At 71.7% G+C, this 55,023-nt stretch carries 55 protein-coding genes and 1 pseudogene (2 of these 56 running past the window's edge); 20 read left to right on the forward strand and 36 right to left on the reverse strand.

Features of this window, described 5'->3' with window-relative positions:
• The 4 genes from AVW11_RS00455 to AVW11_RS00475 form a co-directional block, all read right to left on the reverse strand.
• Positions 1–275, reverse strand: partial view of a hypothetical protein gene (locus AVW11_RS00455; protein ID WP_076042877.1) — the beginning only. 988 nt of this gene lie to the left of the window's left edge; 275 of the gene's 1,263 nt are visible here — the first part of the coding sequence; its start codon is at positions 273–275; its stop codon lies off the left edge, out of view.
• Entirely contained in the window at positions 265–837 is a 573-nt protein-coding gene (locus tag AVW11_RS00460; protein ID WP_060176804.1) for a DUF6114 domain-containing protein, read from the reverse strand. Before AVW11_RS00460 ends, AVW11_RS00455 begins: the two co-directional genes overlap by 11 nt.
• Before the next feature lie 108 nt (positions 838–945).
• Positions 946–1,587, reverse strand: coding sequence for a DUF6230 family protein (locus tag AVW11_RS00465; protein WP_030853713.1), 642 nt, complete (start codon positions 1,585–1,587; stop codon positions 946–948).
• 627 nt (positions 1,588–2,214) lie between these two features.
• Positions 2,215–3,213, reverse strand: coding sequence for a tetratricopeptide repeat protein (locus tag AVW11_RS00475; RefSeq protein ID WP_076042878.1), 999 nt, complete (start codon positions 3,211–3,213; stop codon positions 2,215–2,217).
• 250 nt (positions 3,214–3,463) lie between these two features.
• Between AVW11_RS00475 and AVW11_RS00480 the strand changes: the two genes are divergently transcribed.
• Positions 3,464–4,084, forward strand: coding sequence for a TetR/AcrR family transcriptional regulator (locus AVW11_RS00480; RefSeq protein ID WP_030853707.1), 621 nt, complete (start codon positions 3,464–3,466; stop codon positions 4,082–4,084).
• 220 nt (positions 4,085–4,304) lie between these two features.
• Here the strand turns inward: AVW11_RS00480 and AVW11_RS00485 are convergent, their stop codons facing one another.
• From AVW11_RS00485 to AVW11_RS00500, 4 genes are all read right to left on the reverse strand, one after another.
• The gene (locus tag AVW11_RS00485; RefSeq protein WP_030853705.1) at positions 4,305–6,005 is read right to left on the reverse strand and encodes a coenzyme B12-dependent isobutyryl-CoA mutase large subunit; all 1,701 of its coding nucleotides are present in this window, start codon (positions 6,003–6,005) and stop codon (positions 4,305–4,307) included.
• Positions 6,006–6,092: 87 nt separating this feature from the next.
• Positions 6,093–6,422 carry a DUF3817 domain-containing protein gene (locus AVW11_RS00490; protein WP_030853702.1) on the reverse strand — a complete coding sequence of 110 codons (330 nt, stop codon included), beginning with the start codon at positions 6,420–6,422 and terminating at the stop codon, positions 6,093–6,095.
• A gap of 76 nt (positions 6,423–6,498) precedes the next feature.
• The gene (locus AVW11_RS00495) at positions 6,499–7,008 is read right to left on the reverse strand and encodes a MarR family winged helix-turn-helix transcriptional regulator (protein WP_076042879.1); all 510 of its coding nucleotides are present in this window, start codon (positions 7,006–7,008) and stop codon (positions 6,499–6,501) included.
• Between the two features lie 21 nt (positions 7,009–7,029).
• The gene (locus AVW11_RS00500; protein ID WP_107423215.1) at positions 7,030–8,283 is read right to left on the reverse strand and encodes an MFS transporter; all 1,254 of its coding nucleotides are present in this window, start codon (positions 8,281–8,283) and stop codon (positions 7,030–7,032) included.
• Between the two features lie 93 nt (positions 8,284–8,376).
• On the opposite strand from AVW11_RS00500, the gene AVW11_RS00505 reads away from it, so the two are divergent.
• A complete protein-coding gene (locus AVW11_RS00505) occupies positions 8,377–9,372 on the forward strand; it encodes an ArsR/SmtB family transcription factor (protein ID WP_030853698.1) in 996 nt (331 codons plus the stop codon).
• Between the two features lie 116 nt (positions 9,373–9,488).
• The gene (locus AVW11_RS00510; protein ID WP_076042880.1) at positions 9,489–10,532 is read left to right on the forward strand and encodes a glycoside hydrolase family 6 protein; all 1,044 of its coding nucleotides are present in this window, start codon (positions 9,489–9,491) and stop codon (positions 10,530–10,532) included.
• Positions 10,533–10,591: 59 nt separating this feature from the next.
• Here the strand turns inward: AVW11_RS00510 and AVW11_RS00515 are convergent, their stop codons facing one another.
• From AVW11_RS00515 to AVW11_RS00535, 5 genes and pseudogenes are all read right to left on the reverse strand, one after another.
• Entirely contained in the window at positions 10,592–11,224 is a 633-nt protein-coding gene (locus tag AVW11_RS00515) for a TetR/AcrR family transcriptional regulator (RefSeq protein ID WP_030853692.1), read from the reverse strand.
• Positions 11,221–11,910 carry a DUF4166 domain-containing protein gene (locus AVW11_RS00520; RefSeq protein ID WP_060176801.1) on the reverse strand — a complete coding sequence of 230 codons (690 nt, stop codon included), beginning with the start codon at positions 11,908–11,910 and terminating at the stop codon, positions 11,221–11,223. The genes AVW11_RS00515 and AVW11_RS00520 overlap by 4 nt, the downstream gene beginning before the upstream one ends.
• A complete protein-coding gene (locus tag AVW11_RS00525) occupies positions 11,907–12,605 on the reverse strand; it encodes a hypothetical protein (protein WP_076042881.1) in 699 nt (232 codons plus the stop codon). The genes AVW11_RS00520 and AVW11_RS00525 overlap by 4 nt, the downstream gene beginning before the upstream one ends.
• 150 nt (positions 12,606–12,755) lie before the next feature.
• Positions 12,756–13,052 (reverse strand): annotated as a pseudogene (locus AVW11_RS00530) (MTH1187 family thiamine-binding protein).
• Positions 13,049–13,393 (reverse strand): DUF3817 domain-containing protein, encoded by a 345-nt coding sequence (locus tag AVW11_RS00535; RefSeq protein WP_030853678.1) that lies wholly within the window; start codon positions 13,391–13,393, stop codon positions 13,049–13,051. Before AVW11_RS00535 ends, AVW11_RS00530 begins: the two are co-directional and overlap by 4 nt.
• A 188-nt stretch (positions 13,394–13,581) precedes the next feature.
• On the opposite strand from AVW11_RS00535, the gene AVW11_RS00540 reads away from it, so the two are divergent.
• The 4 genes from AVW11_RS00540 (at position 13,582) to AVW11_RS00555 (ending at position 16,226) form a co-directional block, all read left to right on the forward strand.
• Complete coding sequence (locus AVW11_RS00540; RefSeq protein WP_030853675.1) at positions 13,582–14,220, forward strand: AIM24 family protein; 639 nt, start codon at positions 13,582–13,584, stop codon at positions 14,218–14,220.
• Positions 14,220–14,870 carry an AIM24 family protein gene (locus AVW11_RS00545; RefSeq protein ID WP_030853672.1) on the forward strand — a complete coding sequence of 217 codons (651 nt, stop codon included), beginning with the start codon at positions 14,220–14,222 and terminating at the stop codon, positions 14,868–14,870. Before AVW11_RS00540 ends, AVW11_RS00545 begins: the two co-directional genes overlap by 1 nt.
• A 14-nt stretch (positions 14,871–14,884) precedes the next feature.
• Entirely contained in the window at positions 14,885–15,685 is an 801-nt protein-coding gene (locus AVW11_RS00550) for an AIM24 family protein (RefSeq protein ID WP_060176797.1), read from the forward strand.
• Positions 15,686–15,749: 64 nt separating this feature from the next.
• A complete protein-coding gene (locus tag AVW11_RS00555) occupies positions 15,750–16,226 on the forward strand; it encodes a MarR family winged helix-turn-helix transcriptional regulator (protein WP_030853666.1) in 477 nt (158 codons plus the stop codon).
• Positions 16,227–16,421: 195 nt separating this feature from the next.
• Here AVW11_RS00555 and meaB read toward each other — a convergent pair whose 3' ends face one another.
• Together meaB and AVW11_RS00565 are read right to left on the reverse strand one after the other, a co-directional pair.
• Positions 16,422–17,384, reverse strand: coding sequence for a methylmalonyl Co-A mutase-associated GTPase MeaB (gene meaB, locus AVW11_RS00560; protein WP_030853664.1), 963 nt, complete (start codon positions 17,382–17,384; stop codon positions 16,422–16,424).
• A 99-nt stretch (positions 17,385–17,483) separates the two neighbouring features.
• Positions 17,484–18,683 carry an acetyl-CoA C-acetyltransferase gene (locus AVW11_RS00565; protein ID WP_030853661.1) on the reverse strand — a complete coding sequence of 400 codons (1,200 nt, stop codon included), beginning with the start codon at positions 18,681–18,683 and terminating at the stop codon, positions 17,484–17,486.
• A gap of 135 nt (positions 18,684–18,818) precedes the next feature.
• On the opposite strand from AVW11_RS00565, the gene mce reads away from it, so the two are divergent.
• The 7 genes from mce to AVW11_RS00600 all read left to right on the forward strand — a co-directional run bounded on the left by mce (position 18,819) and on the right by AVW11_RS00600 (position 29,124).
• A complete protein-coding gene (gene mce, locus AVW11_RS00570; protein WP_030853659.1) occupies positions 18,819–19,247 on the forward strand; it encodes a methylmalonyl-CoA epimerase in 429 nt (142 codons plus the stop codon).
• A 190-nt stretch (positions 19,248–19,437) separates the two neighbouring features.
• Positions 19,438–23,994 carry a polarized growth protein Scy gene (gene scy / locus AVW11_RS00575; protein ID WP_060176795.1) on the forward strand — a complete coding sequence of 1,519 codons (4,557 nt, stop codon included), beginning with the start codon at positions 19,438–19,440 and terminating at the stop codon, positions 23,992–23,994.
• Between the two features lie 196 nt (positions 23,995–24,190).
• The gene (locus AVW11_RS00580; RefSeq protein ID WP_030660359.1) at positions 24,191–25,129 is read left to right on the forward strand and encodes a coiled-coil domain-containing protein; all 939 of its coding nucleotides are present in this window, start codon (positions 24,191–24,193) and stop codon (positions 25,127–25,129) included.
• A 100-nt stretch (positions 25,130–25,229) separates the two neighbouring features.
• The gene (locus tag AVW11_RS00585; RefSeq protein ID WP_030853655.1) at positions 25,230–26,243 is read left to right on the forward strand and encodes an ABC transporter ATP-binding protein; all 1,014 of its coding nucleotides are present in this window, start codon (positions 25,230–25,232) and stop codon (positions 26,241–26,243) included.
• Positions 26,244–26,245: 2 nt separating this feature from the next.
• Positions 26,246–27,022: an ABC transporter permease gene (locus AVW11_RS00590; RefSeq protein WP_030853653.1), complete on the forward strand. Its 777-nt coding sequence runs from the start codon at positions 26,246–26,248 to the stop codon at positions 27,020–27,022.
• Between the two features lie 153 nt (positions 27,023–27,175).
• Complete coding sequence (locus AVW11_RS00595) at positions 27,176–28,291, forward strand: ABC transporter ATP-binding protein (RefSeq protein ID WP_030853650.1); 1,116 nt, start codon at positions 27,176–27,178, stop codon at positions 28,289–28,291.
• Positions 28,288–29,124, forward strand: a complete 837-nt coding sequence (locus AVW11_RS00600; protein WP_060176794.1) for an ABC transporter permease — start codon at positions 28,288–28,290, stop codon at positions 29,122–29,124. Before AVW11_RS00595 ends, AVW11_RS00600 begins: the two co-directional genes overlap by 4 nt.
• A 26-nt stretch (positions 29,125–29,150) precedes the next feature.
• Here the strand turns inward: AVW11_RS00600 and AVW11_RS00605 are convergent, their stop codons facing one another.
• Positions 29,151–29,477 (reverse strand): hypothetical protein, encoded by a 327-nt coding sequence (locus AVW11_RS00605; RefSeq protein WP_060176793.1) that lies wholly within the window; start codon positions 29,475–29,477, stop codon positions 29,151–29,153.
• A gap of 229 nt (positions 29,478–29,706) precedes the next feature.
• Here AVW11_RS00605 and AVW11_RS00610 point away from each other — a divergent pair, with 229 nt between their 5' ends.
• A complete protein-coding gene (locus AVW11_RS00610) occupies positions 29,707–30,738 on the forward strand; it encodes an LLM class flavin-dependent oxidoreductase (RefSeq protein ID WP_030853645.1) in 1,032 nt (343 codons plus the stop codon).
• A 22-nt stretch (positions 30,739–30,760) separates the two neighbouring features.
• Here the strand turns inward: AVW11_RS00610 and AVW11_RS00615 are convergent, their stop codons facing one another.
• Entirely contained in the window at positions 30,761–31,153 is a 393-nt protein-coding gene (locus AVW11_RS00615) for an SCO5389 family protein (protein WP_030660337.1), read from the reverse strand.
• Positions 31,154–31,373: 220 nt separating this feature from the next.
• Here AVW11_RS00615 and nucS point away from each other — a divergent pair, with 220 nt between their 5' ends.
• A complete protein-coding gene (nucS, locus tag AVW11_RS00620; protein WP_076042882.1) occupies positions 31,374–32,045 on the forward strand; it encodes an endonuclease NucS in 672 nt (223 codons plus the stop codon).
• Positions 32,046–32,097: 52 nt separating this feature from the next.
• Here nucS and AVW11_RS00625 read toward each other — a convergent pair whose 3' ends face one another.
• From AVW11_RS00625 to AVW11_RS00635, 3 genes are all read right to left on the reverse strand, one after another.
• Positions 32,098–34,689 carry an ATP-binding protein gene (locus AVW11_RS00625; protein ID WP_076042883.1) on the reverse strand — a complete coding sequence of 864 codons (2,592 nt, stop codon included), beginning with the start codon at positions 34,687–34,689 and terminating at the stop codon, positions 32,098–32,100.
• Positions 34,690–34,891: 202 nt separating this feature from the next.
• Complete coding sequence (locus AVW11_RS00630) at positions 34,892–35,215, reverse strand: STAS domain-containing protein (RefSeq protein WP_076042884.1); 324 nt, start codon at positions 35,213–35,215, stop codon at positions 34,892–34,894.
• 171 nt (positions 35,216–35,386) lie between these two features.
• Entirely contained in the window at positions 35,387–36,235 is an 849-nt protein-coding gene (locus AVW11_RS00635) for a 3-hydroxyacyl-CoA dehydrogenase family protein (RefSeq protein WP_060176791.1), read from the reverse strand.
• A 261-nt stretch (positions 36,236–36,496) separates the two neighbouring features.
• Here AVW11_RS00635 and AVW11_RS00640 point away from each other — a divergent pair, with 261 nt between their 5' ends.
• Positions 36,497–37,069 (forward strand): cob(I)yrinic acid a,c-diamide adenosyltransferase, encoded by a 573-nt coding sequence (locus AVW11_RS00640; protein ID WP_030853632.1) that lies wholly within the window; start codon positions 36,497–36,499, stop codon positions 37,067–37,069.
• Between the two features lie 17 nt (positions 37,070–37,086).
• Here AVW11_RS00640 and AVW11_RS00645 read toward each other — a convergent pair whose 3' ends face one another.
• Positions 37,087–37,659 carry a hypothetical protein gene (locus AVW11_RS00645; protein ID WP_030853629.1) on the reverse strand — a complete coding sequence of 191 codons (573 nt, stop codon included), beginning with the start codon at positions 37,657–37,659 and terminating at the stop codon, positions 37,087–37,089.
• A gap of 163 nt (positions 37,660–37,822) precedes the next feature.
• Between AVW11_RS00645 and AVW11_RS00650 the strand changes: the two genes are divergently transcribed.
• From AVW11_RS00650 to AVW11_RS00660, 3 genes are all read left to right on the forward strand, one after another.
• Positions 37,823–39,007, forward strand: a complete 1,185-nt coding sequence (locus AVW11_RS00650; protein WP_420713410.1) for a sensor histidine kinase — start codon at positions 37,823–37,825, stop codon at positions 39,005–39,007.
• Positions 39,004–39,657 carry a response regulator gene (locus AVW11_RS00655; RefSeq protein ID WP_060176790.1) on the forward strand — a complete coding sequence of 218 codons (654 nt, stop codon included), beginning with the start codon at positions 39,004–39,006 and terminating at the stop codon, positions 39,655–39,657. Before AVW11_RS00650 ends, AVW11_RS00655 begins: the two co-directional genes overlap by 4 nt.
• Before the next feature lie 125 nt (positions 39,658–39,782).
• Positions 39,783–41,684 carry a glycoside hydrolase family 18 chitinase gene (locus AVW11_RS00660; protein ID WP_078095094.1) on the forward strand — a complete coding sequence of 634 codons (1,902 nt, stop codon included), beginning with the start codon at positions 39,783–39,785 and terminating at the stop codon, positions 41,682–41,684.
• Between the two features lie 107 nt (positions 41,685–41,791).
• Here AVW11_RS00660 and AVW11_RS00665 read toward each other — a convergent pair whose 3' ends face one another.
• From AVW11_RS00665 to prmC, 15 genes are all read right to left on the reverse strand, one after another.
• Complete coding sequence (locus tag AVW11_RS00665; RefSeq protein WP_030853617.1) at positions 41,792–42,238, reverse strand: DUF2550 domain-containing protein; 447 nt, start codon at positions 42,236–42,238, stop codon at positions 41,792–41,794.
• A gap of 192 nt (positions 42,239–42,430) precedes the next feature.
• A complete protein-coding gene (locus tag AVW11_RS00670; protein WP_030027381.1) occupies positions 42,431–42,802 on the reverse strand; it encodes a F0F1 ATP synthase subunit epsilon in 372 nt (123 codons plus the stop codon).
• Positions 42,803–42,942: 140 nt separating this feature from the next.
• Entirely contained in the window at positions 42,943–44,385 is a 1,443-nt protein-coding gene (gene atpD, locus AVW11_RS00675; protein WP_030768913.1) for a F0F1 ATP synthase subunit beta, read from the reverse strand.
• Positions 44,385–45,302: a F0F1 ATP synthase subunit gamma gene (locus tag AVW11_RS00680; protein ID WP_030853614.1), complete on the reverse strand. Its 918-nt coding sequence runs from the start codon at positions 45,300–45,302 to the stop codon at positions 44,385–44,387. The genes atpD and AVW11_RS00680 overlap by 1 nt, the downstream gene beginning before the upstream one ends.
• A 20-nt stretch (positions 45,303–45,322) precedes the next feature.
• Entirely contained in the window at positions 45,323–46,918 is a 1,596-nt protein-coding gene (atpA, locus tag AVW11_RS00685) for a F0F1 ATP synthase subunit alpha (protein WP_030660299.1), read from the reverse strand.
• A gap of 129 nt (positions 46,919–47,047) precedes the next feature.
• The gene (locus AVW11_RS00690; RefSeq protein ID WP_030853611.1) at positions 47,048–47,863 is read right to left on the reverse strand and encodes a F0F1 ATP synthase subunit delta; all 816 of its coding nucleotides are present in this window, start codon (positions 47,861–47,863) and stop codon (positions 47,048–47,050) included.
• Positions 47,860–48,402 carry a F0F1 ATP synthase subunit B gene (locus AVW11_RS00695; RefSeq protein ID WP_030826858.1) on the reverse strand — a complete coding sequence of 181 codons (543 nt, stop codon included), beginning with the start codon at positions 48,400–48,402 and terminating at the stop codon, positions 47,860–47,862. Before AVW11_RS00695 ends, AVW11_RS00690 begins: the two co-directional genes overlap by 4 nt.
• 37 nt (positions 48,403–48,439) lie before the next feature.
• Positions 48,440–48,667, reverse strand: a complete 228-nt coding sequence (locus AVW11_RS00700) for an ATP synthase subunit c family protein (protein ID WP_046776171.1) — start codon at positions 48,665–48,667, stop codon at positions 48,440–48,442.
• Positions 48,668–48,747: 80 nt separating this feature from the next.
• Positions 48,748–49,554: a F0F1 ATP synthase subunit A gene (atpB, locus tag AVW11_RS00705; RefSeq protein ID WP_046776170.1), complete on the reverse strand. Its 807-nt coding sequence runs from the start codon at positions 49,552–49,554 to the stop codon at positions 48,748–48,750.
• Positions 49,555–49,795: 241 nt separating this feature from the next.
• Positions 49,796–50,233, reverse strand: a complete 438-nt coding sequence (locus tag AVW11_RS00710; RefSeq protein ID WP_030853604.1) for a Cg1360 family ATP-synthase-associated protein — start codon at positions 50,231–50,233, stop codon at positions 49,796–49,798.
• A 274-nt stretch (positions 50,234–50,507) separates the two neighbouring features.
• Complete coding sequence (locus AVW11_RS00715; RefSeq protein ID WP_199818597.1) at positions 50,508–51,854, reverse strand: MraY family glycosyltransferase; 1,347 nt, start codon at positions 51,852–51,854, stop codon at positions 50,508–50,510.
• Positions 51,855–51,958: 104 nt separating this feature from the next.
• Positions 51,959–53,188 (reverse strand): serine hydroxymethyltransferase, encoded by a 1,230-nt coding sequence (locus tag AVW11_RS00720; protein ID WP_060176787.1) that lies wholly within the window; start codon positions 53,186–53,188, stop codon positions 51,959–51,961.
• Between the two features lie 78 nt (positions 53,189–53,266).
• A complete protein-coding gene (locus AVW11_RS00725; protein ID WP_030853590.1) occupies positions 53,267–53,899 on the reverse strand; it encodes an arsenate reductase/protein-tyrosine-phosphatase family protein in 633 nt (210 codons plus the stop codon).
• Positions 53,896–54,543, reverse strand: coding sequence for an L-threonylcarbamoyladenylate synthase (locus AVW11_RS00730; protein ID WP_030853587.1), 648 nt, complete (start codon positions 54,541–54,543; stop codon positions 53,896–53,898). Before AVW11_RS00730 ends, AVW11_RS00725 begins: the two co-directional genes overlap by 4 nt.
• 49 nt (positions 54,544–54,592) lie before the next feature.
• Positions 54,593–55,023, reverse strand: the 3' portion of a protein-coding gene (gene prmC / locus AVW11_RS00735) for a peptide chain release factor N(5)-glutamine methyltransferase (protein ID WP_030853584.1). 415 nt of this gene lie beyond the right edge of the window; only the last 431 of its 846 coding nucleotides appear in the window; its start codon lies off the right edge, out of view; the stop codon is at positions 54,593–54,595.

Here is a 55,023-nt window from a genome sequence, read left to right on the forward strand (position 1 = left end):
GGGGACTTCGACTCGGTCTCCGCCGGCTCGTCGGACCGCGTCACACACGGCCCGGGCGCGAAGGGGATCTCCTTGTCGTCGGCCACGGCCAGTTTGGGCGCCATGCCCATCCCGACGAACACGGCCGTCGGCATCGCCGCCAGCGCCATCGTCTTGCCGACGGGTATCTGGATCTTGTTCAGCAGGGACTTCCTGGGCGCCGCGTGCCGCGGGCCCTTCCTCTCACGGGACTCTGCGCCTGGGGCCGCGCCCCGCTGCGTCTCGTCACCCCGCACTGTTCCTCCCGCCATCGGCGTGGGCAGTCGTCTCGCTCGCGTGTGCCGTCTCCGTCTCGCGGGGACCGGGAACGTCCAGGCCCGCCGTCGCGTCCGTCTTGCCCAGCGCGACCACGGCCGGCTGCCGGTCCGCGGGTTCCTCCTCGTCCACCGGCTCTCCCGGCGCCCACGACAGCGCCAGGGCGCCGCCGACGAGGGAGAGGATGAAGCCCATCCCGAAACCGCCGAGGTTGGACACCGGCAGGGACACCAGGGCCAGCAGGATCGAGGCGACTCCGGCGAAGACGCGGATGGTCTGCTGGAACCAGAGGGCCAGTCCCAGCGTGATCAGCAGTACACCGATGATCAGTGCGCCGGCGCCGCCCGTGGTGGCCATGGCGAGACTGACGTTGCCCAACCGGAGGTCCGCATACGGGAAGTACGCGATCGGGAAGCCACCGAGGAGCGTGAACAGTCCGGCCCAGAAGGGGCGGCGACCGCGCCAGGCGCGGAAGTGGTAGTACACCACAGTGAGCCAGGCGTCGTCTTCTGCGCGAACGTAAACCGGGGCCTGGGGGTTCATGGACAACAGCTCCCTGGAAACGGTGGTACGGAGAACTCTGTGGAGCCCGGACGGGCGGGCGGGGACGGCCGTCACCGCCCGCCCGTCCGGTCATTCACCGGGACGGACTCAGTCCTTGCTGTCCTGGTAGCACGGCTGGTCGCCGCCGAGCAGACGCAGCTTCAGGTCGGGCAGCTTGAACGTGCCCGCCGTGGTCGCCCACGCCTTCTGGCGCACGTTCGTCAGGATCGCCTTGTCGGCGCGCTGCGAGAACGCGTACGGGCTGGAGACCGTACCGGCCTGCGGCTTCGTCTTGTGGCTCGGGTCGCCGACCGCGACACCGATGTCCAGGTTCTTGAACTCGGCGTCGGTGTCGAGCTCCGCAACATCCAGGTAGATGTTGTCGGCGACGGCCGGCTTGCCCTTGTGGCCGGTGCGCAGCTGCAGCGTGATGTTGCCGAGCGGCGTCGGGGTCACCAGCGACTGGCACATGTTGGTGATCTCGGCGTGGCTGAACCCGGAGATGGTCACCGGGTGGTGCTGCGCCTTGCCCTTGAGGTCGTGCCCCTCGGCGATGCCGCCGTACTGGATGAGGTTGTCACCGTCGAGCTTGTCGGCCGTGACCTTGAAGTCCTGGCCGGAGACGCTGAAGGACGCCGCGAGGGCACCCTGCGCCAGACCCACACCGACCGCGGCCGTGGCCGCGATGCTCGGCACCATGACGAGCGCGAAGCGCTTCCATCTGGTCCCGCCACGAACCTGAGAACTCATTTCGTTCCTCCTTCTCGGACGTACATCTCCGGTCCGGGCCGTGCCCGTCCTGGGATGGGAGAAGTGCTACGTCCTCGGGAAGGAGCGCAGGAGGCCGGGCCGCGGCCGTGCCACGTCCGATACACCGGCGTTCACCCCCGAGCGACAACCACTGGGCCACGCGTTCGCGCAACCTGGAGGACAGGCCCCGCCCTGTGGCAGAGACCCCCCTGTCCCACGGTCGGTGCCACTGCCACCGGCCGGCTCGGTGGGGACCCTCCACCGCGGCTCCGAGTGAGCGGCTCTGCGGGAAGGACCGAGCGTCGCCGATCGTGGTCCATTCCCGGCCGGGGCACAAGGGGGTTCGTTACTGGCGGGTAACGGCCAGATAACCTGGATGCTGCCTGTAACCGTCCGTCGGCAACGCAGGGTGCCACCCGGGGCCACGACAGAACGGCGAAATGGTGAACACACCGGACAGTTCACGGGGTTCGATTTACTGCGAGTAACAGCGGCCGCGATTGCCAAGTTTTGGCAAAGCGCGACCGCTGTTTATCTACGTGTCAACAAATCGGCGGCCGCCCGACGACGCCCCGGACCCTTCCCGGGACCGGTGCGGAGCGGCGCGGGAGCCGGACCGGGGCCGCCCTAGAAGAGCACGCGCGCCAGCGCCGTCCGCGCCGCCGTCACCCTGGGGTCGTCGGCGCCGATGACCTCGAACAGCTCCAGCAGCCGCAGCCGCACCGCATCACGATCGTCACCGAACGTGACCTTCACAGTGTCTACAAGGCGGCCGAAGGCGTCCTCCACGTGGCCGCCGACCAGGTCGAGGTCGGCCGCGGCGATCTGCGCCGCGGGGTCGCGCGGGTTCTCGGCCGCGGCCGTGCGCACCTGCTGGGGGTCCATGTGCTGGACCCGTGCGAGCAGCTCGGCCTGGGCCAGGCCCAGCTTGGCCTCGGTGTTGCCCGGGTCGTCCGCCAGTACGTTCTTGTACGCCTGCACCGCGCCGCCGAGGTCACCGGCGTCCAGTGCGACGACGGCCGCCTCCAGCAGCGCGTCGTGCGGACCGGCCGGGGCCTCGGCCGGGGCGGATCCGGTGGCTCCCTCGGCGTTCGGGTCCACCTCCAGGCCGATGATCCCGAAGCGCTCCTCGGCCACCTGGACCAGCTGGGCGAGGGTGTCGCGGATCTGCTGCTCGGGGGCGACGCCCTGGAAGAGCGGCAGCACCTGCCCGGCGACCACGGCGAAGACGGCCGGGATGCCCTGGATCTGGAACTGCTGCATCAGCATCTGGTTGGCGTCGACGTCCACCTTGGCCAGCACGAAGCGGCCGTTCGCCTCGACGGTCAGGCGCTCCAGGAGCGGGCTGAGCTGCTTGCACGGCTGGCACCACTCGGCCCAGAAGTCGAGGACGACCGGGACCTCGGCGGAGAGCTGGAGCACGTCGCGTTCGAATCCGGCCTCGTCGGCGTCGAAGACGAGGGCGGAGGGCGGGACGGCGCCGGGGGCCGGACCGGCCCCGCCGCCCTGAGCGGCCTGTCGCGCCGCTTCGGCGCGAGCCTGCTCGGCCTTGGCCTTGGCCTCGCCGGCCGCCTTCACCGCGGCGAGGTCGACGACGCCGCTCATGGACATGTTTCTGGGCTGCATGCGTACATCCTCCCCCGTGTGCGCGCGCCGACGAAAAAGATCGCGTGAATTGGCCGTGCCGTCGCATCCGCCGCGATCGTGGTGCTGGGCGGCGCCGGGTCCCCACCTGGCGCCTGTAGCTCTTCGCGTGGTTGTCGCTTTTACGCTACGAGCCGTAGCGTAACTCCCCCGCGGGCCCTGCGCGCCCCCGCGGCGCCCGTGATCTGAACCACAGCGGCCCGTTCGGCTACCGGCGGGTATGGTCTCGGCCATGCGCAACCCCAGTCCCGGCCGCACCGGTCGCCCCCGCAGCGCGGCCGCGGACGCCGCCATCCTCGCCGCCACCCGGGACGCGCTGGTCGAGCTGGGCTGGTCGAAGCTGACGATGGGCGACGTCTCGGCCCGCGCGGGCGTGGCCAAGACCACCCTCTACAGGCGCTGGGCGGGCAAGAGCGAGCTGGTCGTGGACGCGGTCGCGGAGCTATTCGACTCGCTCGAACTGCCGGACCGGGGCTCTTTGGAAGCCGACATCGAGTACGTGGTCCTGCGCTTCGCGGAGCTGCTGCGGCGCCCGGAGGCCCGCACGGCCCTGATGGCCGTCGTCTCCGAGTCCACCCGGGACGAGGCCCTGCGCGACCGGATCCGGTCGGCGATCGTGGACCGGCAGAAACGTCTCGTCGTACTGGGTCGCGAACGGGCCCAGGCCCGCGGTGAACTCCCCTACGAGGAGGACGAGTTCCTCGCGAGCCGCACCACGGACCTGATCTTCGACGTGATCGCGGGCACCGTGGTGCACCGCGCCCTGGTCAGTTCCGAGCCGGTGGACGAGCTCTGGGTGGCCACCTTCACCGCCCTCCTGATGCACGGCCTGCGCGGCCCGGCCGCCGCCTGAGCCGCGGGCCCCGCCCGCGCCCCGCCCGCGCCTCACCCCGGGGCGGCTCCGCTCACGTCCCGGTCCCCGGCTTCACCCGATGTACGCGTACGGCCCGCAGCCGGTCCGCATCGCCACGCGGACGCCCACACCGGGCACGGGAACGGGAAGGCCGGTCATGGCGCCACCGTACGGGCGCCGCGACCGGCCTTCCACGTCGCTTCCGGGCCGGGGCCCGGGCTCAGAAGCCCGGGGGCTCCGTGTAGACGCCCCACTCGTCGCGCAGGGTGTTGCAGATCTCGCCCAGCGTGGCCTCGGCGCGCACCGCGTCCAGCATGGCGGGGATCATGTTCGACCCGTCGCGTGCGGCGTCCAGCATCGCCTTGAGGGACGCGGCGACCTTGGCGTCGTCGCGGCGGTCCTTGCGGTCGGCGAGCACGCGGACCTGCTCGCGCTCCACCTCGTGGCTGACCCGCAGGATCTCCAGGTCGCCGGTGACGGACCCGTGGTGGACGTTGACGCCGACGACCCGCTTGTCGCCCTTCTCCAGGGAGCGCTGGTACTGGAAGGCCGACTCGGCGATCTCGCCGGTGAACCAGCCGTCCTCGATGCCGCGCAGGATGCCCGAGGTGATCGGCCCGATGGGGTGCTGCCCGTCGGGGTGGGCGCGCAGGCCGCGCTCCTTGATCTGCTCGAAGATCCGCTCGGCGTCGGCCTCGATGCGGTCGGTGAGCTGCTCGACGTACCAGGAGCCGCCGAGGGGGTCCGCCACGTTGGCGACGCCGGTCTCCTCCATGAGCACCTGCTGGGTGCGCAGGGCGATCTCGGCCGCCTGCTCGCTCGGCAGCGCGAGGGTCTCGTCGAGGGCGTTGGTGTGCAGCGAGTTGGTGCCGCCGAGGACGGCCGCGAGGGCCTCCACGGCGGTGCGTACGACGTTGTTGTACGGCTGCTGCGCGGTGAGGGAGACGCCGGCGGTCTGCGTGTGGAAGCGCAGCCACATCGACTTCTCGTTCTTGGCGCCGTAGACCTCCTTCATCCAGCGCGCCCAGATCCGGCGGGCGGCGCGGAACTTGGCGATCTCCTCGAAGAAGTCGAGGTGCGCGTCGAAGAAGAAGGAGAGCCCGGAGGCGAAGTGGTCGACGTCCAGGCCGCGGGAGAGGCCCAGCTCCACATAGCCGAAGCCGTCGGCGAGGGTGTACGCGAGCTCCTGCGCGGCCGTGGCGCCGGCCTCGCGGATGTGGTAGCCGGAGACGGACAGCGGCTTGTAGGCCGGGATGCCCTTCGCGCAGTACTCCATGAGGTCGCCGATGAGGCGCAGGTGCGGCTCCGGTTCGAAGAGCCACTCCTTCTGGGCGATGTACTCCTTGAAGATGTCCGTCTGGAGCGTGCCGTTCAGGACGGCGGGGTCCACACCCTGGCGCTCCGCGGCGACGAGGTACATGCAGAAGGCGGGCACGGCGGGGCCCGAGATCGTCATGGAGGTGGTGACGTCGCCGAGCGGGATGTCCTTGAAGAGGACCTCCATGTCGGCGGCGGAGTCGATGGCGACGCCGCAGTGGCCGACCTCGCCGAGGGAGCGGGGGTCGTCGGAGTCGCGGCCCATGAGGGTCGGCATGTCGAAGGCGACGGAGAGCCCGCCGCCGCCGGCGGCCAGGATCATCTTGTAGCGCTCGTTCGTCTGCTCGGCGTTGCCGAAGCCGGCGAACTGGCGGATGGTCCAGGTCCGGCCGCGGTAGCCGGTGGCGTGCAGGCCGCGGGTGTAGGGGTACTCCCCCGGCCAGCCGATCCGCTCGAAGCCCTCGTACGCGTCGCCGGGCCGGGGCCCGTAGACGGGTTCGACCTCATCCCCGGAGAGCGTGGTGAAGTCTGCCTCGCGCTTGCGGGCCTTGTCATAACGGGCCTGCCAGCGACGGCGGCCTTCCTCGATGGCGTCAGCGTCCATACCCACGAATTTACTAGGACGTCCTAGTAAATGTCGATGGGAAACCCCCGGGAGTCGTCCCGGGGGTGGGTGACGCTCGCCTCGTCGTCAGGCCTTCACGGCCACCGGCGAGTCGCTGACCAGCGGCTCCACCTCGGCGCGGATCGTGCGTTCGACGAAGAAGGCGGCCAGCGGGATCGTGCCCGACACCAGCACCCACAGCAGCTTGCCGAAGGGCCACTTCGCCTTGGACCCCAGGTCGAAGGCGAAGACGAGGTAGATCATGAAGAGCACACCGTGCGTCTGCGACACCACGAAGGTGAGGTCGGCACCGGTGTCGAAGCCGTACTTCGCCACCATGCAGGCGCAGAGGATCAGGAGCATGACCGCGGTCACGTAGGCCATGACGCGGTAGCGGGTCAGCACGCTTCGTTTCATGCCGACGAGCCTAACCGTCCGTTTTGCTCGATCTTGACGCGGCCCCGGTCAAGCGGGACGGGTGGAGACGGCCTCTTCAGGACTCGTCGAAGTCCGCGGCGGCCACGCGCAGCGGGCGGAGCAGCGCGAAGATCTCCCCGCACTCCTCGGCGTCGTACGCGCCGAGGCCGAAGTCGATCGCCATCAGGTCCTTGGTGGCGGCCTCGACGACCTCCCGGCCCCTCTCCGTGATGGAGGCGAGGGTGCCGCGGCCGTCGTTCGGGTTGGGCCGCTTGGCGACCAGCCCGGAGCGCACCAGCCGGTCCACGGTGTTGGTCACCGAGGTCGGGTGGACCATCAGCCTCTCGCCGATCTTCGACATCGGCAGCTCGCCCGCCTTGGAGAAGGTGAGCAGCACCAGCGCCTCGTAGCGTGCGAAGGTCAACCCGTACGGCTTGACGACCGCGTCGACCTCGCCGAGCAGGATCTGGTGGGCGCGCATGATCGAGGTGATCGCGGCCATCGAGGGCACGGGCCCCCAGCGCTGCTGCCAGAGCTCGTCGGCGCGGGCGATGGGGTCGAAGGGAAGGCTGAGCGGCTTGGGCACGCTTCCGACCCTACCGGGAGGTCACTTCCCGGCGGGGGCCGTCTCATCCCTCAGTCGTTCCTCCTGCCGGACGGCGCAGTGGAGTTCGGCCAGGACCGCCAGGACGACGGCGGTGCCGAGCACCCCGGCCCCGGTCACGACCACGTGCACCGGGAGGAACTCGGCGGCGAGCCCGGCCAGCGCCATGCCGGCCCCCTGGAGGGTCATCAGGCCGGTGCCGAGCAGGGTCATCGCCCGGCCGCGCAGCTCGTCGGGGACGGCGTCCACGTACCACTGGTCCAGGCCCAGGGTGTAGGCGTGGGCCAGCCCGGCCAGCAGCAGGGCGCACAGGGCGAGGGGCGCGCCCGGCCGGCCGGCGTAGAGCAGGAGGGGCAGCAGGCCGGCGGCGGCCAGCGGGGCGACGATCCGCGAGCGGGTCCGCGCGCTGAGCGCGGAGCCCGCCCAGAGCTCCCCGGCGAGCGTGCCGACGGGCAGGGCGCACATCAGCAGGCCGAGGACGGCTGTCCCGGCTCCGATGCCGTCGGCGTAGGCGGCGAGCAGCGCCTCGGGGACGACGAGGAACACGGGCGGCAGCCAGAACAGGAGGGTGAGCGCCCGCAGCCGGCGGCGTCCCAGGACGGCCCGTATCCCGGCGAGCGGGGAGGTGCGGACGGCCGTCCGGGCGGGCCGCGCGCGGGTGCCCAGCCGCAGCAGGAGGGCCGAGCCGAGGAACCCGGCGGCGGTCAGCGCGATGGCGGCGCGCGGGGCGAGCACGGTGAGCAGCAGCCCGCCGAGGCCGAAGCCGACGAGCTGGGCGCTCTGGGCGACCATGCGCAGCAGCGAGCGGCCCAGGACGTAGGCGTCGCCGGAGCCGAGGATGTCGGGGAGGGAGGCGTTGCGGGTGCCCTGGAAGAGGGGTGCCACGAAGGCCATGGCGCAGCGCAGGGCGAGGAGCGCGGCGACGGGGGTGGCGGGCAGCACCATGGCCGCCGCGCAGGCGGCGCAGACGAGGTCGCAGGTGACGAGCACCCGGCGGGCGGGGCGGCGGTCGGCGATCCCGGCGAGGAGGGTGCCGCCGAGGGCGTACGGGAGGAAGCCGAGCGCGAAGGTGAGGGCGCTCATCAGGGGCGAGCCGGTGAGGCGGTAGACGAGGACGGAGAGGGAGATCTCGGCGACGACCAGCCCGAGTACGGACATCAGGTGCGCGGCGAAGACGGCGGGGAACTCGGGGGTCCGAAAGACGGTGAGGTAGCCGGCGGAGCCCCCTTGGGCCCGGGCCGGGGTGACGGTTGGCATGACGGCAGCGTCGGGGGCCTAGGCTGGCCGGCACAGAGATTCGGCCTGGGGCGAATGTCGGGCGGAGCGGTCCGGGGAGCAGGAGGGTGCGGCATGGGGTTGCACCACCGTTTCGGGCACGAGGACCTGCTGCGGTGCCGGTTCGCGCTGTCGCCGGCCTGGGAGACGCAGGAGGCCGTCCGCACGCTGAGCCGCCCGGACCGGCAGGGCTACCACCTGCCGTGGCTCCGGCGGATCCGGGCCGCCGCCGACGGGCTGGACCTGCGGCCGCTGTGGCTGCTGATGCCGCGCCGGGGGCACAGCACCGACTTCATCGGCCCGCCGCCCAGCGGGCCGGGCGGCTCCTTCGAGGAGGAGCTCGCGGTGATCCGCGCGGCCGATCCGGACGGGGCGCGCGAGGACATGCGCAGAGCGCTGGCCTGTACGCCGGGTGCGCTCGACAGCGATCTGGGCCGCCGCCTGCTGGCCGACCCGGCGCGGTCGGTGCGGGAGCTGGCCGATCTGATGGAACGGGCGTGGAGCGTGCTGGTGGAACCGCACTGGCCCCGGCTGCGGGCGCTGCTGGAGGCGGACATCCTCTTCCACACGCGCCGGCTGGCCGCCGGAGGGCTGGAGTCCCTCTTCGACGGCCTGCACCCCGACCTGTCCTGGGACGCCGCTTCGCTCACCCTCACCATCGAGCGGCCCAGCCACCACGACCGGGTCCTGGGCGGCCAGGGGCTGCTGCTCATGCCGAGCGCGTTCGTCTGGCCGGGTATCGCGGGCGGCTTCGACCCGCCCTGGCAGCCGACCGTCGTGTACCCGGCGCGGGGCATCGGCGCCCTGTGGACCCCGGCGGGCGCGGACACCCCGACCGCGCTGGCCCGGCTGCTGGGCCGGGCCCGGGCGGACGTGCTGTGCGCGCTGGACGAGCCGGCGTCCACCACGGCCCTGGCCCACCGCCTCGGCCTGGCCCCCTCCACCGTCTCGGCGCACCTGGGGGTCCTGCACGCGGCGGGCCTGCTCATCTCCGCCCGCCGGGGGCACCAGGTGCTCTACGAGCGCACTCCCCTGGCCATCGCCCTCACCACGGGGGACGCGGTCGGCTGACCGGCGCGGGCGGTGTCGCACAGACGAGCCGACTATCCGTCATGTCACCATATTCCGGTCGTACATCCTCACCGCCTCACGGTCTGCCGCCCGACCCTTCGTCGCGAGGAATCCGGATGCCACCCGTCGCTCCCAGGCCCGTCGCCGCCCTCGGCCTGCTCCTGCTCCTCGTGGCGGCCCCCGCCTGCTCCACCGCGCCGGAGCCCGGGCCGCGCGGCCCCGCCGCCGGGGCCGGGGCCTGGGCCGGGGCCGCCGGGCCGGCCGCCGCCGAGGGCGAGTCCCCCTTCTGGGTGGACCCGGACAGCCCGGCCGCCCGGCAGGTCGCGGCCTGGGAGGCGACCGGCCGCTACGCCGACGCCCAGGTGCTGCGCCGCATCGCGGACCGGCCGGTCGCGCTGTGGGGGCGGCCGGGCGATCCGGGACCCGCGATCCGCCGGGCCCGCGCGGCCGCGCAGGCCTCCGGGCGGACCCTGGTGCTCGCCGCGCACAACATCCCGCACCGCGACTGCGGGCAGCTGCCCGCCGGGGGCGCCGCCGACGCCCGCGCCTACCGCGGCTGGATCGGCGCCTTCGCCGATGCCGTCGGCGATGCCAGGGCCATCGTCGTGCTGGAGCCGCATGCGGTCGCGCACGCCGTCGACGGCTGCGTGCGCGCCGAGCACCGCGCCGAGCGCTACCGGCTGCTCTCCGAGGCCGTCGACCGGCTCAAGAGGAACCGCCATACGAAGGTCTATCTGGACGCCGGCGATCCGGCGTGGATCCGCGACCCGGCGGACCTCGCCGGCCCCCTCCGCGAGGCGGGCCTCGACCGCGCGGACGGCTTCGCCCTGAACGTCTCCGGCTTCCAGCCGGACGCGGCCGTCCGGGCCTACGGCGCAAAGCTCTCCCGGGCGGTGGGCGGCCGGCACTTCGTCGTCGACACCGGCCGCAACGGCGAGGGTCCCCTGCCGGGCGACCGCGAGCGGGCCTCCTGCAACCCGCCGGGCCGCGCCCTCGGGACACCGCCGACCGACCGGACCGGCGACCCGCTCGTCGACGCGTACCTGTGGGTGAAGGGGCCGGGCGAGTCCGACGGGACCTGCCGCGGCGGCCCGGCGGCCGGCACCTGGTGGCCCGAACAGGCCCTCGGACTGGCCCGCCGCGCGCGGCACGTCCCGTAAGCGGCGTCCGCGCGGTCCCGCCCGCCGTGCGCCGCTGCGCGGGCACGGCCCGGGGAGGGTCAGGTCCGGGTGCCGCGGCGCAGGCCGTGGCGGACCGCACGCTGGCTCAGGGGGCCCAGGCCCTCCAGTACCGCGGCCAGTTGGGCGAGCTGTTCGAGGGCGTCGAACGCGCGGCCGGCGCCCTGCGGATCCACGGCCTCGTACAGCTCGATGCCGACGAAGGAGGCGGCGGTGGCCCGGGCGAGCCCCGCGGGGTCGGCGAACCCCTCCAGCGGGGTCGCCGCGAGCAGCCGGGTGAGCACCGCCTCCAGTTCCTCGATCCACAGGCCGAGTCCGGCGGCGGTCGCGGCCGCGAGGGCGGGCGAGTTCTGCCCGGCGGCCAGCAGCTGGCCGAGCACGGCGACGTGCCCGGCCGCCCGCTCCTCGGCGTGCATGGCCCGGGCGAACTCCAGCAGTTCGGTGAGGCTGCCCAGCTCCGCGAGACGGTCGCGGTAGCGGGCCACTCGCTGCTCGGCTCCGTACCGGCAGGCGGCGGCGAGCAGTTCGTCGACGGAGCCGAAGTGATAGAAGATCAGCCCCTGGCCGACGCCGGCGGTGGCCGCGATGGTGCGGGCCGAGACCTTGGCGATGCCCTGCTCGACGACCGTGCGCAGGGCTCCTTCGAGGAGCTTGTCCTTGGTGGCCGCGCTCACGCCCGGGCCTCCTCGCGGACCGGCCGCAGGTCGCCGCAGAGCCCGCTCGCCCACCGTTGACGGGCGTCCACGTACTGCACGGTGAAGGACCCCTCGTAGCCGAAGAGCGGCCCGAAGCGGCGGTTGGCCACGCGCACCCGGATGCGGAACCGGCCGGTGGCGTCGTCGAAGGACTCGCGCACCTCGGCGTCGCCGCCGATGAGGTCGGGGACGCGCACGTCGACGGGCCCCTCGCGGAAGCGGTGCTCACCGGAGCGGATGAGCAGCGACCCGTCGGGCTCGGCGCTCATGTGCAGGTCGCTGGCGAGGTGCTGGTGCGTGCCCAGGTAGTCGAGGACGCAGTCGCGCTCGGGGCTGTGGACCATCGTGGCGTCGAACCGGTGCGGCCCGTCGGGGAGCCGGAAGGTCCGTACGAAGGTGACGGTCTCCCGGCCGAAGGAGTCGCGGTAGGGGAGGTTCTCGATGACGAAGGGGACGTCGCGGCCCTCGCGCGGCACCAGGATGTTGCGCGTCCCGCCGAGCCGGAGGAAAGGCTTCACGAAGCTCCCGCCGTGCCATATCCGCTCCATGGTCCCGCGGCCGACGCAGCCCTCCCCGCTCTCCAGGCCGACCGAGAACCGGCGCCGGATCTGCGGGTGCAGGCGGTCGAAGTCGGCGCCCATGTGGGCCTGGAAGATGGAGGTCATGACGGCTCCAGGGTGCTGAGCAGACGGGGTGCGGCGGCGGGGGTGCGGCCGGGCGGGGTGCGCAGGCAGCGGCGGGCGGCCGGGGTGCCGGGCAGCGGCGGCAGCAGCAGCGCGGCGGCCACCACGAGGAGGGCCGCGGCGGTGGGGGCGTACAGCAGGGCGGCCGCGGCCGCCAGGGCACGCAGGGCGCTCTCGCCGACGGCCCGGGCGAGGGCGCGGCCCGGCGGCGTTCCGCGTTCGCACCACAGCCGCAGCCTGTCGAAGGACCAGGCGGTGGCCCAGCCCATGAGCGGCCGCAGGACGAGCCGGTCGGCCAGCGCCCCGAAGCGCCCCCAGCGGGGCCGGTAGTCGTAGCCGGTGAGGAAGCGGATCCCGTCGCCGTCCGGGACGTAGCGCCAGTACCCGCTGCCCTCGGCGAGCAGGGACAGCGGATGGTCCGAGGCGAACCGCAGGGCCGACACCCTGGTCCCGTCGGGCCGGCGGCGGTCCCCCGCGCAGACGCCGGTCCCGTCGACGCAGACGAAGGGCAGTACGCGGGTCGCGTACCGGAAGCGCTGCGGCTCGCCCTCGGACCGCGGGAGGTGGTGGATGGAGGTGAACCTCAGGTCCCACCGCTGGTGCCGCGCCGGATCCTGGCTGCGTTCCCACAGCTCGTCCATCCCGGCCCGGACGAACGTCTCGACGTACAGGCCCATGCCCGCCCCCCGTATCCCCGCTCCCCCGTTTTGAGCGATCGCTCAACTGGGACCCTAGGCGAGTTTGAGCGATCGCTCAACCCCGCCCATGCGAAAGCGCCCCCGGCCGGCTGGGCCAGGGGCGCTCGTCAGGTGCGGGTGCGGGCGTCTTCAGCCCTGCCCGAGGTGGCGCTCCACCGTCTCGACCTTGGAGGTGATCCCGTCGGTGACGCCGGGACGGATGTCGGCCTTGAGGATGAGGGAGACGCGCGGTGCCCGCTCCTCGACGGCGGCGACCGCGCGCCGGATCACGTCCATGACCTCGTTCTACTCGCCCTCGACGGTGGTGAACATCGCATCGGTGCGGTTCGGCAGGCCGGACTCGCGTACCACGCGGACGGCGTCGGCGACGTACTCCCCGACCTCTTCACCGACCCCGAGCGGGGTCACCGAGAACGCGACGATCACGCCTGGGCCGCCTCACGGGCGCGGGCCGCGACCACGCTGTCGGCCTCTTCGCGCTTGAGCAGCTTGTCGCCGTAGAGGCCGCCCAGGGGCACCACCGAGAGGACGAAGAAGAACAGGACCTTCTTGAAGGGCCACTTCGCCTTGTACCACACGTCCAGCAGCAGCACCGAGTAGACCATGAACAGGAACGCGTGCAGGAGGCCCAGCGGCATCAGCAGGTAGTCGATGTCCGAGATCCGGCTCAGCAGCGAGCCGAAGATCAGCAGGGCCGGGAACGACAGCGCCTCCGGCACGGAGACGAGGCGCAGGCGGTGCAGGGCGGAGGCGGTCTTGATGTCCACGTGGAACCTTCGGGGGTGGAGGCCAGGGTCGCCTCCAGTGTCTCAGCCGCTTTACGGGATCTTGACCCGGGCCCTCGCCTCCCGGCCCGGCCCGGACCGTACCGGGATCGCTCCCAAACGCCCGGGTGTGTCATATATCCGGCCACTGGACTCTGTTCGGGTCCGCCCGCTGCCGATAACGTCTCCCCGTGGCTCAGTTCCGACTCCAAGGCAGCAAGGTGCTGGCCGTCGACCTGACCGGGGACGCCGTGAAAGCGAAGAACGGCTCGATGGTCGCGTACGACGGGCAGATGGCCTTCAAGAAGATGACCGGCGGTGGCGAAGGCCTCCGCGGCATGGTGACCCGCCGGCTGACCGGCGAACAGATGACGGTGATGGAGGTACAGGGGCACGGCACCTGCTTCTTCGCCGACCGCGCAAGTGAGATCAATCTGGTCAATCTGCACGGCGAGAAGCTCTACGTCGAGTCCAGCAACCTGCTGTGCACCGACGCCGGCCTGCGCACCGGCACCACCTTCACCGGCCTGCGCGGCGCCTCGACGGGCAACGGTCTGTTCACCACGACGGTCGAGGGATCGGGCCAGGCCGCGATCATCTCCGACGGTCCGGCCGTGGTGCTGCGGGTGAGCGCGCAGTACCCGCTGTCCGTCGACCCGGGGGCGTACATCGCGCACACCGGCAACCTCCAGCAGTCCTTCCAGTCCGGTGTGACGTTCCGCACGCTCATCGGCGAAGGCTCCGGCGAGGCGTTCCAGATCCGCTTCGAGGGCGAGGGCCTGGTCTACGTGCAGCCGAGCGAGCGCAACACCGTCGGGGGCGACGTCTGATGCCGTTCCGCGAGATCAACTCCAAGATGGTCGAGGCCCAGGTCGTCCCGGGCCAGAAGATGTTCAGCCAGCGCGGCGCGATGCTCGCCTACCGCGGCGACGTCTCCTTCACCCCGAGCCTGACGGGCGGTCAGGGCGGGGTCATGGGCATGATCGGGCGCCGCGTGGCGAACGAGCAGACGCCGCTGATGGCGGTCGAGGGCAGTGGCACCGTGATGTTCGGCCACGGCGGCCACCACATCCAGGTGATCAACCTGACCGGCGAGACCCTCTACGTGGAGGCCGACCGGCTCCTCGCCTTCGACGGCACCCTCCAGCAGGGCACCATGTTCATGGGCTCGCAGGGCGGGGTCATGGGCATGGTCCGCGGCCAGGTGACCGGCCAGGGCCTGTTCACCACCACCCTCAAGGGCCACGGCTCGGTCGCCGTGATGGCCCACGGCGGGGTCATCGAACTGCCCATCACCCCGAACCGGCCGGTCCACGTGGACCCCCAGGCCTACGTGGCCCACCACGGGGACGTCAGGAACAAGCTCTCCACCGCCCTCGGCTGGCGGGACATGGTGGGGCGCGGCTCGGGCGAGGCGTTCCAGCTGGAACTGTCCGGCCAGGGCGCGGTGTACGTACAGGCCTCCGAGGAGAAGCTGTGAACTTTGGCCCCGTGATGGGCGGGCCCGGCGGCCCGACGGTCTTCGACCCGTACACGCTGCCCTCGGACGACAACGTGAACGCGTACACCTTCTGCGTGGAACTCAAGGGGAGCCAGTGGTTCCTGCAGAAGGGCAAGATGATCTCGTACTACGGGCGCATCGAGTTCAACGGCATCGGCAACGGGCGCTTCGACCGCCTGCTGCGCACCAGCTTCCACTCCCCGCTGCACGCCGGCGACTGGGTGGTCGCCGAGGGCCAGGGCAAGATGCTGCTGGCCGACCGGGCCTTCGACGTGAACTCGTACGACCTGGACAACGGCAACCTGACGATCCGCTCGGGCAACCTCCTCGCGTACCAGCCCTCGCTCGCCCTGAAGCAGTCGATCGTCCCGGGATTCGTGACGCTGATCGGGACGGGCAAGTTCGTGGCGGCCTCGAACGGGCCGGTGGTGTTCATGGAGCCGCCGCTGCGCGTGGACCCCCAGGCGCTCGTCGGCTGGGCGGACTGCCCGTCTCCCTGTCACCATTACGATCACGGCTACATGTCCGGCGTGATGGGCGGACTGCGCTCGCTGACCGGCATCGGCGGCACCTCGGGCGAGGAACACCAGTTCGAGTTCGTCGGAGCGGGGACGGTGCTGCTGCAGTCCTCCGAGATGCTGATGGCCGAGCAGTCGATCGGCACGGTGGGCGCCGGGGCCGCCACGGGCAACGCGCAGGGCGTGCCGGGCGCCGGCCAGGGACCCCTGGGACAGGTGGGCGTACCGCGGATGCCGGGACAGCTGGGTGACCTCCAGCGCCGCCTGGGACTGTGACGACCGGGACCTTCGACCTTTGTACGCAATTCAACTTTTTAGGTAGAATTCATTCATGGAGACGATGGAGACCGAGACGGCCACGCGCTGGCTCACCGACGCGGAGCAGTGCGCCTGGCGCACCCACCTGGACGTCAGCAGGCTGCTCATGCACCAGCTGGAAAAGGATCTCCAGCCCTTCGGACTCACCAACAACGACTACGAGATCCTCGTGAACCTCTCGGAGTCGCAGGACCACCGGATGCGCATGAGCGATCTCGCGACCGCCACCTTGCAGTCCAAGAGCCGGCTGTCGCACCAGATCACGCGCATGGAGACGGCGGGCCTGGTCCGCCGGGTCAACTGCGAGTCCGACCGCCGCGGCCTGTACGCGGTGCTCACGGACGAGGGCATGGAGACGATGCGCAAGGTCGCCCCGCACCACGTGGCGTCCGTCCGCCAGCACTTCATCGACCTGCTGACGCCGGAGGCCCTGGCGGCGCTGCGCGCCTCGCTGACCCCGGTCGCGGAACACCTGCGCGGCACCCGCGGCAAGGTCTGAGCGGGCCGGCGGACCGGCGGACCGGACCACGGGCGGTGTCCGCCCGCGGCCGGCCGCCGCCGAGCACCCGTGACGCTCCGCGGAGCCGCTCCGCGCCCGCCGCGCATCCGCCCCGCCGCCCCCGGCAGACCTCGCCGGAGGCGGCGGGGCGGAATCGTGCACGGCAGGCGGCAGCGGCCCGGCCTCAGGCGCGGCTCACGCCTCCGTGAGCGTCGCCAGGAGGGCGTCGGCCGCCGCGTACGGGTCCAGCTCGCCCTCGGCGACCCTGGCGGCCAGCGCGCCCAGGTGCGCGTCCCCGTGGACGTCCGCCATCCGGGCCCGCAGCGCCGTGACGGCGATCGTCTCGACCTCCCGGGCGGCCCGCGCCGCCCGCCGCTCGGCGAGCACCCCGCGCTCGTCCATCCACGCCCGGTGCTTCTCCAGCGCCTCGACGACCTCGTCGATGCCCTGCCCGCGGGCCGCGACCGTCTTCACGATCGGCGGCCGCCAGTCGTCCTTGCCGCGGGCCTCCCCCAGCCCCAGCATGTGGTTCAGCTCCCGGGCGGTCGCGTCCGCGCCGTCCCGGTCGGCCTTGTTGACCACGTACACGTCGCCGATCTCCAGGATCCCCGCCTTCGCGGCCTGGATCCCGTCACCCATCCCGGGAGCCAGCAGCACCACCGAGGTGTCCGCCTGCGAGGCGATCTCCACCTCCGACTGCCCCACCCCGACCGTCTCGACCAGGATCACGTCGCAGCCGGCCGCGTCCAGCACCCGGATGGCCTGCGGGGCGGCCCAGGCGAGCCCGCCCAGGTGGCCGCGGGTGGCCATGGAGCGGATGTAGACCCCCGGGTCCGAGGCGTGGTCCGACATCCGCACCCGGTCACCGAGCAGCGCCCCGCCCGAGAAGGGCGAGGACGGGTCGACGGCGAGGACGCCGACGCGCTTGCCGGCCCGGCGGTACGCCGACACCAGCGCCGAGGTCGAGGTCGACTTGCCGACGCCCGGCGAGCCCGTCAGGCCCACCACGTACGCCCCGCCCGTCAGCGGGGCCAGCGCGGCCATCACCTCGCGCAGCTGCGGGGACGCCCCCTCGACGAGCGAGATCAGCCGGGCCACCGCTCTGGGCCGGCCCTCCCGCGCCTGGGCCACCAGCTGGGGGACGTCCACCGCCGTCATACGTGCTGCGCTCCTCGGTTCTCGTACGGGACAGGTGCGGGCCGCCGGGCCCCGGACCGGCGGTCGCCGGGCCGGGTGCGGGCCCGGCGGCCGGGCCGCCTACTTGGCGACGCGGACGATCAGCGCGTCGCCCTGGCCGCCGCCGCCGCACAGCGCGGCCGCGCCGACCCCGCCGCCGCGGCGCTTCAGCTCCAGCGCCAGGTGCAGCACCACGCGGGCGCCGGACATGCCGATCGGGTGGCCCAGGGCGATGGCGCCACCGTTGACGTTCACCTTTTCCGGGGTCACGCCCAGGTCCTTCATTGACTGCACGGCGACCGCGGCGAAGGCCTCGTTGATCTCGATGAGGTCCAGGTCGGAGACCTCCAGGCCCTCCTTCTTCAGGGCGTGCAGGATCGCGTTCGACGGCTGGGACTGGAGCGAGTTGTCCGGGCCGGCCACGTTGCCGTGGGCGCCGATCTCCGCGATCCACTCCAGGCCGAGCTCCTCGGCCTTCGCCCTGCTCATCACGACCACGGCGGCCGCACCGTCGCTGATCTGCGAGGACGTGCCCGCGGTGATCGTGCCGTCCTTGGCGAAGGCGGGACGCAGCCTGCCGAGCGACTCCACCGTGGTCTCGGGGCGGATGCCCTCGTCCTCCGAGAAGATCACCGGGTCGCCCTTGCGCTGCGGGATCTCCACCGGGGTGATCTCGGCCTCGAAGACGCCGTTCTTCCGGGCGGCGGCGGCACGCTGGTGCGAGGCGGCGGCGAACTCGTCCTGCGGGCCGCGCTCGATGCCCAGGCGGGCGTTGTGCTTCTCGGTGGACTCGCCCATCGCGATGTTCTCGAAGGCGTCGGTGAGGCCGTCGTAGGCCATCGCGTCCAGCATCTCGATCGCGCCGTACTTGAAGCCCTCGCGGGACTTCGGCAGCAGGTGCGGGGCGTTGGTCATCGACTCCTGGCCGCCCGCGACCACGATGTCGAACTCGCCGGCGCGGATCAGCTGGTCGGCCAGCGCGATCGCGTCCAGGCCCGAGAGGCACACCTTGTTGATGGTCAGGGCCGGCACGTTCATCGGGATGCCGGCCTTGACCGCCGCCTGGCGGGCGGGGATCTGGCCCGCGCCGGCCTGGAGCACCTGGCCCATGATCACGTACTGGACCTGGTCGCCGGAGATCCCGGCCCGCTCCAGCGCGGACTTGATGGCGAAGCCGCCGAGGTCGGCACCCGAGAAGGACTTCAGCGAGCCGAGCAGCCGCCCCATGGGCGTGCGGGCCCCGGCGACGATCACGGAAGTGGTGTTGTTCGATCCGGACATGAGGCACAGCCCCTTGGATGAGGAGTGAACGAGGGTTTACGTGAATGTACTGGGCGGTACCGCAGCGGTCACCGGGCTGCCGGTGTGATCGCGCGCACGTTGCGTGACGACCCCCTTCAGCGGTGCACTGTCCCCATGCTGACAAGAATCGACCACATCGGGATCGCCTGCTTCGACCTGGACAAGACTGTCGAGTTCTACCGTGCCACGTACGGCTTCGAGGTGTTCCACACCGAGGTCAACGAGGAGCAGGGGGTCCGCGAGGCCATGTTGAAGATCAACGAAACCTCCGACGGCGGCGCCTCCTACATCCAGCTCCTGGAGCCCACCCGCGAGGACTCCGCCGTCGGCAAGTGGCTCGCCAAGAACGGCGAGGGCGTGCACCACATCGCCTTCGGCACCGAGGACGTCCGGGGCGACTCCGAGGCGATCCGCGGCAAGGGCGTCCGCGTGCTCTACGACCAGCCCCGCACCGGTTCGATGGGCTCCTCGATCACCTTCCTGCACCCCAAGGACTGCCACGGAGTCCTCACCGAACTGGTCACCTCGAACCCCGACCATTGATGGACCACTGATGGCCCGATTCCCCGGCCGGTAGAGTGGCCATGGCTCGGCCGGGGTTCGGTGCGGAGAGGGTCGGGGCCTGTGACCCCTGCCCCGGTATCTGACACCATTCCCCCGGGGGCGTCGTTCAGCGGGCGAGCGATGCTCATTGGGAGTGAGCTTGCGACCAGGGGACGGATGGGACCGCGCTGTGCGGGGCTACGAAAGCCAGGAGAGCCATCAGGCCGAGGCCGACCATCTCTCGCGCTTCGAGGCCGAGATGGAGCGGCTGAAGAAGGAGCGCGGGAAGGCCGTCCAGCACGCTGAGGACCTGGGTTACCAGGTCGAGGTGCTGCGCGCCAAGCTCCACGAGGTACGCCGGGCCCTCGCGTCCCGTCCTGCCTACGACGGCGCGGACATGGGGTACCAGGCGGAGCAGCTGCTCCGCAACGCCCAGATCCAGGCCGACCAGATGCGCTCCGACGCCGAGCGCGAGCTGCGCGACGCACGGGCGCAGACCCAGCGCATCCTCCAGGAGCACGCCGAGCACCAGGCGCGCCTGCAGGCCGAGCTGCACAGCGAGGCCGTCAACCGCCGCCAGCGGCTGGACCAGGAGCTCAACGAGCGCCGCCAGACCGTCGAGGCGCACGTCAACGAGAACGTGGCCTGGGCGGAGCAGCTGCGCGCCCGTACGGAGGCCCAGGCGCGCCGCCTGATGGAGGAGTCCCGCGCCGAGGCCGAGCAGTCCCTGAACGCGGCACGCGCCGAGGCCGCCCGGGTCGCCGAGGAGACCCGGCGCCGGATGGCCGCCGACGCCGAGGCCGCCCGCGCGGAGGCCGAGTCCACGCTGCTGCGCGCCCGCAAGGAGGCCGAGCGGCTGCTGACGGCAGCCTCCGCGCAGGCGCAGGAGGCCACCCAGCACGCCGAGCGGCTGCGTTCCACCACCTCCGCCGAGGCCGAGCAGACCCGGCAGCAGACCCTCGACCTCGGCCGGGTCGCCGAATCCCGCGTGCAGGAGGCCGAGTCCGCGCTGCGCGAGGCCCGCGCCGAGGCCGAGAAGGTCCTCGCGGAGGCCAAGGAGAGCGCGTCGCGCCAGCTCGCGTCGGCGGAATCGGTCAACGAGCAGCGCACCCGCACCGCCAAGGAGCAGGTCGCCCGGCTGGTCGGCGAGGCCACCAAGGAGGCCGAACTCCTCAAGGCCGAGGCCGAGCAGGTCCTGGCCGACGCCCGCGCCGACGCCGAACGGCAGCGCACCGAGGCCGGCGAGCAGGCCCGTACGGCCGCGGCCGAGGACATGGCCGCGCAGCTGGCGAAGGCCGCCCGCACCGCGGAGGACGTGCTGAACAAGGCCTCGGAGGACGCCCGGGCCACCACCCGGGCCGCGTCCGAGGAGGCGGAGCGGATCCGCCGCGAGGCCGAGGCGGAGGCCGACCGGCTGCGGCTGCAGGCCGCGGCGACCGCCGACGAGCTCAAGGGCGCCGCGAAGGACGACACCGAGGAGTACCGGGCCCGCACGGTCGAACTCCAGGAGGAGGCCCGCCGTCTGCGCGGCGAGGCCGAGCAGCTGCGCGCGGAGGCCGTCGCCGAGGGCGAGCGGATCCGCGGCGAGGCCCGCCGCGAGGCGGTCCAGCAGATCGAGGAGGCGGCCAAGACCGCCGAGCAACTGCTCGGCAAGGCCAAGTCCGACGCCGACGAGCTGCGCGCCGGGGCGACCACCGAGAGCGAGCGGGTCCGCGCCGAGGCCGTCGAGCGGGCCGGCACCCTGCGCAAGCAGGCCGAGGAGACCCTGGAGCGCACCCGCGCCGAGGCCGAACGGCTGCGCGCCGAGGCCGAGGAGCAGGCCGAGTCGGTCCGCGCCGAGGCGGACGCCGCAGCCCTCGCCCGGCGCGAGGAGACCGAGCAGGCGCTGGCCGCGAAGCGCGCGGAGGCCGACGCGGAGCTCGTACGGCTCCACACGGAGGCCGAGAGCCGGCTGACCACGGCCGAGCAGACGCTGCGCGACGCCCGCAGCGCGGCGGAGAACATCCGCCGTGAGACGACCGAGGAGAACGACCGGCTGCGCGCCGAGTCGGCGGAACGCATCCGCACCCTGCAGACGCAGTCCGAGGCGGAGGCCGACCAGCTGCGCGCGGAGGCGGCGCAGGACGCCGGCCGGGTGCGTGCGGAGGCCGAGCAGGCGGCCGTTCGGCTGCGCGGCGAGGCCGAGGCCGAGGCCGAGCGCGTGCGCTCCGAGGCCCAGGAGACCGCGGACCGGCTGCGTGCGGAGGCCAAGGCGGCGGCCGAGCGGGTCGCCGCGGAGGCCGCCGAGGCCCTGGCCGCGGCGCAGGAGGAGGCCACCCGGCGCCGCCGGGAGTCCGAGGAGACCCTGGCCTCGGCCCGTGCCGACGCCGACCAGGAGCGGGCGCAGGCCCGCGAGCAGAGCGAGGAGCTGCTGGCCGCGGCCCGCCGCCGCTCGGAGGAGGCGCAGGCCGAGGCGGCCCGCCTGACCGAGGAGGCCGAGAGCCGCGCGTCCGAGCTGGTGTCGGCGGCCGAGGCCACCGCCCAGCAGGTGCGCGACTCCGTGGCCGGACTGCACGAGCAGGCCGAGGAGGAGATCTCCGGGCTGCGCAGCGCCGCCGAGCACGTGGCGGAGCGCACGAAGGCGGAGGCCGAGGAGGAGGCCGCCCGGGTCCGCGGCGACGCCCACGCGGAGCGGGAGCGGGCCGCCGAGGACGCGACCCGCATCCGCACCGAGGCGCGCGCCGAGACGGACGCCGCCAAGGCGCTGGCCGAGCGGACCGTCGGCGAGGCGATCGCCGAGGCGGAGCAGCTGCGCGCCGACACCGCCGAGTACGCGCAGCGGCTGCGCACCGAGGCCACGGACGCGCTGGCCGCGTCCGAGCGCGACGCGGCCCGTACCCGGGCCGACGCCCGCGACGACGCCAACCGCATCCGCGGCGAGGCGGCCGAGTCCCTGGAGGCCGCGCGCGCCGAGGGCGCCCGGATCACGGCCGAGGCTTCGGCCGAGGCCGAGCGGATCACCGCGGAGACCGCCGCGGCCAACGCGGCCCTGGTCGCCGACGCCGAGGCGGAGGCCGCGCGGATCACCACCGAGGCGGCGGAGGCCGCCGAGGCCACCCGCACCGAGGCCGCGGCCACGCTGGACGAGGCCCGGGCCGAGGGCAACCGGCTGCGTACCGAGGCCGCCGAGCAGGTGGACCGGCTCATCACCGAGGCGTCCGCGGAGGCGGACCGCCTCGTCGAGGAGACCCGCGCCGCGAACGCGGCCACCGTGGGCGAGGCGGCGGCGGAGGCCGAGCGCCTCACCACCCAGGCGGCACGGCTGAAGTCGCAGGCGGCCGAGACGCTGGCGAGCGCCGAGCGCGACGCCGCGAAGATCATGGTCGACTCGCGTGCCGAGGGCGACCGGCTCATCGACGAGACCCGCGTGGCCAACGAGGCCACGGTCGGCGAGGCCGCGGCCGAGGCCGAGCGGCTGCGCGCCGACGCGGCCCGGGTCCTGGACGACGCACGCGCGGAGGGCGGCCGGATCATCGGCGAGGCCACCGCGGAGGCGGACCGTGTCACGGCCGCGGCGGGCGAGACCCTGGCCGGCGCCGAGCGCGAGGCCGAGCAGACGCTGGACGAGGCGCGCGCCGAGGCGAACCGGCTGCGCAGCGAGGCGGCCGAGCAGGCGGACCGGCTCATCACCGAGGCGGCGTCCGAGGCGGACAAGCTCACCGAGCAGACCCGCAGGGACAACGAGCGCACGGTCGGCGAGGCGGCGTCCGAGGCGGAGCGGCTGCGCGCCGACGCCTCCGAGGCGCTGTCCTCGGCGCAGGAGCACGCGGCCCGCACCCGGTCGGAGGCCGAGCGGGTCAAGGCGGAGGCCGCGGCCGCGGCGGAACGCACCCGTGCGCAGGCCCGTACGGAGTCCGAGCGGCTGCTGGACGAGGCCCGCGAGGAGGCGAACAAGCGCCGCAGCGAGGCGGCCGAGCAGGTCGACCGGCTCATCACCGAGGCGGCGGCGGAGGCCGACAACCTCACCGTCGAGGCGCAGAAGCAGGCCCTCGCCGCCACCACGGCGGCCGAGGAGCAGGCCGATGCCATGGTCGACGCGGCCCGCAAGGAGGCGGCGCGGATCACCTCGGAGGCCACCGTCGAGGGCAACTCCCTGGTGGAGAAGGCCCGTACGGACGCCAACGAGCTGCTGGTCGGCGCGCGCACGGACGCCGCCGCCATAAGGGAACGGGCGGAGGAGCTGCGGGGCCGCGTCGAGGGCGAGGTCGAGGAGCTCCACGAGCGGGCCCGCCGGGAGTCGGCCGAGCAGATGAAGTCGGCCGGCGAGCGCGTGGACAAGCTGGTGCGCGCGGCGACCGAGCAGAGCGTCGAGGCCGAGGCGAAGGCCAAGGAGCTGCTGTCGGACGCGAGCAGCGAGGCGAGCAAGGTGCGCATCGCCGCGGTCCGCAAGGCGGAGGCGCTGCTCAAGGAGGCCGAGCAGAAGAAGGCCGAGCTGGCCCGGCAGGCCGAGAGCGCCCTGGCGGAGGCCAAGGCGGAGGCCGAGCGCCTCGTCGAGGAGGGCCGCCGCGAGCTGGAGGTCCTGGTCCGCCGGCGGCAGGACATCCAGGGGGAGATCTCCCGTGTCCAGGACGTTCTTGAGGCGTTGGAATCATTCGAGGCGCCTTCGGGTGGCGGCAAGCCCGCGGTCGGCGGCCAGGGCTCGGGGGGAGCCAAGGCCGGAGTGTCCGCAGGTTCCACTCGTTCGGGTGGCAAGTCGTCGGAGGGGTAGCCAAGCAGTCCGGGATGTGCGCACCTGATGAAGGTTCAGGCGAACGGGTGACAAGCAATCCGCCGCCTTGCCACTCAAAAGGGGTGTCATTGTCCAGATCAAACGCGGATTGACTCGATGACACGCCGCCTGGGCGCCTAGGATTCCCCTTAACACCTCACGTAGCACCTCATCGGTCTCATTCGACAGGAACCCCATGAGCGACACTTCCTCCCCCTTCGGCTTCGAGCTCGTGCGGCGTGGTTATGACCGCGGTCAGGTGGACGACCGCATTACCAAGCTGGTCTCCGACCGCGACAGCGCCCTTGGACGTATCAACTCTCTGGAAAAGCGGATCGAGGAGCTGCACCTCGAGACGCAGAACGCCCAGGCCCAGGTGAACGACGCGGAGCCGTCGTACGCGGGTCTCGGCGCCCGGGTCGAGAAGATCCTGCGGCTGGCCGAGGAGGAGGCGAAGGACCTGCGCGAGGAGGCCCGTCGCGCGGCCGAGCAGCACCGTGAGCTCGCCGAGTCGGCTGCCCAGCAGGTGCGCAACGACGCCGAGTCGTTCGCGGCCGACCGCAAGTCGAAGGCGGAGGACGAGGGCGTCCGCATCGTCGAGAAGGCCAAGGGCGACGCCGCCACCCTGCGCGCCGAGGCCCAGAAGGACGCGGCCTCCAAGCGCGAGGAGGCCGACGCGCTGTTCGAGGAGACCCGGGCCAAGGCCGCCCAGGCCGCCGCGGACTTCGAGACCAACCTGGCCAAGCGCCGCGAGCAGTCGGAGCGCGACCTGGCCTCCCGCCAGGCCAAGGCCGAGAAGCGCCTCGCGGAGATCGAGCACCGCGCCGAGCAGCTGCGCCTGGAGGCGGAGAAGCTGCGTACGGACGCCGAGCGCCGGGCCCGCCAGACCGTGGAGACCGCGCAGCGCCAGGCCGAGGACATCGTGGCCGACGCGAACGCCAAGGCCGACCGCATCCGCAGCGAGTCCGAGCGCGAGCTGGCGGCGCTCACCAACCGCCGCGACTCGATCAACGCCCAGCTGACCAACGTCCGCGAGATGCTGGCGACGCTCACCGGTGCGGCCGTGGCCGCGGCCAACCCGATCGTGGACGACGAGCCGGTCACCCGCGGCGTGCCGGCGCAGCAGAGCCGCTGACCGCGGGGCATGACCCGCAGGTAGTCATTGAGCCTGATCGAGGGCCCTATGTCACCCGTTTGAGGTGGCGTAGGGCCCTCGGGCGTTCTAGCGTGACTCCATGATCGAGCTCGATGGCCTCACGAAACGATTCGGTGCGAAGACTGCGGTCGACAATCTCAGCTTCCAGGTCAAACCGGGGCTGGTGACCGGCTTCCTCGGTCCCAACGGGGCCGGCAAGTCCACGACAATGCGCATGATGCTCGACCTCGACAACCCGACGAGCGGTGCCGTCCGGATCTACGGCAAGCGCTACCGCGAGCTCCGGGAACCGCTGAAGCACGTCGGGGCGCTGCTGGACGCGAAGGCCATGCACGGCGGACGCAGCGCGTACAACAACCTTCTCTGCCTGGCGCAGTCGAACGGCATCCCGCAGCGCCGGGTCGCCGAGGTGCTGGACCTGGTGGGACTGGCGCCGGTGGCCAGGAAGAAGTCCAAAGGATTTTCGCTGGGCATGGGCCAACGGCTGGGAATCGCCTCCGCATTGCTGGGCGATCCGCAGATCCTCATGTTCGACGAGCCCGTCAACGGCCTGGATCCCGAAGGAATTCTCTGGATCCGCAATCTGATGAAGGGCCTGGCGGCAGAGGGGCGGACGATCTTCGTGTCCTCCCATCTGATGAGCGAAATGGCCCTGACCGCAGACCATTTGATCGTCATCGGTCAGGGACGGCTGCTGGCCGATACCTCTATGGCTGATTTCATTCACCAGAACTCCCGCAGTTTCGTCCGGATGCGCTCGCCGCAGCTGGAGCAGCTCAAGGACGTCCTGCACGAGGCCGGAATCGCCCCTGTCGGCGTGCCCGACGGCGGCGCGCTGGAGATCGACGGCGTGGGCGCGGAGCAGCTCGGCGAGCTCGCCGCCCGGCACCGGATCGTGCTGCACGAACTCAGCCCGCAACGGGCTTCACTGGAGGAAGCGTTCATGCGCATGACGGCGGACTCCGTCGAGTACCACGCCCACGCACCGGGGGCACCCGGCGCGGCCATCGACAACCCGGCCCGGCCGGCCGACGTCCCCGCCTGGGGCGCCGGCTTCGACGCCGCCGACTCCACGCGCAAGGGCGGGCGGTGACCATGGCCTTCTCCGCCGTCCTCACGTCCGAGTGGACCAAGATCCGCACCGTGGCCTCCACCAGCTGGACGCTCGCCACCGCGCTGCTGGTGACCGTCGCCATGGGCGCCGGTCTGTGCGCCGTGGTCAACGCGACCTTCGACACCATGCCGGAGTCGCAGCAGATCGCCTTCGACCCCACCCAGATGAGCTTCTCCGGGATGCTCTTCGGGCAGGTGGCGGTGCTGATCTTCGGCGCCATGGTGGTCGGCAGCGAGTACAGCACGGGCATGATCCGCAGTTCCCTCGCCGCCGTGCCGGCCCGCGGCGCCCTGCTGCTGGGGAAGCTCACCGTGGCGACCGCCCTCGCGCTGGTGGTCGGCCTCGCGACCGGATTCCTGTCCTTCTTCCTCGGCCAGGCCCTCCTCGGCGAGCACAGCACCACGCTCGGCGAGGAGAACGTCCTGCGCGCGGTGATCGGCGTCGGCCTGTACATGGCGCTGCTCGCGGTGTTCGCCATGGGTGTGTCGATGATGCTGCGCAACACCGCCGCAGCGATCTCGATCCTGATCAGCTTCGTCCTGATCCTGCCCATCGTGCTCAGCCTGGTCGACGCCACCCGCAAGATCGCCTTCTACCTGCCCAACCAGGCCGGCTCCGCGATCATGCAGACCGTGTCCTCCCCCGCCGTCACCTCGGACGCGCCCTACGGCCCGTGGGGCGGTCTCGGGATCATGGTCCTGTGGGTGGCCGCCGCGGTACTCGGGGGCTATCTCGTCCTCAGCAGGAGGGACGCCTGACGGCCGACCCCCTCCGCAAGGACTACGGGTCATACCAGGGTCGGCCTCCGGGACGGGTCAGGGATCCGGCCCGGGGCGGAACCGTAGGATCCTCGCTATCCTCTTAACCCTTACACGGGCGAGAGTCGTCCCGGCCTGGTAAGGGGCAGCAAGATGATCGAGGCAGTCGGCCTGACGAAGCGCTACGGCGCCAAGACCGCCGTCGACCAGTTGTCCTTCCAGGTCAAGCCGGGTCACGTGACGGGATTCCTGGGGCCCAACGGCTCCGGTAAGTCCACGACCATGCGCATGATCCTCGGCCTGGACCGGCCCACTTCCGGTCATGTCACGATCAACGGCTCCCCCTTCCGGGAGCTGCCGAACGCCCAGCGGCACGTCGGGGCCCTCCTCGACGCCAAGGCCGTGCACGGCGGCCGGCGGGCCCGCACCCACCTGCTGTCCATCGCCCAGCTGTCCGGGATCCCGGAGAAGCGGGTGGACGAGGTGCTCGCCGTCGTCGGCCTCCAGGACGCCGCCCGGCAGCGCACGAAGGGCTTCTCGCTCGGCATGGGCCAGCGCCTCGGCATCGCCACCGCGCTCCTCGGCGACCCCCAGGTGCTCCTGTTCGACGAGCCGGTCAACGGGCTCGACCCCGAGGGCATCCTCTGGGTCCGCAACCTCATGCGCCGGCTCGCCGCCGAGGGCCGCACCGTCTTCGTCTCCTCGCACCTGATGAGCGAGATGGCGCTGACCGCCGACCACCTGATCGTCATCGGCCGCGGACGGCTGCTGGCCGACATGGGTACGCAGGAGTTCATCGCGCACAACTCGGCCGGATTCGCTCGGGTGCGTGCGGCCGACACCGATCCCGATGGCCGGGACGCGTTGGGTACGGCCCTCACCAGGGCGGGCGGCCGGGTCCTCCAGGAGCCCGACGGAGCACTGCGCGTGACCGGGCTGGAGCTGCCCCGCATCAGCGACCTCGCGCACGCGGCCGGCGTCCGGCTGTGGGAGCTGTCCCCGCACCGGGCCTCGCTGGAGGAGGCGTACATGCGGATGACGCAGTCCGCCGTCGAGTACACCTCCACGGACGACCCGAGGGCCGAGCTGTGGGAGCAGGACCCGCTGGCCCTGCCGGCCTGGGAGGACGAGCAGGCGGCCCCCGAGGTCCCGCGGGCGGCGTTCTTCGCCCCGCCGCCGCCCGGAGCGGGCGGGAGCCCCTTCCTGATGCCCAGCCATCCCGGCGAGCTCGCGAGCACCGCCAAGGACTCCCCCGAGGACACCCGATGACCCCGACGACCACGACGCCGGACCGGCCGCGGAGCTACAGCTCTCCGCTGCCCTCGCCGCGGCCGCACCTGGGGCACGCCCTCGCCTCCGAGTGGACCAAGCTGATCTCGATCCGCTCCACCCTGTGGACGCTGGGCGCGCTCGTGCTGACCGTCGTCGGCGTCGGGATGCTCTTCGTCTCGCAGACCTCGGACCGGGACTACGAGTCCATCTCCTTCACCACGCCGGCCCTCTTCGGCCTGATGGTCGGGCAGGTCGCCGTGATGGTGCTCGGTGTGCTGACCATCTCCTCCGAGCACGCCACGGGGCTGGTGCGGACGACGTTCACCGCCGCCCCGGACCGCTTCCGGGTCCTCACCGCGAAATACCTCGTCTTCAGCGTCACGGCCTTCACGGTCACCGCGCTGTCCGTCTTCGTGGTCGGGATCGCCGCCTCGCTCGCCCACGGAGGGGCCGCCGCCGGTGCGCACACGGCCGACGAGTGGCTGGGCGCCGCGGCCGGCTGCCTCTACGTCACCCTGCTCGGCGTGCTCGCCCTCGCGATCGGCGCGCTGGTGCGGCATTCGGCGGGGGCGATCGCCGTCATGCTCGGCGTGGTCACGCTGCCGCCGGTGCTGGGCGCCATGCTCATCGTCTGGGAGGCCGTGGCCCCCATCGGGCGGGAGATCCTCCAGCGCAACGTGCCGGTCGCGCTGAGCCAGCTGTTCGGCATGCAGGAGGGCGGCGACCTGGGCGCGGCGCCGAGCAACTTCTCGAACGTGCTGATCCTCGTGCTGATCACGGGCGCGACCGTGGCCGCCTCGTACGTGATGGTCGGCCGCCGGGACGTCTAGGGAGTGTCCGGCGGGACCCTCCGGGGTCAGTACCTCGGCGCGTTGCGGGACCGCTGCACCTTCGTGGTGCGGCGGTCCTTCGCGTTCCAGCAGGCCTTGTGCCAGTGCCGCCGGTCGTCCACGCCGCCGTACTCGGGCCAGGCCACCAGGTGCGGGGTGCCGGCGGGGATCTCCTGGTCGCAGCCGGGGCAGCGGTAGCGCTTGCCCACCGCGCTCGCGCCCGCGACGTGTCTGACCCGCCACTCCTCGCCCTGGTACTCCTCGGTGCGCTCCAGCCCGAAGCGGTCCAGGCCGATACCGGGTCGGTCGTCCGGGTTCTCGCCGCCCCTCGGGCGGTTGTTGCGCGGTGACACGTATACCTCACGGATGGGCCGACGGCAGTGACTTTCTTCCAGACTACGCGCAGCGAGGCCGGGTACCCGCAGGGTGTCCACGGGGGACGGGCCGATGGCCGGTACTGGCCCGACAATCCCAATAACTTTCGTGTCAGCCCGTGCCTTTGGCACGTGTCAGACGTTGTTGCCATAGGAAGAACCGGTCCACCTGGGGGAGGCCGCGTCAGCCGCGAGGAGGATGAAGGCGATGCGCGTAGGAGCGTTTGTACTGGCGGCCCAGTTCCCGGGCCAGGGACAGGGTGAGGCACTGCACCGGGCGGTGCGGACCGCGGAGGTGGCGGAGGAGGCCGGGCTCGACTCGGTCTGGTTGGCCGAGCACCATTTCGTCCCGTACGGGGTCTGCCCGTCGGCGGTGACCCTGGCGGGCCTGCTGCTGGGCCGGACCCGCCGCCTGCGGGTGGGCACGGCGGTGAGCGTACTGCCGAGCACGCACCCGGTAGCCCTCGGGGAGCAGGCGGCACTGCTGCACATGGCTTCGGGCGGCCGTTTCACCCTGGGGGTGGGGCGCGGCGGGCCGTGGGTGGACCTGGAGGTCTTCGGAGGCGGCCTGGACGCCTACGAGAACGGCTTCCCGGAGTCCCTGGAGCTGTTGCAGCGGTGGCTCACCGAGGCGCGGGTGGGCGCCGCCGGGGAACGGTACGCCTTCCGCGAGGTGGCCGTCGTACCGCGGCCGTCGGAGGCGCTGGACGGGGACGGGTCGGGCCCGGAGGTGATCCTGGCCTGCACCTCGCCGTCGTCGGTGCGGATGGCGGCGCAGCGGGGGCTGCCGATGCTGCTGGGCATGCACTGCGGGGACGACAACAAGGCCGAGATGGTCGCGCTGTGGCGCAGCACGGCGCTGGCTGCGGGCCACTCCCCCGAGCACGTCGCAGCGGCCGGGCACGTCTCCGCCGGGGTGTGCCAGATCGCGGACAGCACCGCCGGCGCCCGGGAGACCCTGCTGAAGTCCATGCCGGGCTGGCTCAGGCTGGGCCTGGGCGCGCACGTGACCGTGGACGGCCGCGTGCGCGCGATGCGTGATCCCGTCGCCTATACGGAACTGCTGTGCGACCTGCACCCGGTGGGAACCCCGGAGCTGGCGGCGGACCGCCTGGCGGCCACCTCCGCGCGTACGGGCATCACGCGCTTCGCCCTCCTGACGGAGGGCTCCGGAGACCTCGCCGCGACGGAGGAGAACGTACGACGACTCGGCGTCGAGGTCCTGCCCCGTCTCGGCTGAGATCTACCGGCGTCGGCCCTGCTCAGCAGTCCCGCAGTTCCGGCGACTGGTTGAGCAGCTGGCCTCGGATCGAAGTGAACTTGGCCAGCCGGTCGTCCACCGAGGGATCCAGCGGGAAGACCGCCACCCGGTGACAGTTCTGGAATGCCAGGCGCACTCCGAAGTGCCGCTGCAGCGCACCGCGTATCGCGTCACTCGCGAGTGCGCGCAGCAGCTGCCCACGCGCCTGCTCGTCGGGCGGCGGCGTCTGGTTGTCGGCGAACTGTCCACCGTCGACCTTCAGCTGGGCCACCAGCGAGCTGATCATCTCCCATGCATAGGGCAGGGAGGTCCGGACGCAGTCGACGAATGCGGCTTCGTCGACCTCGCCTCGCTCGGCCTGTTCGAGTAGGGCCGGTGAGACGTCGAGCGACATGGGTTCTCCTCTCGCGACCCCGGCTGACTGGGTTGCCGGAGTCTTACGGGCAGGGAAGGAGATCGCGACGCAGAGTGCACGCTCGACAACCTCCCGCTCACCACGGTAGGCGCCCACTGGGTGACGCACCAGGAGAATGCGCATACAACGCGCCATCGGCGAACGGGGCTTTCAGGGGCGAATCGCGTGGAGGGCCGTAGGTCGAGTAGCGTTGCCGACCATGCGTCTCGTGATTGCCCGCTGCTCCGTCGACTATGCGGGCCGGCTCACCGCCCACCTGCCCTCGGCACCCCGTCTGATCCTCGTGAAGGCCGACGGCAGTGTCTCGATCCACGCGGACGACCGGGCGTACAAACCGCTCAACTGGATGTCGCCGCCGTGCACCCTCAAAGAGGGGAGCGGGGACGACACCGGTGTGTGGACGGTCGTCAACAAGGCGGGCGAGAGGCTCATCATCACCATGGAAGAAGTCCTCCACGACTCCTCCCACGAGCTCGGCACCGACCCGGGGCTCATCAAGGACGGCGTGGAGGCGCACCTCCAGGAGCTGCTCGCCGACCGCATCGAAACGCTGGGCGAGGGCTACACCCTGATCCGCCGCGAGTACATGACGGCGATCGGCCCGGTGGACATCCTGTGCCGGGACGCCTCGGGCGCGACGGTGGCCGTGGAGATCAAGCGGCGCGGCGAGATCGACGGCGTGGAGCAGCTGACCCGCTACCTGGAGCTGCTCAACCGCGATCCGCACCTGGCCCCGGTCCGGGGCGTGTTCGCCGCGCAGGAGATCAAGCCGCAGGCGAAGGTGCTGGCGGCGGACCGCGGGATGGACTGCGTGGTCCTGGACTACGACGCCCTGCGCGGCATCGAGGACGACAAGCTCCGGCTGTTCTGACCCCGCCGGAAACGAAGCGGCTCCGTCCGGCAGGACGGAGCCGTCGGCGTTCTCAGGGGGTGGTGACCGGCGAGGTGGCGGTGGCCGTGCCCGTTCCCCCGCCGGTGGCCGTGGGGGACGGCGCGACGGTCTCCGTCGGCTCCTGGGTCGGCGCCTGGGAGGTCGTCGGGGACGAGGAGGACGTCGGCGCCTGCGAGTTCGGGGGCGTCGTGGAGGGGCGCCGGGACGGGGTGCGGCCGGGCGTGCGGCCGGGGGTCGGGGCGGCGCTCACGCCGGGGGCGGGGGCCGTGGACCCCTGCGAGGGCGCCGACGCGGGCTGCTCCGGCGCAGGATCGTCCCCTTCGGTCTCCTGGACCGTCGAGGGCGTCCTGGAGGCTTCCGGGGTCGAGGACACCGCGGGGCCCTGCGCCGGCGGCTCGCTGTCCGAGGAGCTCATCGCGAAGCTGACGACCGTACCCAGCGCAACCGCCGTCAGCGCTCCCGCGGCGGCCAGCAGCACGAGCTTGCGGCGGCCGGCGTCCCGGGCGGGCCGCACGGCCGGGACCGGGGCCGCGGGGGCGGGCGCGTCCTGCTTCGGCGACAGCGGGAAGGCGTCCTCGAACACCGCCGACAGCGTCGTGGGCGGCTCAGTGCTCCGGTTCACCGGCACCACGGGGGTCATCCGTGTGACCGCCTCGGCGGACACCGGGCCCGGGGGGACGGCGGCAGCGGCGGGGTCCGCCGCGGGCGCCCCGGCGGTCGGCGGCGAGGCGGGCAGGGCCGCAGTCGCCCGGACGGCCGGGAAGGGCCGGGTGCCCGCCGCCGGCCGGGCGGCGGAGGTCCGGCCGTCGGCGGAGGTCCTGTCGGCGGCAGAGGTCCTGTCGGCGGCCGGGGTGGCCACGGTCGCCGCCTCGGCGGCGGGGGTCGCCACCGTCACGGCCTCCGGGGCCGCGGCGGGCGCTTCCAGGCGCAGCGGCGGCGACGCCGCCGCCCCCGCGGCCTCGCCGTCCACGACCAGCGCCAGCGCCCGCCGGCCCGCCACCGTGCCCCGCTTGTCGGCCAGCGCGCCCCGCAGCCCGATCGAGGTCTCCAGCTCGGCGCGGGCCCGGTCGAGCCGCCCCTCGCACAGGGCGAGCACGCCGAGCTCGTGGTGGAAGTAGGCCTGCTCGGCGACCTCTCCCGCCTTGCGCGCGGCTTCCGCCCCCGAGCGCAGCACCCGCTCCCAGGCCTCCCAGTGCAGCGAGGCGGCGAACGCGGGGGCGGCCGTACGCGCCAGCACCGCCGCGGCCACCACGTCGGCGCCGGCCAGCGCCGCGAGCACCGCGTCCGCCTCCGCCGCCACCCGCTCCGGGACCACCGAGGCGTGCCCGGTCCACCACGCGTAGTGCCGTGCGGCCGTACGGGCCTCCTCCGACGCGGTGTCCCCGTAGCCGACGTCCTCGAGCTGGCGGGCGACGCCTGCGGCCAGCCGGTAGCGCGTCCCGACGGGCGTCAGCAGCCCGCAGGCCAGCAGTTCGGCCACCGCCGTGTCGGCGTGGGTGTCCCCGACGAGCGCCGGCAGGTGGGCGTGGTGCGGCAGTTCGCCGCCGAGCGCGCACGCGATCCGCAGGGCCGCCCGCGCCGACTCGCTGACCCGCGAGGCCAGCAGCTCGGCGGGGGCCGCACCCTCGGCGAGCGTCGGCAGCGGCACCGCTGCGCCGTCGCGCGGGCGCTCCTCGAAGACGCCCGGCTCCTCCTCGTCGTCGTCCTCGTCGCTGTGGTTGAGCTCGTCGCGCTGGCGCAGCATCGCGGCGGCCTGTACGAAGCGCAGCGGCAGCCCCTCGGAGGCGAAGCTCAGGTCGCCCGCCCAGGCGGCCTCCTCGTCCGTCAGCGGGCGCCCCACGCCCGCCTCCAGCAGGGCCGCGCAGTCGGCCTTGCCCAGGCCGGTGAGGAAGACCTCCTCGATGTGGGAGTCGTCGGAGGGGGCCTTGGTGTCGGGGGTGGCCGCCAGCAGGTAGGCGCATTCGGGGGTGGCGCGCAGCAGTTCGTCGAGCGCGCTCCCGCCCATCTCCAGGTCGTCGAGGAGGACGACGGCGCCGATGTCGCGGACGCGGGCGAGGAGCTCGTCGCGTGCGGGGCGTTCCCGCGGGGCCTCGTACACGGTCGCGTAGAGCGCGTGGAGCAGTTCTGCGGGCTGCTGGTGCCCGTGGCCGCTGAGCCGTACGACGCCGTCGGGCGCGACGGACGCGCACCGGGCGGCGACCGCGTCGAGCAGCGCGCTGCGGCCGGAGCCGGAAGGACCGGTCAGGCGGACGGAGCGGCCGCGGCCGAGGAGCCGGACGAGCCGCTCCAGCTCCTCGTCGCGTGCGAGCAGGGGCCGGGCGGATATCGGGGACCCCGGCAGGACGGGCGGCCGCGCCGCGGCGTCCCGGGCCGCGCGGCCGGCGGCGTCGCGCCTGGCGGGGCGGGCGCGCTCGCTGCCCGGCCGCAGCGGTTCGATCTCGCTGCCGTCGACGGGGTTGACGGTGAGGGTGAAGTCGCCGGCGGTCAGCGTCACGACCCGCGCGGGCCCCGCGGGCCCGCGCGATCCCGCCCCGGGGGACGCGGGCGCGGCGGCGGGGGCGGGCGCGGCGGGGCCGCCCGCGGCCTGCTCGTCCCGCTCGCTCTGCCCTTGTGTACGGTCCATGACCCAGTCCCCCGATCGCGGGCCGCGCGCCTCGCCGTCGTACCGCCCGGCCGTTGCGCACCCGCTGTCGCCACTGGTCCGGTTTCCGCCCGAACCCTAGACCGTGGCCGGTCGTGCGGGAAACCGCAGGGGCTCGATCACCACCGGACCGTTACTTTCCGCAGGAAATGCAAAGGTCAGCGGCTTGCGGATCGGACCGGGGTCAGACGCGGGGAAGGGACTCGGCTTCCAGGCCGCCTTCGATCGCGAGGATCCGGTGCAGCCGGGTCGCCACCAGCAGCCGCTGCATCTGCGGCGGCACCCCGCGCAGGACGAGGCGGCGTCCGGTCCGGCCGGCCCTGCGGTGCGCGCCCATGATCACGCCGAGGCCGGTCGCGTCCCAGGAGTCGAGCCCGGTGAGGTCGAGCACGAGGTCGCCCTTGCCGTCGTCGAGGGCGGAGTGGAGGGCCGTACGGGCGTCCGCCGCGCTGCGCACGTCGAGGCGGCCCCCGACAGCGAGTTCGGCGTGGTCGCCCCTGATGTGCATGTGTACTCCCGCAGTACTGCGTACGTATGGCAACTGGTCCGTGGTCGGCAACTCTCACTGCAACTGACTGCCGCGCGGGCAGGGAAGTTGCCGACCGTGAGCGAACCGATACCTAATTCACCCTGACGGGTGAAGGCATTCGAACGATGGCGCTCAGTGGCTGGACCGTTCTCAGTGCTTGTAGAAACCCTGGCCGCTCTTGCGGCCGATGTCCCCGGCGTCCACCATGCGGCGCATGAGCTCCGGCGGCGCGAACTTCTCGTCCTGGGACTCGGTGTAGATGTTGCTGGTGGCGTGCAGCAGGATGTCGACGCCGGTGAGGTCGGCGGTGGCCAGCGGGCCCATGGCGTGACCGAAGCCCAGCTTGCAGGCGATGTCGATGTCCTCGGCGGAGGCGACGCCCGATTCGTACAGCTTGGCGGCCTCGACGACCAGCGCGGAGATCAGACGGGTCGTCACGAAGCCGGCGACGTCGCGGTTGACGACGATGCAGGTCTTGCCGACGGACTCGGCGAACGCCCGCGTGGTGGCGAGGGTCTCGTCGCTCGTCTTGTAACCGCGGACCAGCTCGCACAGCTGCATCATCGGGACGGGCGAGAAGAAGTGCGCGCCGACGACCCGCTCCGGGCGCTCCGTCACGGCCGCGATCTTGGTGATCGGGATGGCGGAGGTGTTGGAGGCGAGGACGGCGTCCTCACGCACGATCTTGTCGAGGGCGCGGAAGATCTCGTGCTTGATCTCGATCTTCTCGAAGGCCGCTTCCACCACGATGTCGACGTCGGCGACCGCGTCCAGGTCGGTGGTCGTCGTGATGCGGGCGAGCGCCGCCTCGGCGTCCTCGGCCGTCAGCCTGCCCTTGGAGACGAACTTGTCGTACGAGGCCTTGATCCCGTCCGTGCCCCGGGTCAGCGCCGCGTCGGTGACATCGCGCAGCACGACGTCCCATCCCGCCTGCGCGGAGACCTGAGCGATCCCGGAACCCATGAGTCCCGCACCGATGACGGCGAGCTTCCCAGCCACTGCACACCCCTCGTTGTTCTCAAATACGGCACGGCTTCGCAGCCACTCCGGCGGAGACTAGCGCCCGGGGGGTGCGGTGTGACCGCGAAGTAACACGCGTCACGTCTCAGATGACGGACATCACACCGGTCCGGCCCAGCAGCCCTGCCCCGCCGTCCAGTTCATGTGACGTGGGTCCCGGCGTACCGCCCGGCCCGTGCGCCCCGCGGCGGCGGCCGCCCGACCGGCCGCGCCCCCGGCGGGCCCGTCTACCCTGGCCGCATGGTGAACCTCACGCGCATCTACACCCGTACCGGCGACAAGGGCACGACCGCCCTGGGCGACATGAGCCGCACGGCCAAGACCGACCTGCGGATCTCCGCGTACGCCGACGCCAACGAGGCCAACGCGGCCATCGGGACGGCCATCGCGCTGGGCGCCCTCCCCGCCGAGGTCGTGAAGGTCCTGGTGCGGGTGCAGAACGACCTGTTCGACGTCGGCGCGGACCTGTGCACCCCGGTGGTCGAGAACCCGGAGTACCCGCCGCTGCGCGTGGAGCAGTTCTACGTCGACAAGCTGGAGGCCGACTGCGACCTCTTCCTGGAGCAGGTGGAGAAGCTGCGCAGCTTCATCCTGCCCGGCGGCGCCCCCGGGGCGGCCCTGCTGCACCAGGCCTGCACGGTGGTCCGGCGCGCCGAGCGGTCGACGTGGGCGGCGCTGGAGGTGCACGGCGAGACGATGAACCCGCTCACCGCCACTTACCTCAACCGCCTCTCCGACCTCCTGTTCATCCTGGCCCGGGTGGCCAACAAGGAGGTCGGGGACGTGCTGTGGGTGCCGGGCGGCGAGCGGTAGCCCGCACGCGGCCGCTGTCAGCGGGACTTCACCGGCGAACGCCGGTCCTCCTCCGCGTCCGCCGGGGCCTTGCTCGGCCACACCGTGTAGGCGACGGCGACGAGGGCGTGGATGCCGGCCACGCGCAGGGCACCGGCCTGCCAGGCCCGCAGCGAACTGATGTCGCCCGCGTCGCCCACGTACCAGATCGCCGCCTGGAGCAGGCCGACGCCGACGGCCGCGGCGAGGACCGTCCGGGCCCACAGCTTCCACTCGTGCGCGGCCCGGGCCCTGCCGTAGCCGGCCCCCGCCGGCTTGGGGCCGCCGGCCAGCCGGTGGGCGGCGTGCCCGTCGAGCCACTTGATCGTGTAGTGGCCGTAGGCGACGGTGTAGCCGATGTAGAGGGCGGCCACGCCGTGCTTCCAGTCCGGCTCGGCGCCGTTCTTCAGGTCGATCGTGGTCACGACGAGCAGGACCAGCTCCATCAGCGGCTCGCACAGCAGGACCGCGGCCCCCAGCCGGGGCATCTTGGCGAGGTAACGCAGGGCGAGTCCCGCCGCCAGCAGGACCCAGAAGCCGATCTCACAGGCGATGATCAGCGCGACGATCACGGGACTCTCCGTCCGCTCGGGTTGGTCGTTCCCCTCAAGGCTCCCGTCCGGCTCCGCCCGATTCGTCGTCGCGAATGACCATGTGCGTCTGCACCCTTCGATGTACCCGCACCTCGGCCGCTCCGCCGAGGTGCGGGGCGCGTACACCCTGTTGGATGGGACCGTGACCGAGAAGAGCCTGCGCCCCCACCGTGACGACGTCCTCCTCGCGGTGGTCAGCGTGGCCGCGGGCCTGGTGTTCTGGTCGCTCGGTGTCTACAGCAACCCGGCCCGCGGCTCCCTGCCGGCCTGGGCCGCCCTGGTGCCCCTGGTGGTGCTCGGCGCCATGGAGCTGCTGCGCCGCACCGCCCCGCAGGTGACCCTGATCGTCGGCACGGCGGGGGTGATCGCCGACCAGTTCACCGTCGGCAGCCTCGCCACCGTCGTGATCTTCACGGACCTGATGTACGCCGCCGCCGTGTACGGAAAACCGGCCATGGCCCGGCGGCTCCCGGTGACCACCGGGCTGATCACCGTCGTCATCACCATCGCCTCGCTGGCCTGGCTGCGCACCCCGCAGGCCCTGCTGATCGGCGCGGTCACCGGCATCGTGAGCTTCGCCCCGGCGTTGACCGGAGCCACCCTGCGCAACCACCGCGAGGCCGCCGAGGCCGCCCGGCTGCGCGCCGAGCAGACGGCGCTGCTGGCCGAGATGGACCGCAGCCAGGCCGTCGCCGCCGAGCGCGCCCGGATGGCCCGGGAACTGCACGACATGGTGGCCAACCACCTCTCGGCGATCGCCATCCACTCGACCGCCGCGCTCTCCATCGACACGGCGGGCACCAGCCGCGACGCGCTCGGGGTGATCCGCGAGAACAGCGTGCAGGGGCTGGCCGAGATGCGCCGCCTGATCGGGCTGCTGCGGGATGCCGGGGGCGGCCAGGAGGCGGTCGCGGTGCCCTCGCTGGACGGCCTCGACGCCCTGGTCGGGCAGGCCGGGACCAACGGCTCGGCGAGCGGGCTGACCTTCGTCCTGCACGACGACCGGCCGCCCGGGGAGCCCGCGGCGGCCCCGGTGGAGCTGGCCGCGTACCGGATCGTCCAGGAGTCCCTGACCAACGCCCTCAAGCACGCGGCCCCCGGCACGGTGACGGTCCGCGTGGCGCACGAGGACGGGCTGCTGAGCGTGGTGGTGGACTCCCCCTACGGGGAGCGCCCCGGGCCGCGCGCCCCGGGTTCGGGCGCCGGGCTGATCGGGATGAGGGAGCGGACGGAACTGCTGGGCGGGACGTTCACGGCGGGCCGGACCGGCAGCGTGTGGCGCGTGCGGGCGACCCTGCCCGCGGAGGAGAAGGCGGTGGAGATGTGACGATCCGGGTGGTGGTGGCCGAGGACCAGGCCGCGGTGCGGGCCGGGCTGGTGCTCATCCTGCGCAGTGCGGGCGACATCGAGGTGGTGGGTGAGGCGGCCGACGGGGAGGAGGCGGTGCGCCTGGCCCGGGAGCTGCGGCCGGATCTCGTCCTCATGGATGTGCAGATGCCCCGGCTGGACGGGGTGTCCGCGACCCGCGTGGTGGTCGAGGAGGGCTTGGCGGACGTGCTGGTGCTGACCACGTTCGACCTCGACGAGTACGTCTTCGGGGCGCTGCGGGCGGGCGCCTGCGGCTTCCTGCTGAAGAACGCGGACGCGGCGGAGCTGATGGAGGCGGTACGGACCGTCGCGCGCGGGGAGGGCCTGATCGCCCCGGCGGTCACCAGGCGGCTGATCGCGGAGTTCGCGGCGCCGCGTCCGGCACGGGGCGGTCCGGCGCCGGAGCGGGCGGCGGCGGTCGCCTCCCTCACCCCGCGGGAGCGGGAGGTGCTGGGCGCGCTGGGCGAGGGGTTGTCGAACGCCGAGATCGCCGAACGCCTGGGCATGGCGGAGGCGACGGCGAAGACGCACGTCAGCCGCCTGCTCGGCAAGCTGGAACTGCGCAGCCGACTCCAAGCCGCGGTCTTGGCGCAGGAGTTGGGCATCTAGCGGACGACGGGCGGCACCGGTCTGGACCTCTTGACGGTTGGTCCAGACCTTTCTACTCTCACGGCAACACTGTGGTGAGCGTGCCATGACAAAGCGTGCTCACGGGCGGCGCAGGTCCCACCCCCATGTCGACGTCGGCCCCACGACGGCGACGGACCTACGGAGGAGCACCCTTGAGCACAGCATCCCCACCCCCCACCAGGCGCACCCGGTTCTTCACCAAAGTCGCGGCGGTCGTCGCCGTGCTCGCCCTGCCGGTCACCGGGCTCGTGGCCCTGGCCGGCCCGGCCCAGGCCGCCGCGTCCGCGACCGCGACGTACACCAAGGTCTCCGACTGGGGTTCCGGCTTCGAGGGCAAGTGGGTGGTGAAGAACACCGGCACCACCACGCTCAGCAGCTGGACCGTGGAGTGGGACTACCCGGCGGGCACCTCGGTCACCTCTGCCTGGGACGCCACCGTGACGAGCTCGGGCACCCACTGGACCGCCAAGAACGTCGGCTGGAACGGCACCCTCGCCCCCGGGGCCACCGCCAGCTTCGGCTTCAACGGCTCCGGATCCGGCGCCCCCAGCGGCTGCAAGATCAACGGTGCCTCCTGCGACGGCGGCACCCAGCCCGGCGACAATCCCCCCACGGCTCCCGGCGCCCCCTCCGCGAGCAACGTCGCCGACACCTCGCTGACCCTGGCCTGGACCCCGGCCACCGACGACAAGGGCGTCAAGAACTACGACGTCTACCGGGGCTCCGCCAAGATCGCCACGGTCACCGGGACCAGCTACGCGGACTCGGGCCTGACCAAGGGCACGACGTACACCTACAGCGTCACCGCCCGCGACACCGCCGACCAGACCGGCCCCTCCTCCGGCTCCACCACGGTCACCACGACCGGCGGGGTGATCCCCCCGGACCCGGGCGGCAAGGTCAAGCTCGGCTACTTCACCAACTGGGGTGTCTACGGACGCAACTACCACGTGAAGAACCTGGTCACCTCGGGCACGGCGGGCAAGATCACGCACATCAACTACGCCTTCGGCAACGTCCAGAACGGCCAGTGCACGATCGGTGACGCCTACGCCGACTACGACAAGGCCTACACGGCCGACCAGAGCGTCGACGGCGTCGCCGACACCTGGGACCAGCCGCTGCGCGGCAACTTCAACCAGCTGCGCAAGCTGAAGAAGGCCTACCCGAACATCAAGATCCTGTGGTCCTTCGGCGGCTGGACCTGGTCCGGCGGCTTCCCGCAGGCCGCCGCCAACCCGACCGCCTTCGCCCAGTCCTGCTACAACCTGGTCGAGGACCCGCGCTGGGCCGACGTCTTCGACGGCATCGACCTGGACTGGGAGTACCCGAACGCCTGCGGCCTGTCCTGCGACAGCAGCGGCCCGGCCGCCTTCAAGAACCTCATGCAGGCCGTCAAGGCCCGGTTCGGCGCGAACAACCTGGTCACCGCGGCCATCACCGCCGACGCCTCGGACGGCGGCAAGATCGACAAGGCCGACTACGCGGGCGCCGCGCAGTACACCGACTTCTACAACGTCATGACGTACGACTTCTTCGGGGCCTGGGCGGCCCAGGGTCCGACCGCCCCGCACTCCCCGCTGACCTCGTACGCGGGCATCCCGCAGGCCGGCTTCAACTCGGCCGACGCCATCGCCAAGCTCAAGGCCAAGGGCGTGCCCGGCTCGAAGCTGAACCTCGGCATCGGCTTCTACGGCCGCGGCTGGACCGGCGTCACCCAGGCCGCCCCCGGCGGCACCGCCACCGGGCCGGCCCCGGGCACGTACGAGCAGGGCATCGAGGACTACAAGGTGCTCAAGAACAGCTGCCCGGCCACCGGCACCGTCGCCGGCACGGCCTACGCCAAGTGCGGCAGCAACTGGTGGAGCTACGACACCCCCGCCACCATCGCCGGCAAGATGACCTGGGCCAAGCAGCAGGGCCTGAGGGGAGCCTTCTACTGGGAGTTCAGCGGCGACACCGCCGGCGGTGAACTCGCGAACGCGGTCCACACCGGGCTCCAGTAGGCAGACGGAAGCCGGGGAGACGGGTCCGCCCCCGTCTCCCCGGCTTCTTCATGCCCGAAGGGTGTCTGGTGCTGTGACCGGCAAGGTGCACCGGGTCGCTCACAGCACTAGGCGACGTTCACCCGCTGGCCGGGCGGAGCCGCCTCCAGCCACGCCAGGAAGCCCGTCAGCGCGTCCTCGCTCATCGCCAGCTCCAGGCGCGTCCCCTGGTGGAGACAGCCGAGCACGACGGCGTCGGACAGCAGGGCCAGCTCCTCCTCGCCCTCCGGGGCGCGGCGGGCCAGGACCTCGATGGAGGAACGCTCCAGCAGCCGGCGCGGGCGCGGGGAGTACGAGAACACCCGGAACCACTCGATCCGGTCACCGCTGTAGCGCGCGACCCCGTAGACCCAGCCCTTGCCGGAGATGTCCGGCTCCTCGGACACCCCCCAGCGCATGCTGCAGTCGAAGGTGCCGCCGGACCGCTGGATCAGTCTGCGGCGCAGTCCGAAGACGAACAGCCCGATCACCACCAGGGCTACGACCAGGCCGCTCACAAGCAGAGCGAGGAGCATCTTCACCGACCTCCTCGCTCATCGAATACACATGAGAAACGGGGGCCCCTCCCAGACGGAGTCCGGGGGAGGACCTGCATCGCCTCAGCCGCGACCCGGTCTGGAAAGTTCCAGAACGGACCGCGGCTGAGGTCTGCCGAGTCCCGAAGGTCGCCCCCCCCGGGATTCAGCGGTTGAAACTCCGACGGGCGGTCAGCCCGTTACGGCGCGCAGCCGGACATCCGCGCGACGCTCGGCGGCCGCGTCGGCCTCCGCCTTCGCGCGCTCCAGTGCCCGCTCCGCACGCTGGACATCGATCTCGTCCGCGAGCTCGGCGATCTCGGCCAGCAGGGACAGCTTGTTGTCCGCGAACGAGATGAATCCGCCGTGCACCGCGGCGATGACAGTGTTGCCCTCGCTGGTGCGGATGGTCACCGGGCCCGATTCCAGCACACCGAGAAGCGGCTGGTGACCGGGCATGACGCCGATGTCGCCGGACGTGGTGCGGGCGACAACAAGGGTGGCCTCGCCGGACCAGACATTGCGGTCCGCCGCGACCAGCTCGACGTGCAGCTCAGCAGCCAAGGTGGCTCCTCGGGTCACCACCCGGCGGGTCGGCCGGGTGTTGGGTCAAATTCTAATGGGCGTGGGGAGAGGGACGGGACACACCCGCCCCTCTCGGTCGAACCTGCGAACCGGATGCGCTCCTCGCGGAGCGCGCCGGATCAGGAGACGCCCAGCTCCTTGGCGTTGGCCTTCAGGTCCTCGATGCCACCGCACATGAAGAACGCCTGCTCGGGGAAGTGGTCGTACTCACCGTCGCAGATCGCGTTGAACGCGGTGATCGACTCGTCGAGCGGAACGTCCGAACCGTCCACGCCGGTGAACTGCTTGGCGACGTGGGTGTTCTGCGACAGGAAGCGCTCGACGCGGCGGGCACGGTGGACAACGAGCTTGTCCTCCTCGCCCAGCTCGTCGATACCGAGGATCGCGATGATGTCCTGGAGGTCCTTGTACTTCTGCAGGATCCCCTTGACACGCATGGCGGCCGCGTAGTGGTCCGCCGCGATGTACCGCGGGTCGAGGATGCGGGACGTGGAGTCCAGCGGGTCCACGGCCGGGTAGATGCCCTTCTCGGAGATCGGACGGGAGAGAACCGTCGTCGCGTCGAGGTGGGCGAAGGTGGTCGCCGGCGCCGGGTCGGTCAGGTCGTCCGCGGGGACGTAGATCGCCTGCATCGAGGTGATCGAGTGACCACGGGTCGAGGTGATGCGCTCCTGGAGGAGACCCATCTCGTCGGCCAGGTTCGGCTGGTAACCCACCGCGGAGGGCATACGGCCGAGCAGGGTCGACACCTCGGAACCCGCCTGGGTGTACCGGAAGATGTTGTCGATGAAGAAGAGCACGTCCTGCTTCTGAACATCGCGGAAGTACTCCGCCATGGTCAGGCCGGCCAGGGCGACGCGCAGACGGGTGCCCGGGGGCTCGTCCATCTGGCCGAAGACAAGGGCGGTCTTGTCGATGACGCCCGAGTCGCCCATCTCCTCGATGAGGTCGTTGCCCTCACGGGTGCGCTCACCGACGCCCGCGAACACCGACACACCGTCGTGGTTGTTGGCGACGCGGTAGATCATTTCCTGGATCAGAACGGTCTTGCCGACACCGGCACCACCGAACAGACCGATCTTTCCACCCTTGACGTACGGGGTGAGAAGGTCGATGACCTTGACGCCGGTCTCGAACATCTCCGTCTTGGACTCGAGCTCGTCGAAGCTCGGGGCCTTGCGGTGGATGGGCCAGCGCTCGGTGACCTCGGCGTTCGCCTCGGGGTAGTTGAGCACCTCACCCAGGGTGTTGAACACCTTGCCCTTGGTGAAGTCGCCGACGGGGACGGTGATGCCCTCGCCCGTGTCGGTCACCGGGGCCTGGCGGACCAGACCGTCGGTGGGCTGCATCGAGATCGTGCGGACCAGGCCGTCACCCAGGTGCTGGGCGACCTCAAGGGTCAGCGTCTTGAGCGCGCCGTCCTCGGCCGGGTCGGCGACCTGGACCTTCAGCGCGTTGTAGATTTCGGGCATCGCGTCGACGGGGAACTCCACGTCGACGACCGGGCCGATGACCCGGGCGATGCGGCCCGTGGCAGCGGCCGTCTCAACAGAGGTCGTCATTACTTGTCACTCCCCGCGGTCGCGTCGGCCATGGCGCTGGCGCCACCGACGATCTCGCTGATTTCCTGGGTGATTTCGGCCTGGCGGGCCGCGTTGGCAAGCCGGGAGAGGCTCTTGATGAGGTCCCCGGCGTTGTCGGTCGCCGACTTCATCGCGCGGCGGCGGGCGGCGTGCTCGGAAGCGGCCGACTGCAGCAGTGCGTTGTAGATCCGGCTCTCGACGTAGCGCGGCAGAAGGGCGTCGAGGACGTCCTCCGCCGACGGCTCGAACTCGAACAGCGGAAGGATCTCGCCCTTCGCACCGTCCTCCTCCGCAGCCTTGTCGAGGCTGAGCGGCAGCATCCGGCCGTCGACCGCGTTCTGCGTCATCATCGACACGAATTCCGTGTAGACGATGTGCAGCTCGTCGACGCCGCCCTCGGCCGTTTCCAGCTGGATGGCCTCGATCAGCGGACCCGCGACGCGCTTGGCGTCGGCGTAGGCCGGGCTGTCGGTGAAGCCGGTCCACGAGTCCGTGACCTTGCGCTCACGGAAGCCGTAGTAGGCGACACCCTTGCGGCCGACGATGTAGCTGTCGACTTCCTTGCCCTCGCCGCGCAGCCGCTCGGTGAGCCGCTCCGCCTGCTTGATGGCGTTCGAGGAGTAGCCGCCGGCCAGACCGCGGTCGCTCGTGATGAGCAGGACCGCGGCGCGGGTCGGCGTCTCCACCTCGGTGGTCAGGGCGTGCTTGTTGTTCGAGCCGGTCGCCACCGCGGTCACCGCACGGGTGAGCTCGGTCGCGTACGGCATCGACGCCGCCACCTTGCGCTGCGCCTTGACGATGCGCGAGGCGGCGATCATCTCCATCGCCTTGGTGATCTTCTTGGTCGCCGTGATGGCACGGATGCGACGCTTGTAGACCCGGAGCTGCGCTCCCATGAGTCAGGTCCCTTCCGTCGTCACTTGGAGACGTTGACGGCCGGCACGTCCTCGCCCAGGAGCTTGCCGTCCGAGGTCTCGAACTGGCGCTTGAAGGCCGCGATGGCGTCGGCGATCGAGCCGAGGGTGTCGTCCGACATCTTGCCGCCGTCGGCGATGGAGGTCAGGAGGTCCTTGCGCTCGCGGCGCAGGTGCTCCAGCAGCTCCGACTCGAAGCGACGGATGTCGGCGACCGGGACGTCGTCCATCTTGCCGGTGGTGCCGGCCCAGACGGAGACGACCTGCTCCTCGACGGGCATCGGCTGGTACTGGCCCTGCTTCAGCAGCTCGACCATGCGCTTGCCGCGCTCCAGCGAGGCCTTCGACGCGGCGTCCAGGTCGGAACCGAAGGCGGCGAACGCCTCCAGCTCGCGGTACTGGGCGAGGTCCACGCGGAGACGACCCGAAACCTGCTTCATCGCCTTGTGCTGGGCGGAGCCACCGACGCGGGAGACCGAGATACCGACGTTCAGCGCCGGGCGCTGGCCCGCGTTGAACAGGTCGGACTCCAGGAAGCACTGGCCGTCGGTGATGGAGATGACGTTGGTCGGGATGAACGCCGACACGTCGTTCGCCTTGGTCTCGACGATCGGCAGACCGGTCATCGAGCCGGCGCCCATCTCGTCGGACAGCTTCGCGCAGCGCTCCAGCAGACGGGAGTGCAGGTAGAAGACGTCACCCGGGTAGGCCTCACGGCCCGGCGGGCGGCGCAGCAGCAGCGACACGGCGCGGTAGGCGTCGGCCTGCTTCGACAGGTCGTCGAAGATGATCAGGACGTGCTTGCCGGCGTACATCCAGTGCTGGCCGATGGCGGAACCGGTGTACGGCGCCAGGTACTTGAAGCCGGCCGGGTCGGACGCCGGGGCGGCGACGATCGTCGTGTACTCGAGCGCGCCGGCCTCTTCCAGGGCGCCGCGAACGGACGCGATGGTCGAGCCCTTCTGGCCGATGGCGACGTAGATGCAGCGGACCTGCTTGTTCACGTCGCCCGAGCGCCAGTTGTCGCGCTGGTTGATGATCGTGTCGACGGCCAGAGCGGTCTTGCCGGTCTGACGGTCACCAATGATCAGCTGACGCTGGCCACGGCCGATCGGCACCATCGCGTCGACGGCCTTGTAGCCGGTCTGCATGGGCTCGTGCACCGACTTACGGACCATGACGCCCGGGGCCTGCAGCTCGAGGGCGCGGCGGCCTTCGGTCGCGATCTCGCCGAGGCCGTCGATCGGGTTGCCGAGCGGGTCGACGACACGGCCGAGGTAGCCCTCGCCGACACCTACGGAGAGAACCTCACCGGTGCGCTGCACCGGCTGGCCCTCCTCGATACCGCTGAACTCGCCGAGGACGATCGCACCGATCTCGCGCTCCTCGAGGTTGAGGGCGAGACCGAGGGTGCCGTCCTCGAACTTCAGCAGCTCGTTCGCCATGGCGGAGGGCAGGCCCTCCACCTTCGCGATGCCGTCGCCGGCAACGCTGACCGTTCCGACCTCCTCGCGCGAGGCCGCGTCCGGCTGGTACGACTGGACAAAGTTCTCCAGTGCGTCCCGGATCTCCTCCGGCCGGATCGTGAGCTCCGCCATCTGGGTTCCCTGCTCTCCTTGTTGGGCCTGAAGCTTCTTAGGGGTCTGGGGGCGACCCCCAGGAATCTTCTGCAAGTTCTGCACGGCCCAACCGGGCCGCTAGGAATGCTTTGTACTTTTGGTGGCTGGTCAGCCGGCCATGCGGCGGGACGCCTCTGCGAGGCGGTCCGCGATGGTGCCGTCGATGACCTCGTCGCCGACTCGCACCGAGATCCCGCCGAGGACCTCGGGGTCCACGTCGAGGTTCAGGTGCATCTGGCGGCCGTACAGCTTGGCCAGCACCGCGCCGAGACGCTGCTTCTGCACGTCGCTGAGCGGAACCGCGCTGGTCACGGTGGCGACCATGCGGTCACGGCGCTCGGCGGCGAGCTTGGAAAGGGACTCGAGTCCCGCTTCCAGGCTACGTCCACGCGGGTGCGTGACAAGACGGATCACCAGGCGCTCGGTGACGGCGTTCACCTTGCCGCCGAGCAGGCTGCGCAGCAGCTGGCTCTTGGCGGAGGCGGTCGCCGCACGGTCGGTCAGCGCGGCACGCAGCTCGGTGCTCGAGGACACGATCCGGCCGAAGCGGAAGATCTCGTCCTCGACGTTGTCGAGCGCGCCGGCCTGCTGGGCCGCCGTGAGGTCGGCGGTGGCCGCCAGCTCCTCCAGCGAGTCCACCAGGTCGCGGGACTGCGACCAGCGGGACCGGGCCATGCCGGACACCAGGTCGAGGGTCTCCCCGCCGACCTGACCGCCGAGCAGCCGAGCGACGAGCTCGGCCTTGGCCTCGCCGGCCTGCGCCGGGTCCGTGATGACCCGACGCAGCGAGACCTCACGGTCGAGCAGCGCGGTGACAGCGGCCAGCTCACCGGCGAGCTTCGCCGCGTCGACGGACGTGCTGTCCGTCAGCGCGTCGAGACGCTCGCGCGCGGAGGCCAGCGCCTCGCGGCTCGCTCCGTTCATCGGGCCGCCTCGGCCTTCTCCTCAAGCTCGCTGAGGAAGCGGTCGATGGTGCGGCTCTGCCGGGCGTGGTCCTCGAGGGACTCGCCGACGAGCTTGCCGGCCAGGTCGGTGGCGAGCTTGCCCACGTCCTGACGCAGCGCCTGGGAGGCGGCCTTGCGGTCCGCCGCGATCTGGGCGTGGCCGGCAGCGATGATCTCCTCACGCTGCCGCTGGCCCTCTGCGCGCAGCTCTTCCTTCAGCGCAGTGCCCTGCTCCAGCGCTTCCTGGCGCAGGCGCGCGGCCTCGTGCCGAGCCTCGGCGAGCTGGGCCTTGTACTGCTCCAGGACGCTCTGGGCCTCGGTCTGAGCGGCTTCCGCCTTCTCGATACCGCCCTCGATGGCCTCGCGGCGCTCTTCCAGAACCTTGTTGATGTTCGGGAGGAGCTTCTTCGCGAGGAAACCGAAGACGATGACGAAGGCGATCAGACCGATGACGAGCTCGGGGATCGGCGGAACGAGGGGGTTTTGAGGCTCCTCGGCCGCGAGAACCAGGAGGTTCACATCAGTGCCTTTCGTCGATTCGGACTAGTCGTGTTCGTCAGGCGTAGACGAACGGCATGACCAGACCGATGAGGGCGAGCGCCTCACAGAAGGCGAAGCCGAGGATCTGGTTGGCGCGGATCAGACCGGCAGCTTCGGGCTGACGGGCGAGCGCCTGGGTGCCGTTACCGAAGATGATGCCGACGCCGACGCCGGGGCCGATCGCCGCGAGGCCGTAGCCAACGGAGCTGAGGGAACCGGTGACGGCAGCAAGGGTCTGGGACATGCCAGTTCTTCCTTCTCTTTCACGGACCGGTGGGGGTTGGCCACCGGACGACTGGGGGGATTGCTTGGAGCGGGCCGCGCTCAGTGGTGCTCGGCGAGCGCGCCCTGCAGGAAGCTGCAAGCCAGCAGCACGAAGACGTAGGCCTGGACGGCCTGGATGAAGAGCTCGAAGGCGGTCATCACGATGACCATCACGAACGAGACGCCCGCGTAGGCGATGCCGATCCCGTTCAGCAGGTACCAGCTGGCGATGGTGAACAGCAGCAGCAGGGTGTGACCGGCGAACATGTTCGCGAACAGTCGGACCGCGTGGGTGAAGGGGCGGACCAGGACGTTCGAGAAGAATTCGATCACCATGACCATCGGCAGAACCGGGCCGAGCGTCTTGTCGTAGCCCGTGATGTTCTTGAAGCCGCCGACGAAACCGTGGCGCTTGAAGGTCACCGACATCCACATGACGTAGATGACGAGGGCGAGACCGGCCGGGTACGCGATGACCGCGGTCACCGGGAACTGGGCGAGCGGGACGATGGACCAGAGGTTCATCATCCAGACGAAGAAGAACGTCGCGACCATGAAGGGGACGTACTTCTCGCCCTCCTTCTTGCCCAGCGTTTCGTAGACGATGCCGCGGCGCACGAAGTCGTAGCCGGCCTCGGCGACCATCTGCAGCTTGCCCGGGACGACCTTCGGCTTCCGGAACGCGGCCCAGAAGAAGGCGACGATGATGACCGAACCCAGCAGGGCCAGGAGCATCGTCTTGTTGAAGTACAGGCCGTCCGCATCGCCGAACATCGGCTTGAACAGGAACGAGTACAGGGTCGGGCCCGGGAAGCCGCAGCCAGTGCCGTCTTCGAAATGACAATTGATCTCGAAGGCGAGCGTCATGTCAGCAGCACTCACCGCAGGGCTCCTTCAGCGTGGCGCATAGGTACGGCAACCTCGTTGTGTCGGCGCGGCGCACAGCCGCGGTTCGGCACTGGACTGGTGTAACGGATGGTGGGGCGGCAGTCAGGCATCGAGCCTCGCGATGGAACAGGCGTCAGCTCAGATGCCCGCGCCCGCAGTGCCGCAGTTGGCACCGGACGATAGCAGGATCTCGAACGCCCACTTATCCCGGCCCTACCCTTCACGACTTCGGTCCCGGATTTTCGGGCTTGTCGCCCTTCATCGAGTCCGGTTCGACGTAAAGGATCTTGGCCTTCATGTGGGCACGCGTCTGCGCGGCGATCCACACCAGGGTGGTGGCGACGAGCGTGATGGCGAAGGCCTTGGGGTTGAACAGCGTCGTGTTCTTGAACGCTGCGACAAAGACGAAAAGCAGCAGGATCTGGGCCGTGTAGAGCATGAGCCCCATGGCCTGGAAGAGGTGCGGAAGCGATTTCGCCGTGCGCTGCAGGACGACGAATCCGATGCCCATGAACAGGATCACGACCAGCGTCGCGACGACGGCTCCGACCGCACCCTTGCCGCCGACGACAAGCCCGCTGATCAACGCCGCGAGAGCACCGGCGATGGCCGTGGGCACGGCGGCTTGCAGAAGGGATCGGACGTCATCTGACCGCATGGCGGTTTGCTCCGCGTGGTGGTGGGGGCACGGGACTCGTACGGGACGAGCGTAAGCCCGGTCCGAGAGAGAACCTCGGGCCAAGGGACCGTCGCACTACGGTCCTTCGGCTCTGTCGCCGGGTTTAGTGAACGGTATCACAAACTATTTGATGAGAGCTTTACCTGCCGGGTGTGCCGACTGTCACACATGAGAGTGACCCTGCGCGTGTGTGCGCGACAGGCGGGTCGTCTGTCTGGTAATGGGCACCCATGTCGGACATGCGGCTGCGCCGTCAGTGAGTCGATTCAGCCTTACGCCGCTCGGGGAAGCGCGAACGGGGGCCCACGGCGGTCGCCCCGTTGACGCCCGAGACGCCCGCCGCGATCGGCCTGGCGGGCTCCGGTTCGGCCCCCGAGGCGTCCTGTGCGGCCGCCTCCGCGGCCGCCTCGGCCGCGCGTGCGGAGTGCCGGTAGCGCGGCGGGACCAGGCGCTCGGCCCAGACCGGGGTACGGGGCGTGAAGCGCGGCAGGAGCAGCAGGAAGAGGCCCACCGCGCTGAGCACGGCGATCACCAGCACGATCCACATCGCGGTGGAGTGCACGGAATAGGCCACGGTGCCGAAGGCGATCAGGCCCGACCAGAAGTACATGATCAGGACCGCGCGGCTGTGCGAGTGGCCGAGTTCCAGCAGCCGGTGGTGCAGGTGCCCGCGGTCGGCCGCGAACGGCGACTGGCCCTTCCACGTACGGCGCACGATGGCCAGCACCAGGTCCGCCATCGGGATCGCGATGACCGTCAGGGGCAGGATCAGCGGGATGTAGGCGGGCAGCATCGCGTGCGTCGCGTTGCGCTCACCACCGGCGAACAGGGCCAGCGCGTCCGGGTCCACCTGGCCCGTCAGCGAGATCGCCGCGGCGGCCAGGACCAGGCCGATGAGCATCGATCCGGAGTCGCCCATGAAGATCCGCGCGGGGTGCATGTTGTGCGGCAGGAAGCCCAGGCACATGCCCATCAGGATCGCGGCGAAGAGGGTCGCGGGGGCCGCGGACTCGATGCCGTAGCCGAACCAGATCCGGTAGGCGTACAGGAAGAGCGCGGCGGCGGCGATGCAGACCATGCCGGCGGCCAGGCCGTCGAGGCCGTCCACGAAGTTCACCGCGTTGATGGTGATCACGACGAGTGCCACGGTGAGCAGGTTGCCCTGCCACTGGGTGAGCGGGACCGTGCCGATGAAGGGCACCGGGATCCACAGGATCGTCAGACCCTGCATGACCATCACGCCGGCGGAGATCATCTGCGCGCCGAGCTTGATCAGGGCGTCGATCTCGAACTTGTCGTCCAGTACGCCGATCAGCCAGATCAGGGCGGCGCCGGAGAGCAGTGCGCGCGGTTCGTTGGACTTCTCGAAGACCGCGTTGAGGTTCTGCAGGTGGTCGGCGACCAGCAGGCCCGCGCACAGGCCGCCGAACATCGCGATCCCGCCGAGGCGCGGCGTCGGCTCGCGGTGCACGTCGCGGGCGCGGATCTCCGGCATGGCCCCGGCCGCGATCGCGAACTTCCGCACGGGCCCGGTCAGCAGGTAGGTCACCGCGACCGTGACGCAAAGCGTCAGCAGATATTCACGCACTGGCTGCCCCAGATGTATCGCCGGCCATCTCAGCCCCACACATTAGCTGCGATGTCCCCTCCACCGAGGACGCGAGGGGGCCGTATACCGGTTCCACTACACCCCTCTTGTCCGCTTTACTCCCCGTAAGGGGGAAATCCTGCTGTGAGCTCGCCGACCTCCGTACGTGTCCGCGCGGCTTCCCCGTGCAGCGCGGCGGCGAACATCTCCGCGATCCGGAGCATCTGCGGCTCCCCCATCCCCTGCGTGGTCACCGCGGCCGTCCCCAGCCGCACGCCCCGCTGGTCCCCGTACGGCAGCACGCACGTGTCCAGCACCATCCCGGCGGCGGCCAGCCGGCCGCGGGCGGTCGGGCCGTCCACGCCCAGCGGCGCCGGATCTGCGGTGATGATGTGGGTGTCCGTGCCCCCGGTGGTGACCGTGAAGCCGTGCTCCTCCAGCGCCCCGGCCAGCACCCGGGCATTGGAGACCACCCGGTGCGCGTAGGTGGCGAAAGCGGGCCGGGCCGCCTCGCCGAAGGCCACCGCCTTGGCCGCGATGGTGTGCATCTGCGCGCCGCCCTGCGTGAAGGGGAAAACCGCCCGGTCGATGCGCTCGGCGAACTCGGCGCCGCACAGGACCATCCCGCCGCGCGGCCCGCGCAGCACCTTGTGCGTGGTCGCGCAGACCACGTCGGCGTACGGCACCGGACTCGGCGCGGCGCCGCCGGCCACCAGCCCGATGGGATGCGCGGCGTCGGCGATCAGATACGCCCCGACCTCGTCGGCGATCTCCCGGAAGGCCGAGTACTCGAGGTGGCGGGGGTAGGAGATGGACCCGCACACGATGGCCCGCGGGCGGTGCGCCCGGGCCAGGGCCTGCACCTGCCGGTAGTCGACGAGGCCCGTCCCGCCGTCGACCCCGTACCCGACGAAGGTGAACCACTGGCCCGAGATGTTGGCGGGCGAGCCGTGGGTGAGGTGTCCCCCGTACGGGAGCCCCATCGCCAGCACGGTGTCCCCCGGCCGCAGCAGCGCCGCGTAGGCGGCCAGGACGGCCGAGGATCCGGAGTGCGGCTGCACGTTCGCGTGCTCGGCCCCGAACAGCGCCTTGGCCCGCTCCACGGCGATCTGCTCGGCGAGGTCCGCGTACTCGCACCCGCCGTGGTAGCGGGCGCCGGGGTAGCCCTCAGCGTACTTGTTGGCGAGCGGGGACCCCAGCGCCGCCAGCACGGCCGTCGAGGTGAAGTTCTCTGCCGCGCTCAGCTGCAGCGTGCCGGCCTGCCTGCGGGCCTCCCCGTCGAGCACGTCGGCCATCTGCGGGTCCTGCCGGCGCAGCAGGTCCGTGGGCTGGGTGATGACGCTCATGGCGCGACTCCAGGGGGGTACCGGGTACCAGCCACTGTAGGCCCGGCCCGCCCGTCACGCCTCGCGGCGCCGCCGGGGTCAGCGGCGGGCCGTCACGCCCGTCAGGGCCGTCACCACGGGGTCCAGTGCCTGGTTGATCTCGTCGCCGATGGAGCGGAAGAAGGTGATCGGCGCGCCGTACGGGTCGTACACCTCGTCCGCGTCGGGCGACGGCGCCAGCAGCCAGCCGCGCAGCGCCGCGGCGGCCCGTACGAGGGCCCGCGCCCGCTCGGCCATGCCGTCGTCCAGCGGCGGCAGCGTCGCCGGGTCTATGGCCCGGACCAGCCGGGTGAACTCCTTGAGCGTGAAGGTGCGCAGCCCCGCCGAATGGCCCATCGAGATGACCTGCGCACGGTGGTCGCGCGTGGCGGTCAGCACCAGGTCGGCGCGTATGACGTGCTCGTCCAGCAGCTCACGGCCGGTGAACCCGGAGGCGTCCGCCCCGAAGTCCTCCAGCACGGCGGCGGCGTTCGCCTCCATCGGGGCGCCCTCGTGGCCCCACGTGCCGGCGCTCTCCACGATGAGGTCCCCGCCGACGGGGCCGCCGAGGCGGTGGGAGAGGGCGTGCCGGGTGAGCCGCTCGGTGATCGGCGAGCGGCACACGTTGCCCGTGCTGACGTGGAGTATGCGGAAAGTGTTTCCCCCTGCTATGCCACGCCCCTCAGGGCTCACGGGGCCACCTCGAGGTCGGGTACGACCTCCCGCAGCTGGTCGGCGCTCAGCGCCCCCTCGCGCAGCAGCACGGGAACCTTCCCCGTTACGTCGACGATCGACGACGGCTCGATGCCGGGGGTGGGACCGCCGTCCAGGTACACCGACACCGAGTCGCCGAGCATCTCGCGGGCCGCGTCGCAGTCCTCGGGGGCCGGCTGCCCGGAGATGTTGGCCGAGGACACCGCCATCGGGCCGACCTCCGTCAGCAGCTCGATGGCGACGGGGTGCAGCGGCATGCGCACGGCCACGGTCCCGTGGGTGTCGCCGAGGTCCCACGCCAGCGAGGGCTGGTGCTTGGCGACCAGCGTCAGCGCGCCGGGCCAGAAGGCGTCGACGAGCTCCCAGGCCTGCTCGGAGAAGTCCGTGACGAGGCCGTGCAGGGTGTTCGGGGAACCGATGAGCACCGGGGTGGGCATGCCGCGGCCGCGGCCCTTGGCGGCGAGCAGGTCGTGCACGGCCTCCGGGCTGAAGGCGTCCGCGCCGATCCCGTACAGGGTGTCGGTGGGCAGCACGACGAGCTCGCCGCGGCGCACGGCGGATGCGGCTTCGCGCAGGCCCGTCTTGCGGTCCGTCGCGTCGTTGCAGTCGTATCGCCGGGCCATCAGCGAGCCTCCTCGTGCAGCAGGGTGGTGGCGGGGTTCGTCGGGCCGGTCACGGCAGTGCCTTGCGGGCCGTGGCGAAACGCGGACGGTTGTTGAGGTCGGGGTGGTCGGCCGCGTCGGCCCAGCCCCGCTCCTCGGCGAAGATCCACGGGACCTGGCCGCCCTGGGTGTCGGCGTGTTCGACGACGACGATCCCGCCGGGCCGCAGCAGCCGGTGCGCGGTGCGTTCGAGGCCCCGGATGGTGTCGAGGCCGTCCTCGCCGGAGAAGAGCGCCATCTCCGGGTCGTGGTCGCGGGCCTCGGGCGCCACGTACTCCCACTCGGTGAGCGGGATGTACGGGGGGTTGGAGATGACCAGGTCGACCTGCCCGTCGAGCTCGGGCAGCGCGCTCAGGGCGTCGCCCTGGTGGACGGTGACCCGGGAGCCCTCGGCGTTCTTGCGGGTCCACCGCAGGGCGTCCTCGGACAGCTCGACGGCGT

This window comes from Streptomyces amritsarensis (assembly GCF_001953875.1).
GTDB lineage: Bacteria > Actinomycetota > Actinomycetes > Streptomycetales > Streptomycetaceae > Streptomyces > Streptomyces amritsarensis.

Excerpts from the sequence above, each read along its gene's own strand:
- AVW11_RS00460 (WP_060176804.1), bottom strand. The coding sequence starts at position 837 with ATGAACCCCCAGGCCCCGGTTTACGTTCGCGCAGAAGACGACGCCTGG.
- AVW11_RS00465 (WP_030853713.1), bottom strand. The coding sequence starts at position 1,587 with ATGAGTTCTCAGGTTCGTGGCGGGACCAGATGGAAGCGCTTCGCGCTC.
- AVW11_RS00475 (WP_076042878.1), bottom strand. The coding sequence starts at position 3,213 with ATGCAGCCCAGAAACATGTCCATGAGCGGCGTCGTCGACCTCGCCGCG.
- AVW11_RS00480 (WP_030853707.1), top strand. The coding sequence starts at position 3,464 with ATGCGCAACCCCAGTCCCGGCCGCACCGGTCGCCCCCGCAGCGCGGCC.
- AVW11_RS00485 (WP_030853705.1), bottom strand. The coding sequence starts at position 6,005 with ATGGACGCTGACGCCATCGAGGAAGGCCGCCGTCGCTGGCAGGCCCGT.
- AVW11_RS00490 (WP_030853702.1), bottom strand. The coding sequence starts at position 6,422 with ATGAAACGAAGCGTGCTGACCCGCTACCGCGTCATGGCCTACGTGACC.
- AVW11_RS00500 (WP_107423215.1), bottom strand. The coding sequence starts at position 8,283 with ATGCCAACCGTCACCCCGGCCCGGGCCCAAGGGGGCTCCGCCGGCTAC.
- AVW11_RS00505 (WP_030853698.1), top strand. The coding sequence starts at position 8,377 with ATGGGGTTGCACCACCGTTTCGGGCACGAGGACCTGCTGCGGTGCCGG.
- AVW11_RS00510 (WP_076042880.1), top strand. The coding sequence starts at position 9,489 with ATGCCACCCGTCGCTCCCAGGCCCGTCGCCGCCCTCGGCCTGCTCCTG.
- AVW11_RS00520 (WP_060176801.1), bottom strand. The coding sequence starts at position 11,910 with ATGACCTCCATCTTCCAGGCCCACATGGGCGCCGACTTCGACCGCCTG.
- AVW11_RS00525 (WP_076042881.1), bottom strand. The coding sequence starts at position 12,605 with ATGGGCCTGTACGTCGAGACGTTCGTCCGGGCCGGGATGGACGAGCTG.
- AVW11_RS00545 (WP_030853672.1), top strand. The coding sequence starts at position 14,220 with ATGCCGTTCCGCGAGATCAACTCCAAGATGGTCGAGGCCCAGGTCGTC.
- AVW11_RS00550 (WP_060176797.1), top strand. The coding sequence starts at position 14,885 with ATGGGCGGGCCCGGCGGCCCGACGGTCTTCGACCCGTACACGCTGCCC.
- AVW11_RS00555 (WP_030853666.1), top strand. The coding sequence starts at position 15,750 with ATGGAGACCGAGACGGCCACGCGCTGGCTCACCGACGCGGAGCAGTGC.
- meaB (WP_030853664.1), bottom strand. The coding sequence starts at position 17,384 with ATGACGGCGGTGGACGTCCCCCAGCTGGTGGCCCAGGCGCGGGAGGGC.
- AVW11_RS00565 (WP_030853661.1), bottom strand. The coding sequence starts at position 18,683 with ATGTCCGGATCGAACAACACCACTTCCGTGATCGTCGCCGGGGCCCGC.
- mce (WP_030853659.1), top strand. The coding sequence starts at position 18,819 with ATGCTGACAAGAATCGACCACATCGGGATCGCCTGCTTCGACCTGGAC.
- AVW11_RS00580 (WP_030660359.1), top strand. The coding sequence starts at position 24,191 with ATGAGCGACACTTCCTCCCCCTTCGGCTTCGAGCTCGTGCGGCGTGGT.
- AVW11_RS00585 (WP_030853655.1), top strand. The coding sequence starts at position 25,230 with ATGATCGAGCTCGATGGCCTCACGAAACGATTCGGTGCGAAGACTGCG.
- AVW11_RS00590 (WP_030853653.1), top strand. The coding sequence starts at position 26,246 with ATGGCCTTCTCCGCCGTCCTCACGTCCGAGTGGACCAAGATCCGCACC.
- AVW11_RS00595 (WP_030853650.1), top strand. The coding sequence starts at position 27,176 with ATGATCGAGGCAGTCGGCCTGACGAAGCGCTACGGCGCCAAGACCGCC.
- AVW11_RS00600 (WP_060176794.1), top strand. The coding sequence starts at position 28,288 with ATGACCCCGACGACCACGACGCCGGACCGGCCGCGGAGCTACAGCTCT.
- AVW11_RS00610 (WP_030853645.1), top strand. The coding sequence starts at position 29,707 with ATGCGCGTAGGAGCGTTTGTACTGGCGGCCCAGTTCCCGGGCCAGGGA.
- AVW11_RS00615 (WP_030660337.1), bottom strand. The coding sequence starts at position 31,153 with ATGTCGCTCGACGTCTCACCGGCCCTACTCGAACAGGCCGAGCGAGGC.
- nucS (WP_076042882.1), top strand. The coding sequence starts at position 31,374 with ATGCGTCTCGTGATTGCCCGCTGCTCCGTCGACTATGCGGGCCGGCTC.
- AVW11_RS00625 (WP_076042883.1), bottom strand. The coding sequence starts at position 34,689 with ATGGACCGTACACAAGGGCAGAGCGAGCGGGACGAGCAGGCCGCGGGC.
- AVW11_RS00630 (WP_076042884.1), bottom strand. The coding sequence starts at position 35,215 with ATGCACATCAGGGGCGACCACGCCGAACTCGCTGTCGGGGGCCGCCTC.
- AVW11_RS00640 (WP_030853632.1), top strand. The coding sequence starts at position 36,497 with ATGGTGAACCTCACGCGCATCTACACCCGTACCGGCGACAAGGGCACG.
- AVW11_RS00660 (WP_078095094.1), top strand. The coding sequence starts at position 39,783 with ATGTCGACGTCGGCCCCACGACGGCGACGGACCTACGGAGGAGCACCC.
- AVW11_RS00665 (WP_030853617.1), bottom strand. The coding sequence starts at position 42,238 with ATGCTCCTCGCTCTGCTTGTGAGCGGCCTGGTCGTAGCCCTGGTGGTG.
- atpD (WP_030768913.1), bottom strand. The coding sequence starts at position 44,385 with ATGACGACCTCTGTTGAGACGGCCGCTGCCACGGGCCGCATCGCCCGG.
- AVW11_RS00680 (WP_030853614.1), bottom strand. The coding sequence starts at position 45,302 with ATGGGAGCGCAGCTCCGGGTCTACAAGCGTCGCATCCGTGCCATCACG.
- atpA (WP_030660299.1), bottom strand. The coding sequence starts at position 46,918 with ATGGCGGAGCTCACGATCCGGCCGGAGGAGATCCGGGACGCACTGGAG.
- AVW11_RS00690 (WP_030853611.1), bottom strand. The coding sequence starts at position 47,863 with ATGAACGGAGCGAGCCGCGAGGCGCTGGCCTCCGCGCGCGAGCGTCTC.
- AVW11_RS00700 (WP_046776171.1), bottom strand. The coding sequence starts at position 48,667 with ATGTCCCAGACCCTTGCTGCCGTCACCGGTTCCCTCAGCTCCGTTGGC.
- atpB (WP_046776170.1), bottom strand. The coding sequence starts at position 49,554 with ATGACGCTCGCCTTCGAGATCAATTGTCATTTCGAAGACGGCACTGGC.
- AVW11_RS00710 (WP_030853604.1), bottom strand. The coding sequence starts at position 50,233 with ATGCGGTCAGATGACGTCCGATCCCTTCTGCAAGCCGCCGTGCCCACG.
- AVW11_RS00720 (WP_060176787.1), bottom strand. The coding sequence starts at position 53,188 with ATGAGCGTCATCACCCAGCCCACGGACCTGCTGCGCCGGCAGGACCCG.
- AVW11_RS00730 (WP_030853587.1), bottom strand. The coding sequence starts at position 54,543 with ATGGCCCGGCGATACGACTGCAACGACGCGACGGACCGCAAGACGGGC.